Source organism: Capnocytophaga sp. oral taxon 324 str. F0483, from assembly GCF_000318315.2.
In the GTDB taxonomy this organism is placed as follows: Bacteria; Bacteroidota; Bacteroidia; order Flavobacteriales; family Flavobacteriaceae; genus Capnocytophaga; species Capnocytophaga ochracea.
Window position 1 is genome coordinate 1 of record NZ_KB291485.1, and the last position, 54,000, is coordinate 54,000.

Annotated in this window: 47 protein-coding genes; 19 read left to right on the top strand and 28 right to left on the bottom strand. The window is 38.6% G+C overall.

The genetic code is table 11. The features are described 5' to 3' along the window. Positions 1 to 293: 293 nt before the first annotated feature. The 3 genes from HMPREF9072_RS01175 to HMPREF9072_RS01185 are packed head-to-tail and all read left to right on the top strand — an operon-like array spanning position 294 to position 3,329. A complete protein-coding gene (locus HMPREF9072_RS01175) occupies positions 294 to 1,712 on the top strand; it encodes an L-serine ammonia-lyase (RefSeq protein WP_034565984.1) in 1,419 nt (472 codons plus the stop codon). A gap of 25 nt (positions 1,713 to 1,737) precedes the next feature. Then, entirely contained in the window at positions 1,738 to 2,556 is an 819-nt protein-coding gene (gene folP / locus HMPREF9072_RS01180) for a dihydropteroate synthase (RefSeq protein ID WP_009410116.1), read from the top strand. Beyond that, positions 2,553 to 3,329 (top strand): diadenylate cyclase, encoded by a 777-nt coding sequence (locus HMPREF9072_RS01185; protein ID WP_002672484.1) that lies wholly within the window; start codon positions 2,553 to 2,555, stop codon positions 3,327 to 3,329. Before folP ends, HMPREF9072_RS01185 begins: the two co-directional genes overlap by 4 nt. Before the next feature lie 98 nt (positions 3,330 to 3,427). Here HMPREF9072_RS01185 and HMPREF9072_RS01190 read toward each other — a convergent pair whose 3' ends face one another. Next, on the bottom strand, positions 3,428 to 4,039 hold the full coding sequence (locus HMPREF9072_RS01190; RefSeq protein WP_009410117.1) for a fumarylacetoacetate hydrolase family protein: 612 nt from the start codon (positions 4,037 to 4,039) through the stop codon (positions 3,428 to 3,430). 413 nt (positions 4,040 to 4,452) lie between these two features. Between HMPREF9072_RS01190 and HMPREF9072_RS01195 the strand changes: the two genes are divergently transcribed. Further along, complete coding sequence (locus HMPREF9072_RS01195) at positions 4,453 to 6,798, top strand: thiamine pyrophosphate-dependent enzyme (protein ID WP_009410118.1); 2,346 nt, start codon at positions 4,453 to 4,455, stop codon at positions 6,796 to 6,798. Here the strand turns inward: HMPREF9072_RS01195 and HMPREF9072_RS01200 are convergent. Further along, on the bottom strand, positions 6,793 to 7,179 hold the full coding sequence (locus tag HMPREF9072_RS01200; protein WP_002672472.1) for an RNA-binding S4 domain-containing protein: 387 nt from the start codon (positions 7,177 to 7,179) through the stop codon (positions 6,793 to 6,795). The two genes, HMPREF9072_RS01195 and HMPREF9072_RS01200, sit on opposite strands and share 6 nt — an antisense overlap. 80 nt (positions 7,180 to 7,259) lie before the next feature. Here HMPREF9072_RS01200 and HMPREF9072_RS01205 point away from each other — a divergent pair, with 80 nt between their 5' ends. Next, positions 7,260 to 8,093, top strand: coding sequence for an FKBP-type peptidyl-prolyl cis-trans isomerase (locus HMPREF9072_RS01205; protein WP_009410119.1), 834 nt, complete (start codon positions 7,260 to 7,262; stop codon positions 8,091 to 8,093). 1 nt (position 8,094) lies between these two features. Continuing rightward, complete coding sequence (locus HMPREF9072_RS01210; protein WP_034565986.1) at positions 8,095 to 8,799, top strand: phosphatidylcholine/phosphatidylserine synthase; 705 nt, start codon at positions 8,095 to 8,097, stop codon at positions 8,797 to 8,799. Here the strand turns inward: HMPREF9072_RS01210 and HMPREF9072_RS01215 are convergent. The 3 genes from HMPREF9072_RS01215 to HMPREF9072_RS01225 form a co-directional block, all read right to left on the bottom strand. Further along, on the bottom strand, positions 8,785 to 10,695 hold the full coding sequence (locus HMPREF9072_RS01215) for a ComEC/Rec2 family competence protein (protein WP_009410121.1): 1,911 nt from the start codon (positions 10,693 to 10,695) through the stop codon (positions 8,785 to 8,787). The two genes, HMPREF9072_RS01210 and HMPREF9072_RS01215, sit on opposite strands and share 15 nt — an antisense overlap. Further along, a complete protein-coding gene (locus HMPREF9072_RS01220; RefSeq protein ID WP_009410122.1) occupies positions 10,692 to 11,606 on the bottom strand; it encodes a C40 family peptidase in 915 nt (304 codons plus the stop codon). Before HMPREF9072_RS01220 ends, HMPREF9072_RS01215 begins: the two co-directional genes overlap by 4 nt. Before the next feature lie 65 nt (positions 11,607 to 11,671). Next, positions 11,672 to 14,203 carry an ATP-dependent Clp protease ATP-binding subunit gene (locus HMPREF9072_RS01225; protein ID WP_009410123.1) on the bottom strand — a complete coding sequence of 844 codons (2,532 nt, stop codon included), beginning with the start codon at positions 14,201 to 14,203 and terminating at the stop codon, positions 11,672 to 11,674. A gap of 201 nt (positions 14,204 to 14,404) precedes the next feature. On the opposite strand from HMPREF9072_RS01225, the gene HMPREF9072_RS01230 reads away from it, so the two are divergent. The 6 genes from HMPREF9072_RS01230 (at position 14,405) to HMPREF9072_RS01255 (ending at position 22,061) form a co-directional block, all read left to right on the top strand. Continuing rightward, entirely contained in the window at positions 14,405 to 15,214 is an 810-nt protein-coding gene (locus HMPREF9072_RS01230; RefSeq protein ID WP_009410124.1) for a M48 family metallopeptidase, read from the top strand. A 965-nt stretch (positions 15,215 to 16,179) separates the two neighbouring features. After that, positions 16,180 to 17,130, top strand: coding sequence for a hypothetical protein (locus HMPREF9072_RS01235; RefSeq protein ID WP_009410127.1), 951 nt, complete (start codon positions 16,180 to 16,182; stop codon positions 17,128 to 17,130). A 51-nt stretch (positions 17,131 to 17,181) separates the two neighbouring features. Continuing rightward, positions 17,182 to 18,264, top strand: a complete 1,083-nt coding sequence (gene murG, locus HMPREF9072_RS01240; protein WP_009410128.1) for an undecaprenyldiphospho-muramoylpentapeptide beta-N-acetylglucosaminyltransferase — start codon at positions 17,182 to 17,184, stop codon at positions 18,262 to 18,264. A gap of 5 nt (positions 18,265 to 18,269) precedes the next feature. Then, the gene (locus HMPREF9072_RS01245; RefSeq protein ID WP_009410129.1) at positions 18,270 to 19,178 is read left to right on the top strand and encodes a hypothetical protein; all 909 of its coding nucleotides are present in this window, start codon (positions 18,270 to 18,272) and stop codon (positions 19,176 to 19,178) included. A gap of 54 nt (positions 19,179 to 19,232) precedes the next feature. Then, the gene (gene murC / locus HMPREF9072_RS01250; protein ID WP_009410130.1) at positions 19,233 to 20,585 is read left to right on the top strand and encodes a UDP-N-acetylmuramate--L-alanine ligase; all 1,353 of its coding nucleotides are present in this window, start codon (positions 19,233 to 19,235) and stop codon (positions 20,583 to 20,585) included. Between the two features lie 60 nt (positions 20,586 to 20,645). Beyond that, positions 20,646 to 22,061, top strand: a complete 1,416-nt coding sequence (locus HMPREF9072_RS01255) for a S1C family serine protease (RefSeq protein ID WP_009410131.1) — start codon at positions 20,646 to 20,648, stop codon at positions 22,059 to 22,061. 102 nt (positions 22,062 to 22,163) lie between these two features. On the opposite strand, the gene HMPREF9072_RS01260 is transcribed toward HMPREF9072_RS01255, so the two are convergent. From HMPREF9072_RS01260 to HMPREF9072_RS01280, 5 genes are all read right to left on the bottom strand, one after another. Further along, positions 22,164 to 23,420 carry a hypothetical protein gene (locus HMPREF9072_RS01260; RefSeq protein ID WP_009410132.1) on the bottom strand — a complete coding sequence of 419 codons (1,257 nt, stop codon included), beginning with the start codon at positions 23,418 to 23,420 and terminating at the stop codon, positions 22,164 to 22,166. Positions 23,421 to 23,491: 71 nt separating this feature from the next. Next, entirely contained in the window at positions 23,492 to 25,009 is a 1,518-nt protein-coding gene (locus HMPREF9072_RS01265) for a hypothetical protein (RefSeq protein ID WP_009410133.1), read from the bottom strand. Positions 25,010 to 25,015: 6 nt separating this feature from the next. Then, positions 25,016 to 25,762 carry a hypothetical protein gene (locus HMPREF9072_RS01270; RefSeq protein WP_009410134.1) on the bottom strand — a complete coding sequence of 249 codons (747 nt, stop codon included), beginning with the start codon at positions 25,760 to 25,762 and terminating at the stop codon, positions 25,016 to 25,018. Positions 25,763 to 25,869: 107 nt separating this feature from the next. Beyond that, a complete protein-coding gene (locus HMPREF9072_RS01275; protein ID WP_009410135.1) occupies positions 25,870 to 26,613 on the bottom strand; it encodes a lipocalin family protein in 744 nt (247 codons plus the stop codon). Between the two features lie 118 nt (positions 26,614 to 26,731). Beyond that, positions 26,732 to 27,490, bottom strand: a complete 759-nt coding sequence (locus HMPREF9072_RS01280) for a DUF6261 family protein (RefSeq protein ID WP_009410136.1) — start codon at positions 27,488 to 27,490, stop codon at positions 26,732 to 26,734. A gap of 369 nt (positions 27,491 to 27,859) precedes the next feature. Here HMPREF9072_RS01280 and HMPREF9072_RS01285 point away from each other — a divergent pair, with 369 nt between their 5' ends. Genes HMPREF9072_RS01285 through rlmH form a run of 3 tightly spaced genes read left to right on the top strand, consistent with a single transcriptional unit; the run spans position 27,860 to position 29,229 of the window. Then, the gene (locus tag HMPREF9072_RS01285; protein WP_009410137.1) at positions 27,860 to 28,231 is read left to right on the top strand and encodes an SMI1/KNR4 family protein; all 372 of its coding nucleotides are present in this window, start codon (positions 27,860 to 27,862) and stop codon (positions 28,229 to 28,231) included. A 15-nt stretch (positions 28,232 to 28,246) separates the two neighbouring features. Further along, positions 28,247 to 28,711, top strand: coding sequence for a macro domain-containing protein (locus tag HMPREF9072_RS01290; protein WP_009410138.1), 465 nt, complete (start codon positions 28,247 to 28,249; stop codon positions 28,709 to 28,711). Positions 28,712 to 28,755: 44 nt separating this feature from the next. Further along, on the top strand, positions 28,756 to 29,229 hold the full coding sequence (rlmH, locus tag HMPREF9072_RS01295) for a 23S rRNA (pseudouridine(1915)-N(3))-methyltransferase RlmH (protein WP_009410139.1): 474 nt from the start codon (positions 28,756 to 28,758) through the stop codon (positions 29,227 to 29,229). Here rlmH and HMPREF9072_RS01300 read toward each other — a convergent pair whose 3' ends face one another. The 3 genes from HMPREF9072_RS01300 to HMPREF9072_RS01310 form a co-directional block, all read right to left on the bottom strand. Continuing rightward, positions 29,230 to 30,024, bottom strand: a complete 795-nt coding sequence (locus tag HMPREF9072_RS01300; RefSeq protein WP_009410140.1) for a 1-acyl-sn-glycerol-3-phosphate acyltransferase — start codon at positions 30,022 to 30,024, stop codon at positions 29,230 to 29,232. 185 nt (positions 30,025 to 30,209) lie between these two features. Then, a complete protein-coding gene (locus tag HMPREF9072_RS01305; RefSeq protein WP_009410141.1) occupies positions 30,210 to 31,160 on the bottom strand; it encodes an electron transfer flavoprotein subunit alpha/FixB family protein in 951 nt (316 codons plus the stop codon). 5 nt (positions 31,161 to 31,165) lie between these two features. Beyond that, the gene (locus tag HMPREF9072_RS01310; protein ID WP_034565992.1) at positions 31,166 to 31,912 is read right to left on the bottom strand and encodes an electron transfer flavoprotein subunit beta/FixA family protein; all 747 of its coding nucleotides are present in this window, start codon (positions 31,910 to 31,912) and stop codon (positions 31,166 to 31,168) included. 157 nt (positions 31,913 to 32,069) lie between these two features. Here HMPREF9072_RS01310 and HMPREF9072_RS01315 point away from each other — a divergent pair, with 157 nt between their 5' ends. Further along, entirely contained in the window at positions 32,070 to 32,729 is a 660-nt protein-coding gene (locus HMPREF9072_RS01315) for a trans-aconitate 2-methyltransferase (protein WP_009410143.1), read from the top strand. Positions 32,730 to 32,744: 15 nt separating this feature from the next. Here the strand turns inward: HMPREF9072_RS01315 and HMPREF9072_RS01320 are convergent, their stop codons facing one another. The 8 genes from HMPREF9072_RS01320 to lepA all read right to left on the bottom strand — a co-directional run bounded on the left by HMPREF9072_RS01320 (position 32,745) and on the right by lepA (position 41,971). Further along, entirely contained in the window at positions 32,745 to 33,479 is a 735-nt protein-coding gene (locus HMPREF9072_RS01320) for a shikimate dehydrogenase (protein ID WP_009410144.1), read from the bottom strand. A gap of 70 nt (positions 33,480 to 33,549) precedes the next feature. Then, entirely contained in the window at positions 33,550 to 34,530 is a 981-nt protein-coding gene (locus HMPREF9072_RS01325) for a polyprenyl synthetase family protein (protein WP_002672409.1), read from the bottom strand. After that, the gene (locus HMPREF9072_RS01330) at positions 34,527 to 36,377 is read right to left on the bottom strand and encodes a DNA topoisomerase IV subunit B (RefSeq protein ID WP_009410145.1); all 1,851 of its coding nucleotides are present in this window, start codon (positions 36,375 to 36,377) and stop codon (positions 34,527 to 34,529) included. The genes HMPREF9072_RS01325 and HMPREF9072_RS01330 overlap by 4 nt, the downstream gene beginning before the upstream one ends. A gap of 79 nt (positions 36,378 to 36,456) precedes the next feature. Continuing rightward, positions 36,457 to 37,362, bottom strand: a complete 906-nt coding sequence (locus HMPREF9072_RS01335; protein ID WP_009410146.1) for a hypothetical protein — start codon at positions 37,360 to 37,362, stop codon at positions 36,457 to 36,459. A gap of 38 nt (positions 37,363 to 37,400) precedes the next feature. Continuing rightward, positions 37,401 to 38,159 (bottom strand): hypothetical protein, encoded by a 759-nt coding sequence (locus HMPREF9072_RS01340; protein WP_009410147.1) that lies wholly within the window; start codon positions 38,157 to 38,159, stop codon positions 37,401 to 37,403. Positions 38,160 to 38,238: 79 nt separating this feature from the next. Then, positions 38,239 to 38,766, bottom strand: coding sequence for a hypothetical protein (locus HMPREF9072_RS01345; RefSeq protein ID WP_157236437.1), 528 nt, complete (start codon positions 38,764 to 38,766; stop codon positions 38,239 to 38,241). Positions 38,767 to 38,788: 22 nt separating this feature from the next. Continuing rightward, positions 38,789 to 40,111, bottom strand: a complete 1,323-nt coding sequence (locus tag HMPREF9072_RS01350) for an FRG domain-containing protein (RefSeq protein WP_009410149.1) — start codon at positions 40,109 to 40,111, stop codon at positions 38,789 to 38,791. 63 nt (positions 40,112 to 40,174) lie between these two features. Further along, a complete protein-coding gene (gene lepA, locus HMPREF9072_RS01355; RefSeq protein ID WP_009410150.1) occupies positions 40,175 to 41,971 on the bottom strand; it encodes a translation elongation factor 4 in 1,797 nt (598 codons plus the stop codon). 316 nt (positions 41,972 to 42,287) lie between these two features. Here lepA and HMPREF9072_RS01360 point away from each other — a divergent pair, with 316 nt between their 5' ends. Continuing rightward, positions 42,288 to 43,472, top strand: a complete 1,185-nt coding sequence (locus HMPREF9072_RS01360; protein ID WP_009410152.1) for an alpha-hydroxy acid oxidase — start codon at positions 42,288 to 42,290, stop codon at positions 43,470 to 43,472. 91 nt (positions 43,473 to 43,563) lie between these two features. Here the strand turns inward: HMPREF9072_RS01360 and HMPREF9072_RS01365 are convergent, their stop codons facing one another. Genes HMPREF9072_RS01365 through HMPREF9072_RS01375 form a run of 3 tightly spaced genes read right to left on the bottom strand, consistent with a single transcriptional unit; the run spans position 43,564 to position 46,456 of the window. Next, positions 43,564 to 44,448, bottom strand: a complete 885-nt coding sequence (locus HMPREF9072_RS01365) for a Ppx/GppA phosphatase family protein (RefSeq protein ID WP_009410153.1) — start codon at positions 44,446 to 44,448, stop codon at positions 43,564 to 43,566. A gap of 7 nt (positions 44,449 to 44,455) precedes the next feature. After that, on the bottom strand, positions 44,456 to 45,514 hold the full coding sequence (gene pdxA / locus HMPREF9072_RS01370; RefSeq protein WP_009410154.1) for a 4-hydroxythreonine-4-phosphate dehydrogenase PdxA: 1,059 nt from the start codon (positions 45,512 to 45,514) through the stop codon (positions 44,456 to 44,458). A gap of 24 nt (positions 45,515 to 45,538) precedes the next feature. Continuing rightward, a complete protein-coding gene (locus tag HMPREF9072_RS01375; protein WP_009410155.1) occupies positions 45,539 to 46,456 on the bottom strand; it encodes a leucine-rich repeat domain-containing protein in 918 nt (305 codons plus the stop codon). A gap of 66 nt (positions 46,457 to 46,522) precedes the next feature. Between HMPREF9072_RS01375 and HMPREF9072_RS01380 the strand changes: the two genes are divergently transcribed. Further along, positions 46,523 to 47,422, top strand: coding sequence for a GYDIA family GHMP kinase (locus HMPREF9072_RS01380; protein ID WP_009410156.1), 900 nt, complete (start codon positions 46,523 to 46,525; stop codon positions 47,420 to 47,422). A gap of 328 nt (positions 47,423 to 47,750) precedes the next feature. On the opposite strand, the gene bshA is transcribed toward HMPREF9072_RS01380, so the two are convergent. Next, entirely contained in the window at positions 47,751 to 48,875 is a 1,125-nt protein-coding gene (bshA, locus tag HMPREF9072_RS01385; protein WP_009410157.1) for an N-acetyl-alpha-D-glucosaminyl L-malate synthase BshA, read from the bottom strand. Positions 48,876 to 48,975: 100 nt separating this feature from the next. On the opposite strand from bshA, the gene HMPREF9072_RS01390 reads away from it, so the two are divergent. Continuing rightward, a complete protein-coding gene (locus HMPREF9072_RS01390; protein ID WP_009410158.1) occupies positions 48,976 to 49,404 on the top strand; it encodes a hypothetical protein in 429 nt (142 codons plus the stop codon). Between the two features lie 127 nt (positions 49,405 to 49,531). On the opposite strand, the gene HMPREF9072_RS01395 is transcribed toward HMPREF9072_RS01390, so the two are convergent. From HMPREF9072_RS01395 to HMPREF9072_RS01405, 3 genes are read right to left on the bottom strand one after another with little or no spacing between them, the layout of a single operon-like run. Next, positions 49,532 to 51,901: an ATP-dependent helicase gene (locus HMPREF9072_RS01395; RefSeq protein ID WP_009410159.1), complete on the bottom strand. Its 2,370-nt coding sequence runs from the start codon at positions 51,899 to 51,901 to the stop codon at positions 49,532 to 49,534. Between the two features lie 32 nt (positions 51,902 to 51,933). Next, positions 51,934 to 53,145 carry a metallophosphoesterase gene (locus HMPREF9072_RS01400; RefSeq protein WP_009410160.1) on the bottom strand — a complete coding sequence of 404 codons (1,212 nt, stop codon included), beginning with the start codon at positions 53,143 to 53,145 and terminating at the stop codon, positions 51,934 to 51,936. A gap of 18 nt (positions 53,146 to 53,163) precedes the next feature. Continuing rightward, the gene (locus HMPREF9072_RS01405; protein ID WP_009410161.1) at positions 53,164 to 53,889 is read right to left on the bottom strand and encodes a copper homeostasis protein CutC; all 726 of its coding nucleotides are present in this window, start codon (positions 53,887 to 53,889) and stop codon (positions 53,164 to 53,166) included. Between the last annotated feature and the right edge of the window lie 111 nt (positions 53,890 to 54,000).

Here is a 54,000-nt window from a genome sequence, read left to right on the forward strand (position 1 = left end):
TTCATTCTTTATCTGCCCGTGCGGCTCGCACCGTTCATTGTTCGTCTTACTTTTCCATTATTATACTCCCTCTCCTTGGGAGAGGGTTGGGGAGAGGATATTCTGTCCGCTGATTCTTCGTTAGAGGTTTAGAGGAAATTTTATTAATCATTTTTGTTCAAATTCTACACCCAAGCTATACTTCTTTTACTTCACTAATTTAGTGTGTTTTATCTAAAATGCTAATTTTCAAATTTGCTAATTTGCTAATTTCTCTCTATTTTTGCATTCTTATAAAGTCTTATAACGAAAAAATGGAGCAGATAAGTGTATTCGATATGCTAAAAATAGGGGTAGGTCCTTCCAGCTCTCACACTTTGGGTCCTTGGCGTGCTGCTGAGGCTTTTCTCAAAGAATTGAGAGAGAAGCACCTCCTAACCCGCACAACCAAAGTGCACGTAGATTTATATGGCTCACTCTCTCTCACAGGCAAAGGTCACGCTACCGATTTGGCAGTAATGTTAGGTCTCAGTGGTGCCGACCCTGAGTATGTGCCTATTGAGAGTTTAGACGTGATTATTACGGCTATTACTAATAATCAAGAGCTCTATTTGGGCAATGAGAGCATCATTAGCTTCAATCCTAAGGAAGACATTATTTTCAATAGAGATTTTTTGCCTTTTCACCCCAATGGGCTTACTTTTACAGCTGAAGGCGAGGGGTTCAGTTATGTTTCTACTTTCTACTCAGTAGGGGGTGGTTTTATAGTAAAAGAAGGAGAACAAGCAACAGCCAAGGAAGATACTCAGCGAAATTTCCCTTTCCCTATTGATAAAGCTGAGCAACTCATTAGCTATTGTTGTCAAGAAGGAAAGAAAATATCCGAAATCGTCTATGAAAACGAAAAAGCCTTGCGTACTGAGGAGCAAATCCATAGCGAACTGATGCGTATATGGCATACAATGTTGGAATGTACTTATATAGGTTGTCATACCGAGGGTGTACTTCCTGGCGGTTTACACGTGCGCCGTCGTGCTTATGATATCCACAAGAACCTCATAGGGGTAGTCACCTACGATAGTCCAGAGAATTGGCTGAACTCTATCAAGAAAACGAATATCAAGTTTCGCGAAATCCTTAAATGGGTAAGTTGTTTTTCGCTAGCAGTTAATGAAGTGAATGCTTCGTTGGGGCGTGTAGTTACGGCACCTACCAATGGTAGTGCAGGGGTGATTCCCGCCGTGTTACTCTACTACATAACTATCGAAAACCAACAAGCTACCGAGGAGCAAATTCAGCAATTCTTATTGGTAGCGGGCGAAATAGGCAGTCTCTTCAAAAAAGGGGCAACCATTTCAGCAGCTATGGGCGGTTGTCAAGCCGAAATAGGTGTATCTTCCGCAATGGCGGCAGGTGCGCTCTGCGAACTCTTGGGTGGTTCTCCTGAGCAGGTACTCATCGCTGCCGAAATAGCAATGGAACACCACTTGGGGCTTACTTGCGACCCTATTGGCGGATTGGTGCAAATCCCTTGTATCGAGCGCAATGCTATGGGGGCAATCAAAGCAATTAACGCTGCCGAATTGGCTATCGAAACCGACCCTAAGAATGCGAAAGTACCCTTAGACAAGGTTATCAATACTATGTGGCAAACTGCCAAAGATATGAACTCTAAATACAAAGAAACCTCAGAAGGGGGCTTAGCGGTAGCTGTAAATATGGCCGACTGTTAATCTAACAACTAATAACTAACAATTAATGACAATAAACTGTAAAGGAGAACTCCTCTCTATGGATACCCCGCGAGTGATGGGAATCCTCAATCATACCCCCGACTCTTTCTACGAAGGAAGTCGTGTAACCGAAAAAACGCTCTTACAACGCGCAGAAATAATGCTCGCTCACGGCGCAGATTTTATTGATGTGGGTGGTTATAGCACCCGTCCCAATGCACCCGAAGTCTCACAAACCGAAGAACTCAGTAGAGTAGTGCCCGTAGTGCGCTCTTTGGTGCAACATTTCCCCGAGATACGTATCTCGGTAGATACTTTCCGCAGTGAGGTAGCACGCCAATCGCTCTTAGAAGGAGCTTGTATTATCAACGATATTTCTGCCGGACTCTTAGATGAGCAGATGTTGGCTACAGTAGCGCAATTTCAGGTGCCTTATATTGCGATGCACCTCGTAGGTACACCCCAAACAATGCAACAGCACACCGATTATAAGGATATCATCAGTGATATGCGCTACTATTTTTCTGAGCGCAAAGCCAAAGCCTTGCAAGCGGGGATTAACGATTTTATAGTAGATGTAGGCTTTGGTTTCTCTAAAACCTTAGACCAAAATTATGAAGTGTTGAAGCACTTAGAGCTATTCCATAGCTTTGGTTGTCCGCTATTGGTAGGTTTTTCCCGCAAGTCGATGTTGTACAAATTGTTAAACACTGACCCTGCTGGTGCGCTGAATGCTACGACAGTAGTCAATACCATAGCCCTGATGAAAGGGGCACACATTTTGCGGGTACACGATGTAAAAGAAGCTAAAGAATGTGTAACACTCTTTGAAAAAATACAATGAAACTATTCGATATTTTAGACTTTACAATCGTCGATGCGATTGACATAGTGTTGTTTGCAGCCCTCTTGTACTACCTCTACCGATTGATTCGAGGCACGGTAGCCATTAATATTTTTATGGGTATTGTGATTATCTACTTGATATGGAAGATTACCGAAGCTTTGCAAATGCAGTTGCTCAGTAGTATATTAGGTCAGTTCATTGGGGTAGGAGTCTTCGCACTGATAGTTGTATTCCAGCAGGAAATACGTCGCTTCTTGCTCACCATTGGTTCTACCAATATCACTGCACGCAACAAGCTACACCGTGCTTTTCACTTCTTCAAAGAGAAGGAAATTCTGCTTAATATTGAGAGTTTGATAAATGTATGTCAGAAGTTAGCCAGTACCAATACAGGGGCACTTATTGTTTTGGAACACAATATGCCTCTCGACTTTGTAACCCAAACTGGCGACAAGGTGAATATAGAGTTCTCCGAGCCTATTATCGAAAGTATCTTTTATAAGAATAGTCCGCTACACGATGGAGCCATCGTGATAAAGGGTAATCATATTATAGCTACAAGAGTAATACTGCCTGTTGCAAGTGAAATCAACTTGCCTAAACGCTATGGTTTGCGTCATCGTGCCGCCATTTCTATCACCGAGAAAACAGACGCTACTGCCTTAGTCGTTTCTGAAGAAACCGGACACATTTCCTACTTCAAGAATGGCGCCTTTGTAAAGTTCAAGAATAACGATGAACTCATCAAAGCTGTACAATCCGATTTTTAATTGCTTGTCGCACTACAACCTTTTTCAGATAGCGAGCTTCAAGCATTCACTGGCTTTGGGGCTTTTAGGGCTAATCGTTAAATTTGCTAATTTCCAAATTATCTAATTTTCAAACTAAATCCTTTCTCTCCCATTAAAAATCCTTCTAACACATCACCTACTGCTACTCTCCCTGCACCTTTAGGTGTTCCCGTAAAGATAAGGTCTCCCTTGCGAAGGGTAAAGAACTGCGATACCTCCGAGATGATAACGTCAAAACCTCTCAGCATTTGTGTCGTATTGCCCTTTTGTACAGTAGAGCCATTTTTGTCTAAGTGAAACTGAATAGAGGAAGAACTCTCAAAAGTTTCTTTAGAGACAAACTTTCCTACGATAGCTGAGCCATCAAAAGCCTTCGCCAGCTCCCACGGTAGTCCTTTTTGACTCAATTCCACTTGCAGGTCGCAAGCAGTAAAGTCAATGCCCACCGCAATCTCGTCGTAATATTTATGTGCAAATTTTTCCGAAATACACTTTCCATTCTGGTTGATTTTGAGTACTAATTCTATTTCGTAATGCAAATTCTGTGTAAAATCAGGAAGGTAGTAAGGAATTTCGAGGTTATGAATAGCCGTATCAGGCTTCATAAATACCACTATGGGCTGAACCGTTGTTTTATCAAATGTTTCGATAGTCTCGCGGTAATTTTTACCTATACAAATAATTTTCATATTTATTTTAATGTGAGTTTGATATAAAAAATACTATTTTTCAATCGCTTTTACGTTGTTACAATTCCTTCTTAGGAATAAGGTCTTGAGGCAAAAAGCGCCTTTCTTTATTATTTATAATTTGGTTTTCTTTCCTTTGGGAAAGGTTTTATTTTATAAAATCTGTGAGAGGTTTTAAAGTAACAAAACACCTATTTGTTCAATTTAAAAAATAGTTTATCGTGATAAGAATACGCTTCATATGCAATGATTTCCCATTACTGAAATATAGCTTATAGATTGCAAAAGTAAAAATAAAAACTGTATTATGTTTGTATATTTAAAAAAAAAGTAATACATTTGCCCGAGTTTTTTGTAACAAAACAAAAATGATTATGAAATAAAACAAATATTATTTTAATAAGATATAACCAATGAAAAAAGAAGATATTTTAGAAGACTATGGCATCGCTGTTCTCAGTAGAGAATGTAGTTTGATGGGAAGAAAAGAAGTGCTTACTGGTAAAGCAAAATTTGGTATTTTTGGTGATGGGAAAGAAGTCCCCCAAGTAGCAATGGCGAGAGCCTTTCAGTATGGAGACTTTCGGAGTGGTTATTATCGAGACCAAACCCTTATGATGGCTCTTGGGGTACATACAGTTGAAAATTTCTTTGCTGGACTGTATGCTCACGCTGATATAAAAGCAGACCCCACCAGTGCCGGACGCCAAATGGGTGGACACTTTGCTACTCATAGTTTAGATGAAGAGGGAAATTGGAAAGATTTATTAAAACAAAAGAATAGTAGTAGCGACATATCGTGTACTGCGGGACAAATGCCTCGTTTATTAGGTTTAGCGCAAGCCTCTAAAGTATATCGTGAGTTACCTAATGCTGAAAGTAAAGGTTTCTCAAATCATGGTAATGAAGTAGCTTGGGGTACTATTGGTAATGCAAGCACCAGTGAAGGACACTTTTTTGAAACTCTTAATGCTGCGGGCGTAATGCAAGTGCCAATGGTAATTTCGGTTTGGGATGACGAATATGGCATTTCAGTCCCTAAGGAATACCACACTACCAAAGAGAGTATCTCTGAAGTGATGAAAGGCTTCCAACGAGATGCCAACCACAAAGGATTTGAAATATTCGTTGCTAAAGGTTGGGATTATCCCACTTTGTACGATATTTATCAGAAAGCAGCTAAAATTGCTCGTAAAGAGCACGTGCCTGTGTTGGTACACGTAAAAGAACTTACACAACCCCAAGGACACTCTACCTCAGGCTCTCACGAACGCTATAAAAGTGCTGAACGTTTGCAATGGGAAAAGGATTTTGACTGTATTACCAAAATGCGTGAATGGATATTAGCGAAAGGATATGCTACTGAAGAGGAATTGCAGACAATAGAAGAAGCAGCTAAAAAGCGCGTACGTGATGGCAAGAAAAAAGCTTGGGAAGCGTATATGAAACCTATGGAAACAGAACGCAAGGAACTTTTGCAATTACTCAATAGCATACAACCTAAAAGTATCTTTGCTACAGAATTATCTCAAATTCCAACTCTTTCTCGTAAGGTAATAATGAATGTAGCACGTAAAGCATTGCGACAGTTCTTAAAAGAGAATAAAGAAGTATCGAACTTGCGTACTTGGATAACTAACTATATAGCAACTAATGAACCTAAGTATAGCAAACACTTGTATACTGAAGGAACTCATAATGTTATGAAAATAGCAGAAGTAGCTCCTATATATGAACCAGATGCTAAACTTGTTGATGCAAGACTGATCCTACGTGAGAACTTTGATGCATTACTTACCAAGTACCCTAACCTTTTGATATTTGGCGAAGATGTAGGTAATATAGGCGATGTAAACCAAGGTTTGGAAGGTTTACAAAAGAAACACGGAGCTATAAGAGTAGCTGATACAAGTATTCGTGAAACGACTATTATAGGACAAGGAATAGGCTTGGCTATGCGTGGTTTACGTCCTATTGCCGAAATTCAGTACTTAGATTATATTCTCTACGGTCTTCAAACTCTTAGTGATGATTTAGCTACCTTACATTATCGTACCTTTGGTAGACAATCAGCCCCTTTGATTGTTAGAACACGAGGACACCGTTTAGAAGGAATATGGCACGCTGGTTCACCTATGGGGATACTTTTACACGCTCTTCGTGGTGTGTGTATTCTTACTCCTCGCAATATGGTGAGGGCAGCAGGGTTCTACAATACACTCTTAGAAGGTAATCAACCTGCGGTAGTGGTGGAATGTCTTAATGGTTACCGCCTGAAAGAACCAATGCCTACGAATCTCGCTGAGTTCAAAACGCCTATTGGAGTAGTCGAAACACTTCGTGAAGGAAAAGATATTACAGTTGTATCTTATGGCTCTACTTTGCGCATCGTGTGTGAAGTTGCCGATGAGTTAGTTTCTATGGGTATTGATATAGAGATTATAGATGCACAATCCTTAGCACCATTCGATGTGCGTCACGATATAGTGAAGAGTATACAGAAAACCAATCGACTGTTGGTTGTAGATGAAGATATGCCTGGGGCTACTTCGGCATATATTTTGCAGAAGATTGTAGAAGAGCAAAATGCTTATCAGTATTTGGATAGTGCGCCACAAACCTTAGCAGCAGGTAATCACCGCCCTGCATATGCAACCGATGGTGATTATTTCTCTAAACCTAATGCCGATAGCATTATTGAGAAGATATACAGTATAATGCACGAAGCTAATCCTGAAAAATATCCAACCTTGTTATAATTCATTATCTTCTTGAAAGTCATTCAAGAGATTATCAATAGCACGGCGATCTTTTTTAGTAGGGCGACCTTCACCTTTCTCGCGATAATAGTCTTGCGCAAGTTTTTGTATTTCGGCTTGTTCAAAAGCCTCAGGAGGCGTGTTGTCTTGGCGATAAAGGTCTACTAACTTAGCCCCCACACGGCTCTCAGGGATATCTAAGACCTCTATTTGGTAGTTGATTTGGTTCTTACGCACTACTATTTGGTCGTTTTTGTAAATTTCCCTTGAGGGTTTTGCAGTCTCACCATTCACTTTGATGTGTCCTTTTTTGCAGGCTTCAGTAGCTATATTACGTGTTTTGAAGTAACGCACACACCATAAATACTTATCAATTCGCATTCTTTTGTGATTTTAGAAAAATAATAAGTGCAAAAATAATAAATAATTGTATCTTATACTAAGAAATAAAGAAATTTTATATGATGAATAAATTTATATTTGCTATTAGCACAATAGGTTTGCTATTTGCTGTTTCGTGTAAGAAAAATGAAAACTCTAATGTAACACCTCCACGTGATGTTACAGAGGTGAGAAATGAGAATAATCAAAGTATTGAAACATTCTTAAAAACGCATACTTACACTTTTTCAGCAACAACTACTATTTCTGAAACGGTTACCTTTGCAACAACCTCTAATACTACAGCATCTATCTTCAATGATAGCAAGCTAAAACGATTGGAATTAGATGTCTATGATGCTAATAATACTCTTGTACGTCATACGCTTTACTATCTTATTTTGCAAGAGGGGACAGGAACTACCACTACTATTGCTGATTCAGTATATGTGAATTATAAAGGACAATTATTAGATTTAAGTGTATTTGATGAAACAACAACACAATCTACTTCTAATTGGATGGATCTTATAGGTAATATTGTTACCAACAAGCCTTCAGGTACTATTAGAGGTTTTAGGGAGGGTGTTGCTCAACTAAGAGCATCGGCTACAGGACTTACAAACAATAGTGATGGTACTCTAAATGCTCCTACTGATGGAGGAGTTGGAGTTTTCTTTATTCCTTCAGGTTTAGGCTATTTCAATAACAGACAAGCTAAAATACCTGCTTATTCACCTTTAATTTTTACGGTAAGACTTATTGCTACACGTCGTGCCGACCACGATCACGATGGTAAACCTTCTATAAATGAGATTGTGCGTAATGAATATGGCGTGATAACTTATCCTGATTGTGATGCTAATAAGGATACTTCATACCTTCCAGATTATTTAGATGCCGATTGTAAGTAGAATGAAGAAGTATGTCCCTAATCTTATCACTTTATCCAATCTCCTTTGCGGAACAGTAGCGATCGTCTTTGCCGTAAGAGGAACGATTGATTGGGCTGCTTTGTTTGTGGCAATAGGTATCTTCCTCGATTTTTTTGATGGTTTCTTTGCTCGTTTGCTACACGTAAAATCCGAAATGGGCTTACAGTTAGATTCCTTAGCCGATATGGTTACTTCTGGAGTAGTTCCTGGTATTGTGATGTTTCAGCTGTTGAATAATAGTACCTATGTATTGCAAACTGAGGGAACTTTTGCTATGTTGTTGCCTTATGTTGGTTTCCTTATTACTTTAGCTTCTGCCTATCGATTGGCGAATTTTAATATAGACACACGGCAGACATCTGGCTTTATAGGGCTTCCTACCCCAGCTAATACAATGTTTATTCTTTCTTTGCCTCTTATATTACAATATCAGCCTACTGAATTATTCGATAGTTTATTGCATAATATGTGGGTCTTGTTAGGGATTACTTTGTTGAGTGCTTACTTGTTGAATGCTGAAATAGCACTCTTTGCGTTGAAGTTTAGCGATTATTCTTTTAAGAATAATGCGTTGAAATATATATTCTTAGCGCTTTGCGTAATTTTACTTCTAAGTTTAAAAATAATTGCTATTCCGCTAATTATTTTATTGTACATTATTCTTTCCTTACTACCTAAGCGATAAATCTCGTTTCATTCTATCCAAATTGATTTTAGGTTTCTGTAAGAAGATAATACTATCGATAATTACTTGCTTGGATTTTGGGTATACCCCTAAACTATCCATTAGCAAGTAGTTTTTTTGTTTGAAACGCAATATATAAGGCATCTTCTTAAGCTCGATATTGCTGATACCTTTATTTTTTATGTAGTTCATTACTACAGGATCAGGAGAAATTGTATCTGTTTGATAGATACTTAGTTTATCACCTTGTCTAATAGTGATTACTTTCTGTTTATATTTGCTGAAAACTAGCATTTCTTCAGTAGTTTCTAATTGATATTTGTGATAGAAAAGTACCCCTTGAAATAAAATAACAGATAAGAGAAGTGCTACCAATACTTTGTATTTCCTATAATGTACAAAAACAATGAGTATGAACACCGTCAATAAGGAAGAAAGAAGTAGGGGAGTAGTAAAAGGTATGTTGCGTATGATAAACATTTCTTGATGGGCTATAAATGCTACCAAAAAGTTCATTAAAGCGATTAATTTTTCTAAGACGAAGACTATGGCATAAGGCAAAATACCAAAACTTCCCAAACATAAGGCAATGATACCTCCTATGAGTATAGGTTGTAATAAAGGTACTACTACCAAGTTAGAAACGAAAAACAATATAGGAAACTGGTGAAAATAGTACAAACTGATAGGTAAAACTACTATTTGAGCAGATAATCCTACCAAAAATAGAGACCATATCCATTGTAGGTATTTATTCTCAGGTTGCCACCATTTGCGCATCACAGGGTAGAATTTCATTATAGAAAATACCGCTGCATAACTCAGCTGAAAGCCTACATCATACAAATAGTAAGGATTGATAAGCAACAGAAATAACATTGAGAGCATTAACGCATCAAACCTGCCTTGTTTCCTACGTATAAGAGTACTCAATCCTACAAAGCTGAACATTACAGTAGCCCTCAGTACCGAAGGAGAGGCGCCTGCTATGAAAGCAAAAGTCCATAAGCCTGCTAATAGTATAAAGTATCGCAATGGACGATAAAAACCTAAATTAGGCATCTTTTGCAGTAATAAAAGGAGTATAGCAGTAATAATCCCTACGTGTAATCCCGAAATAGCTAAGATATGCACCGCTCCCGCATCAACATAATGTTGATAGACTTCGTTATCTAAATCAGTGCGTTTTCCTAAGAGTAGTGTTTTTAACAGAGCAGAAGACTCTTGATTAAAATGTTTGTCTATTACAATAGCTAAATGAGAGCGTGTTCTCGCAATACTCCCCATAAAACCTGTTGTATTATTTTTAACAACAGAAAAAGCAACTACTTCTGTTCGCCCATATACACCTTTTCGCTCCATATACCGTTTATAGTTGAATTGATATGGATTTTTAGGAGGAGATATAGGAGTATATTTGCCTACAAAAACCAATCTATCTGTTGGAGCTAATGTTTTCACATCATCGGTAATTGTTTTAGAAGGAAAAAAGCACAGAATTTTTCCTTCTGTACTTGTATGGTTAGCCGTTAAGAGCTCGGCTTTAAAGGTAGTACCGTAATCTGTTTGTGAAGTTTGCTCTATTATGTCAGCTTCTAAAGTGTAATACTCATTAGCATTTAGTTTTTGTGTGTAATGCTTAGAGTTATAGGTGGGGGTATGAAGGATCGTTATCAGTATACCCACTGCTACGGAAGTGAGACCTACGTGTATTACAATTCCGTGACGAAAAGCATATCGTTTGGTAGCTAAAAACTGATGTATTGCCAAAGTGAGCAGTAAGCATATACAACTACTTATTGCAAATAAAAAAGAGGGAGCTATTACATCAGTAATAGCAATCCCTCCTATGAGTCCTAATAAGATAGTTAATATGGGAGTATTTACAAATCTCACATTACACGTTTTGCCATACGAAATGTTTTCTTGTAATATTCATCACTTAATGAAGAAATCACAACTCCTCTTTTAGAGGAAGAGTGTATGAATTTAATATCTCCATCTATATCTACTACCATACCTACGTGTGATATTCTGCTTTTCCTAGTCGTTCTGAAGAAAAGTAAATCGCCTACTTTTACATCTTCCAAGTCAATTTTAGTTCCTTGTGTAGCCATTTCTTGTGAGGAACGAGATAATGGTACTGAAATAGATTTGAAAGTAGTACTCACAAAACCAGAACAATCCATACCATTACGGGTAACACCTCCGTGTCTGTAAGGAGTTCCTAAATATGAGAAAGCTGTATCTAATAATACTTTCTGTTGTTTGGTATCTGCTTTACTTTTAGAGAGTGCAGTAAGCGCTATATCGGTAGTTTCATAGCTTTCAGGTTCCTCAAATAGTTCTTCGTCTTCTAAGTCGTCTTCCAATTCAGTGTCTGCGAGAGTATTCTCAGCGTATTGTTTTAGGGCTTTATTACCGGTGTGTTTTTTAGGAGCATATCTCTTACTCTTAGCAATAGCTATATCTGCTTTTACAGGCTTTTTCTTTTTATCAGTTATAGCTATAGCTATAGCTCTCTTAACAGAAGCTTTTTTTACAGACTTTTTAGCAGAATGATGAGCTACACTGCGTTTAGGAGGTAACTTATGACGTTTTTTAGCTGTTGAAGCCACTCTGGTGGTAGCTTTTTTCCCTTTCTTAGGAGGAGAAAATGTTTTCTTTTTGGGCTTGCTCTTATTTTCCACAGCCTTTGTGGTAGCTGTATTTACAACTACACTCTTTTCGGTATTCTTTACTGCCTCTGAAAAGGAAGATAAGCTGAGTAGTAGTGTAAATAAACCTAAAATTCTTAATACGTACATAGTAATTTGAGCGTTTAAATTCTGAACTTTGAGGGAACGCCTAAAAGTTCAAAAGGTTGATGTTATTAAATAAGTTCTTTTTGCGTTATTATGAGGTTTTCTCCTTTCTCATCTAAATCAAAGTGAATGCTATCGCCTTCGTGCACTTGGTTAGATACTATTTCTTCGGCTAATATGTCTTCTACATATTTTTGAATAGCGCGTTTCAAAGGTCGAGCACCATATTGTTTGTCATAGCCTTTATCTGCAATGAATTCTTTTGCTTTCTGGCTGAGTTGTACTCCATAGCCTAAATCGTTGATACGTGAGTACAGTTTAGAAAGTTCAATATCGATAATTTTAAAGATATCTTCTTTACTAAGAGGATTGAAAGTAATCACATCGTCAATACGGTTTAGAAACTCAGGAGCAAATACCTTTTTCAAAGCATTTTCGACAATAGATTTCTCATTAGCTTCAGATTGGGCTATTCTTGCTGAAGTGCCAAAACCAACACCTTGCCCAAAATCTTTTACTTGACGAGCTCCTATATTAGAGGTCATAATGATGATAGTATTTCTAAAATTAATCTTTCGTCCTAAACTATCAGTTAAGAAACCATCGTCAAGCACTTGTAAAAGCATATTGAAAACATCGGGGTGTGCTTTTTCTATCTCATCTAAAAGCACCACAGAATAAGGTTTGCGACGTATTTTCTCGGTGAGCTGACCGCCTTCTTCATAACCTACATACCCTGGAGGAGCTCCTATGAGACGAGAAACTGAAAACTTCTCCATATACTCACTCATATCAATGCGTACCATTGTTTCTTCTGAATCGAAAAGTTCTTTGGCAAGCACTTTAGCGAGTTGCGTTTTTCCAACTCCTGTTTGTCCTAAAAAGATGAAAGAGCCTATAGGTTTATTTGGGTCTTTTAAGCCTGTACGATTGCGTTTGATAGATTTCACTACCTTTTCTACCGCTTCATCTTGACCAATGATTTTGGATTTCATTATCTCGGATAATCCTGAGAGTTTGCTCATTTCAGTTTGAGCAATTCTGTTTACAGGTACGCCGCTCATCATTGAGACTACATCGGCAATATGGTCGGCGGTTACTACATCACGGTGTTGTTTAGATTCTTCGTCCCATTTCTTATTCATTTCAACTAATGAATTTTCGATAATTTTCTCGTTATCGCGCAAACGGGCAGCTTCTTCAAACTGCTGACGTGAAACAGCTCTGTTTTTGGCTTGAGTAGCTTGTTCTAAACGTTCTTCCAATTCCACGATATATTGTGGAACTTTTACTTGCATAATATGTATTCTTGCACCAGCTTCGTCTAAGGCATCAAGAGCTTTATCGGGCAAATAACGGTCGGTAAGATAACGATTGGTGAGCTTTACACAAGCCTCAATAGCCTCATCGGTATAGGTTACGTTGTGATGTTCTTCGTATTTTCCTTTTATATTACGAAGGATTTGTATGGTTTCATCTACGCTTGTTGGTTCGATGATTACTTTTTGGAAACGGCGTTCTAAGGCGCCATCTTTTTCAATAGATTGACGATATTCATCTAAGGTAGTAGCTCCAATACATTGTATTTCACCACGTGCTAAGGCAGGTTTAAACATATTAGAGGCATCTAAGCTACCTGAGGCGCCACCAGCTCCCACTAAGGTGTGAATTTCATCAATAAAAAGAATGATATCTTTATTCTTTTCGAGTTCACTCATTATGGCTTTAAGGCGTTCTTCAAACTGTCCGCGATATTTAGTTCCAGCTACTAACGAAGCTAAATCGAGTGTTACCACACGTTTGTTATACAATACTCGTGCCACTTTTTTCTGAATAATGCGCAAAGCTAATCCTTCGGCGATGGCGCTTTTACCAACACCAGGTTCACCGATGAGTATTGGGTTATTCTTCTTACGGCGACTCAATATTTGGGATACGCGTTCTATTTCCTTCTCGCGACCTACTACGGGGTCTAAACTACCTTGTTCGGCTAAAGCAGTTAAATCTCTACCAAAATTATCTAACACAGTGAGTTTTCGTTGCCCATATTGCCCCCCTTGATTGGGTTGCTGACCTTTGTAACCCGATTTGTTTTCGTGAGGTAAACTATAGTCTCGGTCGTATTCGTCAACTTCATCGGTGGGAGATGAGACTTGATAATTATCGTCGCGTATGGGTTGGAATTTATCTCTTGCTACTTCATAATTTACGCCTAGCTTGTTGAAAACTTTAGTAGTAGGGTCGTTTTCGTTACGCAAAATGCTTAGTAATAGATGAGCTGTATTAATCATATCATTCTGGGAGCGTTTTGCTTCTAAGTAAGTAGCCTGCATTGCTCTTTCGGCTTGTACGGTGAAATGAACGGCATTGAAGTTAGGAGGGTTGAGACCACGTGCAGAAGTGAGCGTGTGGATGTTTTGGCGCAGTCTTTCCATATCGATATTTAAACTGTGCATTAAATCGATTGCACTACCTTCACCTTCTTGCAATATGGCTAACACAAAGTGCTCAGTGCCTACCGTAGATTGCCCTAAGCGAATGGCTTCTTCTTTGCTATATGTGAATATCCTTTTAACTCTTGGTGAAAAGTTATCGTTCATAAAATCTCCTCTTGTTTTGTATTAAATAGTTGGGTAGTAACAAAAACTATTCCATTTCTCCCTATCAGGGAAAAAGATAGTCTTCTACACTGCGGGCAAAGGTACGAAAAAAAATATTAATACGAAAGAAAAATATAAAAATATTTTGTTTTAACCATAGAAAAGCATAAATTTGCGCCATTATTATTAAAAGAATTTCAAATGAAAAATTTTATCTTAATTGCAATGTCTATAGGACTATTTTCTATGGGACAAGCTCAAAAAATCAATTTAGGGAAAGCCGCAAGTGCCGTTACAAAAGGAGCACAAGCTTTATCATTTACTAATGAAGATGCTAAAAGGCTTTCAAAGGAATCAGTAGACTGGATGGATGCTCATAATCCGGTAGCAGGCAAAAACAGTCCGTATACTAAACGCTTGAATCGTGTGTTTGGGAAACACCAAAATGAGGACGGTTTGAAGCTCAATTACAAAGTGTATCTGGTAACCGATATCAATGCGTTTGCTTGTGCTGATGGGAGTGTGCGTGTGTTTTCATCGTTGATGGATTTGATGACTGATGATGAATTATTGGCAGTTATCGGTCACGAAATAGGTCACGTGAAGAATGAGGACACTAAAGATGCTATCAAATCTGCTTATATGCGTGCTGCTGCACAAGATGCTGCAAGCTCGGCTTCGGGGGTTGTAAGAAAACTAAGCGACACTGAATTGGGTGAAATGGCTAATGCTATCCTTGATGCTAAACACAGTAAAAAACAAGAATCACAAGCCGATGAATATTCTTACAATTTTATGAAGAAACACGGTTATAATGTGGTGGCTGTTTATACAGCATTTAAGAAATTGGCTTTGCTTTCAGGTGGAGCAACCCAAAGTAAATTCCAAAAGATGATGAGTTCACACCCTGATAGCGAGAAACGTGCTGAAGCGGCTAAAAAAAGAGCTATCAAAGATGGGCTTTGGAAAGACCCAGGAGAAGTTACCTTGCCTAAAACGCCTATCAAATAAACTGTTTTATTAGTAAAAAGTACGATAAAAATAAGAATACCTCCAAAAAGCTATTCGCTTTTTGGAGGTTTTTTATTAGTGATTAATGATTAGTGGTTAATGGTTAATTAGGTGGGGGCTTATGCAAAGCTTATAGGATAGATGAATAAAGAGTGGGTCTACAGTGGGTCTACAGTGGGTCTACAGTGGGTCTACAGTGGGTCTATAGTGGGTCTATAGTGGGTCTATAGTGGGTCTACAGTGGTTTAAGAATGAACAAAAAACAAATTCAAAATAAGGATATAATGGAGATAAGAAAGAGACTATTGGGAGCTTTCAACTTTGCCAAAAATACCAAATCAATGACGAGTGACAGTGTGGCGAAAGCCCCCGAACCCCCGAAGGGGGACAAGCTTTAAAAGAAAACCGATGCGAGGTCGTAGCACGATAGGCAGAGCGAGCCACACGGGCAGTCGTAGCACGACAGACAGATAATGAAAAGACGAACAAAATATCCTCTCCCCAGCCCTCTCCCAAGGAGAGGGAGTGTAGTAACGGAAAAGTGAGATGAAGGAATGACGAACAAAAGACGGTGCGAGCCGCACGGGCAGATAAACAAAAGACGAACAAAGAACGAAGAAAACCTCCCCCTAACCCCCTCCAAAGGGGGAATCACAGCGACGTAAAGACGAAGAAAAGACGAAGAAAAGACGAACGAATGATGAACAAAAGATGAAAGTAAGTTAGAGTTGAAATAGAGATAAAAAGAAGGTTAGAGGAAGGCTTTAACTTTGCTAAAGTTTTAAATTTTGGTAAAGTTCATAATATTAAAGCGAAGAAAGAATGGGGTAAATGCGAAAGCTGAGGGAGAAAGGGTAGATTTTGATTTTTCAGATGATTTTTTGAAGCAGTTTGCAATAAAAATAGTACCTTTGCACTTTCAGAATAAAATTGTTTAACAAATGAAAAGAATATTATACCTATGTATGGCAATCGTTTTTATAGCTTGCCATAAAAACAATGACGAAGTTCCCCAACCAGACCCTAATAAACCTACCCCTGATAAGCCAATTCCAGACAAACCCAAGCCTGATAATCCCAAACCTAATACCCCTACGAATGCCTATTTGTATGGCATTACTATAGATGACAGTTGGGAGGAAACCGGAGTTACTGTTCAGCAGATTGTAAGTGCTATAAAGGCGATGCCTGTAAAGCCTACGGTGCGCATTGTGATGTCTAAGAAAACAGCGATAACAAATTACAAACCGCTTTTTTCGGCCGTTCATCAAGTAGCTTATGTGATGGCAACACCAGCCGATTCAGAAGATATGAAAGGTTACAAAACTGTGGATAGTTATGTAAAGAGATTTCAAGATTCGTATAAAGAACTCTCGGCATATACGGATTTTTGGGAAGTGGGCAATGAAATTAACGGAGAAGGTTGGATGGGTGACAACCCTCAGTTTATTGCCGATAAAGCCTATGGTGCTTATAAGTTTATCCGCAGTAAAAATGCGAAAACAGTGCTTGTGAGCTACTATTTTAAACCAGGTGACCAAAAGGTGACGATGGAGGATTGGCTAAAAAGATATATCCCCGAAGATATGAAAAAGGAGTTGGATTACGTGTTAGTAAGCTATTACGAAGATGATAACGGCAATTACCAACCTAATTGGCAAGAAGTATTTAACAATTTAGAGTCTATTTTTCCGAGTGTTAAATTGGGCATAGGGGAGTGTGGCAATAACGATTATAAGAAGTACTCTGTACAGAGTAAAGTGCAAAGAGCTAAGCACTATTATTCGATGCCTAAATATGTAAAGAACTACGTGGGCGGTTATTTTTGGTGGTATTGGGTACAGGACTGTGTACCTCATCAAAACAGTGAAGTTTTTAAGGCTATCAACAGCAGTATTAAGCAAACGCTTAAATAATATTGCTTTTTGTGAAGATTTGCGTACCTTTGCACCAAATTAGAACGAGAAATGAAAAAGTTTATCATATCAGGAGGAGGTACAGGCGGGCATATTTTTCCTGCTATCGCTATTGCCGATGAATTGAAAAGACGTATTCCAGATGCCGACATTCTGTTTGTGGGCGCCAAAGACCGTATGGAGATGCAAAAGGTACCACAGGCGGGTTATTCTATTGAAGGGCTTTGGATTTCGGGCATTCAGCGTAAAATTACCTTGCAGAACCTGCTATTTCCCTTAAAATTCATCAGTAGCTTGCTGAAATCTCGGAGCATTATCAAGCGTTTTAAACCCGATGCCGTAATAGGTACCGGAGGTTTTGCCAGCGGTGCTGTGGTGAAGGTAGCAGGCGGAATGGGTATTCCTACTTTCATTCAAGAACAGAATTCGTATGCAGGTATTACCAACAAAATGCTTTCTAAAAAGGCAAAAAAAATATGTGTGGCTTACGATGCAATGGAACAGTTCTTCCCCAAAGAGAAAATCGTAAAAACAGGTAATCCTATTCGCGGTGGGCTCTTGGATATAGCAAAGCACCGCACAGAAGGACTGACATATTTTCAGCTGAACCCTGAGCAAAAAACGTTGTTGATATTAGGGGGTAGTTTGGGAGCCAGACGCATCAATCAGCTGGTAGAAGAGCAGTTGCCTTTATTTGAAAAACTTGGGGTACAAGTGTTATGGCAGTGTGGCAAACTGTATTATGAAGAGTACAAGAAATATGAAAGCGAGCGAGTGAAAGTTTTAGCTTTTATTGATAAAATGGAGTTGGCTTATGCTGTTGCCGATGTAATTATCTCTCGCGCAGGAGCCAGCTCGGTGAGCGAATTGTGTGTAGTGGGAAAACCTGTGATATTTATTCCTTCGCCTAATGTGGCAGAAGACCACCAGACCAAAAATGCACGAGCTATTGAGCAAAAACAGGCTGCTATTTTGTTACGCGAAACTGATTTAGGCACTACTTTTGCTACTACTTTTACTGAACTCATAAACGACGAGGCAAAACAGCAGAGCCTGTCGCAACACATTAAGACGTTGGCTTTGCCTAATGCTACTGAGGAAATAGTAAATATTATCTTAGAAAATAAGAATTAAAACAGATGAAGAGACTTTTTACATTTATAGCACTGGGGTGTGCCGCATTTACTTTTGCGCAAAACCAATTGGGAAAGCAGTTTTTTATAGATACTAAAAGCGATGAATTTAAAAGAGGCATCGTGGAAGTGAAGGAATACGTAAATTACGACGCATATTTGCAGTTACAAAGAAACCTTAAATCGGGCAATTCGGCAGGTATTAATAGCGATATGATTCGCCAAGCATATATGACGCGAAAGGTAGTTCTGCCGAAAGGAAATTACGTTATTGACAACGATGAACAGCGCTTTGAATTCGAGATAGGCAACAACGGGCAGTTTGTAGGTGAAGGACAGTTTGAAAACAAGGAAAAAAACCTAAAATCTACCTATATCTTCGCCAATGGGAAACTCTCGGAAATACACATATTCAATACCGAAGGTAGATTGCGCAAGAAAAACATCTTCAAAGGGAACATTATTGAAGGACACGTGTTTGACCACGCTGGTAAGCTTGCTCAAAAGATAGAAATACACACCAACTTGAAGGAAGGAGCTGACCAAGTGGTTACTACTTACCACAAGAATGGCAACCCCAGCAAAGAAGTGAATACTATCAAGAGTACTACGAAGGAATTTTACCAAAATGGGAAGCTGAAATTAGACCAAGTGGATAGCAAAATCACTACTAAATATGACCCAACTGGGAAAATTACTGAAAAATGGTATGTTACTGAAAACGGCAATTGTCGTGAAACTTATGACAAAGGAGTAATTAGCCAAAAAACTTGTGAAGACCGCAGTACAAAAGAGACTACTGTTTCCATCTACAAGAATGGAAAATTAGACAATTACACTGTAACTGATACTAAGAAAAAGGAAGTTCGCAAATACGATGCTTCAAAAAAGCTAATAGAAACTAAAAAATTATGAGGTAATTGAGTGAAGAATTAAAAACTCTTACCTCTTACTTCGCATTTTATACAAATGGATTTACAACCTATACAGAACGTTTATTTTATAGGCATAGGGGGCATAGGAATGTCTGCCCTTGCTCGTTATTTTAATGCCAATGGCAAAAAGGTGTGTGGTTATGACCGTACCCCCACTGAAATTACTGAAATGCTCGAAAAAGAAGGTATAAAAGTACATTTTACCGATGATGTAAATGCTATTCCCGCCTCTTTTAAAGACAAGCACACTACGCTGGTAGTATATACACCTGCCGTACCCAAAGACCATAAGGAATTAAACTATTTTCAGCAAAATGGCTACGAAGTAGTAAAACGCTCGGAAGTATTAGGGTTTATCACTAAAAATACATTCTGCCTTGCAGTGGCAGGTACGCATGGTAAGACTACTACTTCAAGTATTCTCGCCCATTTATTAGTGGAAGCAGGAGCCTCAGTAAGTGCGTTTTTAGGAGGGATTGCTGAAAACTTCAACAGCAACTTAGTACTGAAAGGCAGTGACTACACTGTGGCAGAAGCCGATGAGTTCGACCGTTCCTTCTTGCGACTCTCGCCCAATATAGCTTGTATCACCTCTATGGATGCCGACCATCTCGACATTTATGGCGATAAAGAACACTTGATAGAAGGTTTTAGAGAGTTTGCAGGTAAGATAAAACCAGGTGGAAGTCTTATAGTACGCAATGGTTTAGATATAGAAGGTGAGACCTACGGATTAGAAGATAATGCCGATTATACTTTCCAAAATATAACGGTAAAGAACGGTATTTACCATTTTGATTTTCATTATAAAGGAGGCGTCTATAAAGACTATACTTTATTGAAGCCAGGGAGACATAATCTACTCAATGCCTTAGCAGCCGTATCGATGGCGGTAAAAGCAGGATTTGCCCCTGAAAAGTTACTCCCTCATTTGGCTACATTCAAAGGTGTGAAAAGGCGTTTCTCGTATATTATCAAGGAAGACAACTTTGCTTTTATAGACGATTATGCACATCACCCTTCGGAAATTAATGCGTTGTTCCAAGCAGTAGAGGAGATGTACCCCCACACTCCTAAAACTATTGTTTTCCAACCCCATTTGTTCACCCGTACACGTGACTTTTTAGACGATTTTGCAAAAAGCCTATCACAGTTTGACGATGTAGTTCTATTGGACATATACCCAGCTCGAGAGCTGCCTATTGAAGGTATTACTTCACAAGTATTGTTAGACAAAGTGACGGCTAAACAGAAAATATTGGTGAGTAAAGCAGAATTGATACCTTTATTGCTTAAAAAACAACCAAAATTATTACTTGCTGTAGGAGCAGGCGATATAGGTGCTGAAGTAGAGAAAATTAAAGAAGCTTTTACTGTCGGTCATTAAAATGGCACAGTTGTTGCCTAATCGTTTTACGATATAAAACAAATTAGTAAAACAAAAAATATGATGAAGAATTATGCAACAATGATAGCTGCTGCCTTTCTCGGCGGGGCTATGACCTTAGGAGGGTATAAACTTTTTATAGATAAACACGACGCTAAACAAGAGGCACTTGATTTGCTCTCACGTCCTGCTTTGGTGCAAACTAATCACACTACTCCTGAAAGAACGGTAGCAGGTGAAACCAACTTTGTGGAAGCGGCTAACAAAACAGTGAATAGCGTAGTGCACGTAAAGAACACTGTAAAATCACAAGGAGGTGTAACCTCTATCTTCGACCTTTTTTACGGTAATGGGGGAGGCGAACAAACCCAAGTAGGTACAGGTTCTGGGGTTATCATTACCCCCGATGGCTATATAGTAACCAATAATCACGTGATTGCCAATGCTACTACTTTGGAGGTTACCCTCAACAACAATAAAACTTATACTGCTAAACTTATAGGCACAGATGCTTCTTCGGATATTGCCCTACTGAAAATAGAAGCCGACGAAAAACTACCTTTCCTCACCTTTGCGGACTCCGATAACACACAAGTAGGTGAATGGGTACTCGCAGTAGGGAATCCTTTTAACTTGAATTCTACCGTTACTGCGGGAATCATTAGTGCAAAAGCGCGTAACATCAGCGAGCGCGGTAGCGATAAAATAGAATCATTCATACAAACCGATGCCGTGGTGAATATGGGGAACAGTGGAGGAGCTTTGGTAAACCTCAACGGTGACCTCATTGGTATCAATACAGCTATCTCATCTACTACGGGTGTATATATGGGCTACTCGTTTGCAGTGCCTAGCAATATTGCTAAGAAAGTGGTGGAAGACCTTATAGAGTACGGGAACGTGCAACGTGGGGTGATGGGCGTACGCGGACAAGGGTTAGACTCCGAAGTAGCTAAGAAACTTAACGTAAAAGAAACAGAAGGATTCTATATAGATTCAGTAGACGATGAGTCAGGAGCAGGAGCTGCCGGTCTTAAAAAAGGTGACATTATCAAACAAATCGATAATGTGAAGATACATAAATACTCTGACCTTAGTGGTCACATCGCTTCTAAACGTCCTGGCGATATGCTAAAAGTAACTTATGTACGCGAAGGTAAAGAACGCACTGCCAATATCACACTTAAGAAAAACACTACTTATGTGATACAATCCTTAGGTTTGGAAGTGAAAAACCTTTCAGATGCTGACCACAAGCGATTTAAAACTAAAAACGGAGTGAAGGTTACCGCTGCGGGTCAGTTCTATGAGTACAATAATATCAATATAGTGGGGAAAGTGTTGCTTTCAGTGAATGGAAAGACCATTAAAGATGTAGATGAATTGAAAAATATAATGTCTACTCTTTCTTCACGCAATCGCAACTCGTTAGAAATCTTGAACGAAAAAGGAGAAAAAGAAAGATTCTTTTTCTAATATGGTTAAATGGTAAAGGGTATGCTGATACCCTGTAATTGGTTATGTTAATACCCTATACTTTACGGAATGTAAAGTGTAGGGTATTTTTTAATATACAAATTACCTTTTTGAATAATAGAACTTTTTGTGACTGTAAAGTAAATATTTGCCATCTATATATCGGTAGATTTTTTGTTTACTGAGGGCTTTTTTGCCTATTCTTCCCGCCGAATTGCTTAAAAATCCTTTATCTAAAATATCCTCAAATAAAATAGAGGATAGTGTATTTTCAATAAGGTCAGTAGGTTGCCATTCTTGCGTTGATAAAGTGCGTTTATATCTCGTTTCTTTCAGCAGATTGCCTTCGCTGTCATACTCAAAAATGCTTCTCCCTTCTTCTTCGTTTGGTTTGATGAATAAATACTCAATAAGCTCATTGTTTTTGTTATAGCGGTACTTATTAGTGTAGTATATCTCGTATGTTTGGGTCTTTTTATTCCAATTCTCTGAAGTAATAGAGGTACTCTGGTTGTTTTCGCCCAATATATCAGTTAATCTACTCTGATTCTGCCATTTGTTTTGCTCTTTCTCCCAAACTTGTACTATATTAGTGAAAATTCTGTTTGTCTTATCTTCTGTATAAGTGATTTTTTGCGTAGGTAGCCACCCATCCTCTTTATAAACATACTGTATAGAGGTTCTTTCATTCTCATTAGGGTCAATATATTCTGTTTTTTCGTCTTCATACCACTCATTATTCCCAAAAGTATAAGTAATCTCTTCTTTAAGGAGCGTATCATTTTCAAACTTTCGTACAATTTTCTTGTCGCCTTGCCACTGCTGGATGTCACTATCCCAAACTTCATCAACAGAAAGCACTGTACGGCCTTTCTCATTCTCTGTATAAGTATTGCGAGTATCTCTAAGCCAACGCTTATTGAGATATTTGTAATACACAGTTTCGGTGGTGCGACCTCTTATATTGTTAATGCGTTTGCTACTGGGGGATAGCTTTTTGCCATTTTCATTGAGGTAAGTAATACTGATGAGTTTATTTTTTCTTTTCTTAGTCTCATCTTTCTGGATTGCTATCCACCTTTTGCTCAAAGAATCTTGGCGGTAAAAAACATTATAAATCTCATTGCCTTCTTTGTCATTCTTAATAACAGTTTTGGTAGCGTAACGATGGGGGAAAATGTGGTTATCGCCTACTACTAATAAATGTTTTTTAGCGTTATAATGTTGCCAATCTGTAACTTGATAGGCACTACTGAGCGAATCTACCCTATAACCTATATGGTTTATACTATCCAATTGATATTGCTGTGCGTGCACTGAGAATATCCCAAGTATTAGCCAAAAAATAAATGCTTTCATAATAGTTCAATTTTAAATGCTATTTGTATCCTTAATCTTTGTTGATATTGTCAAAATTTTCCTTCGGAAAATTATATTACATTAGTGCTTTGCTCCTCCACAGGTGGGAATAATAGTTGCAACTTCCTGAAATAAATCATTGCGCGATAATATCGAGGGGTATTGCCAAAATTCAATTCATATTCCTCGCCGTTTTCGTCTTCGTTGATGAGTAGCACGCAATTTCTTTCTGCATTCCACTCATAATGAAAGTACAGATAAGCAACAGAACCGTCCTCATTGTATTTGCTGTGCTCACCGAGGCTAATTCTCGCAGAAGTTGTCTCTTCGTTACTTACTTTTAGTATGAAATCATCTTTTTGAAGCGTTACATAACCATCAGTATTCTTTCCTTTTTGTGCGTAGAAATCTTGAAGTCTTCCATTGGCTAAAAGCGACTTGAAGTTTGCTTCGTTCACTTTTGAAAGATAGTAGATGCGACTGTTGATGAGCTCTTCATAACGCCTGCAAAAGTAAGCAAACTCTTTTTCTAAGAAGGCAAAATATGCAGGATGTGATCTTCGGGTTATACTTATCAAATCCTCACCTGTAAACGTATTGACTGAGGTGTGCAACTCGCCTTTATATACTTGGGCAAGCACACCATATTCTTCATCGTTTTGAATAAAAACAGAATGAGCATCGTAATCAGGGTCGTAAAGGACGCGGTAAAATACATCATTGTCGTCCCACATTTCAAAACACGGATGATTGTTTTTGTCAGGTTTACATACAAGCGAGAAGAGGGGCGGATAGGTAAAACGAAGTAAATTCTCTATCGAAATATCGGTATTAGGGAACATATGCACTTGTTTTTTACTAATTTCATCGCGACGTTTTTGTGTTTCTTCTTGGTTTACGAATATAGTTTCACCTTTGGCTAAAGCAGGAAATAACTTATCATCGTTTATCCAGCATTTCCAGCTCCAAGGGATATAATCTATCTTTAAAATATCGTCTAACGCAAAAGAAAATTCGGGTTTTAAATGCAAAGTGAGCTTTTCCCCTAACAAAAGCCCTTCGTAATCATCATCGGTGGGGTATTCGGTAATATCGGCATTGCGTCTTTCTTCAAAACGCTTGTTATCGTGATTGTAATCAGTTTCCAAGAACACGTAAATGCTGATATGCCCCATCACGGTAAGGCTTCCGTGATTGTAATCGCCCCAATAGAATCCCGAAACGCGTAAATCACCGCCTACGAAAATCTCTTGCCCACCGACCACTATATTTTCAGCAGTAAGATTCCCCAAAACCACTAATCCGCAAGAACCACAGGTTTCGCCATTGTAGATATTGGTAGCCTGCATATTGCCTTTTACGAGAATAAAAAGGGGCAGAGAATCGTAGTCATCGGGGTTGTAGTAAGGAGAAAGCTCATCGACAGCGTCTAAATCCAAAGGTTCGTCCAAAATCCAGTCGCCGTCAATCACGATAACGCGATTTTGCCAACGAGTGTCGTAATGCTCTTTGTAGAGAGACGACTCAGGTAGCTCATCGGCAATCTCGTCATAAGAAGTAGTTCGATAGGGAAGGTTAGAGAGGTTCATAACAAATTATTTTTTATAAGTATCTACGCTGATAAGTGGATTTTCTCCGTTTTTTACCAACTGAAAGAAACGATTGACAGAAAAATAAGAGAAAAGCTCATTTTCTTCCCAAACTTCTGGTCTGAGGAGTTTCCAGCTTTCTTCCAAATAGCCTGTTTCAGGGTCGTGAAGATAGCAATCCTCTTGTTCTGTTTCGTTTTCGGCTTCTACGAATATAAACTCAGTAACCTTACTTTTGTCGGGCATATAGTGCCCAACTTCTACGAAATACGGCGCATTGGTATTGCCTAATACATCAAGCATACCATCATTATACTCGCCATACAGACCAAAGGTAGTATAAAGGTCTTTCATTATGAAGATAGCACCGTTATAGGTAAAGAGATAATCGCAAATCACGTTGCCCGATACCCTTAGATGCAAGTAATTATCGTCTAAAATATCACCTGCAACGGTAAGATTACCATCGATGAAGATACCATAAGCATCGCCTTCCCAGTGTAAACCTTCCATAAGGTCTTCCGTCCATTGGCGGGTGATGTTGCCTTTCACCAGCACATCGCCTTTGAGGAGCAATAGTTTGTCGTCATCATTCAGATAGATAGGAATTTTAAATTTTTCCTTCGCTTGCTTTACAGTGATAAATTCCTTTTCGGGGATTACGGTTTCGCTCACTTGCGGACGCTGAGCCATACGTGCGGGCATCGCATTGTTGATACGTTGCGCCCTTTCTAATAGGGTTATTACTGACATATCAAATTGTTTTTACAAAGTTACGAATAAATTATTGATAAGTAAAATTAATATTGCTCCCTGCTTCTTTGGTAGGAATAAAGGAAAGTAAGTTTTTCCCTAATCCATTACTTTTTATAATAATAACGTTCGTTATTATTTGTTACTTTTATGGTATTCCCTCCGTCTATCAGCTCAAAAGCGATGTTTGTAGTGGCTTTTTTGTTGTCATCTGCCTGATAATATTTTCCACCGATATTTATCCACTGGCGAGTGTCATCAATTTCGCGACAACCGCCTGTTTGTGCATTAGGAAATGCAAAATGAGTGGAGATTCTAAAACGGTCTATTCGCAAATATCCTTTTTTATAACAATCGTCGCGAGAGGCGTCAATAGTTTTTCCGTGTGTCTCTACTCTCTTTAAAAACCATTTGCCTACGGCGGGGTCGTGAGTATCTTTTCGCCTATATACATAGGTATCTTTCTTCCCATTAGCGTTAGCACTTGGGTAGGAGAGAGAAAGTACGTTGTTTTTGATATGAAACTCCATACTGCCCTTTTGATTATTCTCCTTATTGACATAATTAATTACGTTGCCTTCGGTAGTATAGGTGTGGTTAGTGATATTCCTATCACAATTGCCATTGGATAGCAGACTCACAGCCAGATGTGTGTAGTCGGTTTCAGAGAATGCTACTTCGCTGTCTTGTGCGCATTTATTGGCGAGGTAATGGTCGGTATCCTTAACGGTGAGTGAGACAAAATACCACGTACCTAAAAGGGAACGACTGTCTTCCTCTTCGTTATCTTTCCTACAAGAGGAAACAAATAGAACTGTGGCAATAAGTGCCGAAAAGATGAGTTTTTTCATATGTTTTTATTTTATTTGAAAATGAAAATTGATTTTAGTAAATTGCTTCTGTTCCCCTGAAGGAGAACAATCTATAAGCCTAACAATATGGATATCGGAGGGGATTGTAGGCGACTTTTTATGCCCCCGTTCCTTTAACCGTTTCAGCAGAAGGCTTTCCTCCTGCCTTACGGCGTGCCAATACATCGGCGTAGTATTTACGGCTGTTGTTGAGCACCTCGAGGGTTTTTACGAAAAACTCATCGGATTTTACTTGTGCATTGGCATTGATGTAAGCCGAAAGTTTTTGGTAAATATCGGTGAGCTCTTTTCGCAATCCTTTTACACTATACACTTCTTTTTGAAGGTCTTTGAGCGAACGATGAGAGAAAAGCTCATTGAATGCCGTGTTGGAAGTTTCCAGCTCACCCAGAAACTCGCCTATCTTCAGAGTCTCTACCTGCGCCTGATATTGTGCCGATTTGAGGGTGCTGATAAGCGTTTTCACGCGGTTGGTTTCCTCTTCGTAAGTATCCTTTATCACATCTTTATAACCGTCCAAAACCAATTTAATAGCGTGATAGGCTTTTTGTTTAGCCTCTGTTTTGGCGTTGCGATAAGGCTTGATACTGTCTTTCAGGGCTTGCACATCGGCATCACGCACCTTGTCGAGTTCTGATATTTTTTTAGACTCTTCTTTGGCGCGCACTTGTTCAAGCGCCTTGTTATAGACCGGTATTTTGGTGTTGAGACTTTCGTACAGCTCTTTAAACGTAGCGTCTGCCTCCAATGAAATACCTGAGCCCGCAAAATCTTCAAAAAAGCGGGCAATAAACTGACTAAATTCTGCGTTGTGTAGGTTTGCGGTGTGCAACACTACTAATTTGGGTGTTTTCATATCTTACTAATATAAATATTGAATTGATTTTACACGACTATTTTTGGCAAAGGTAATAAAAAATATCATTCTGTTTCATTTTGTAATGTAAAAATTTCAAAATTATTTTGTTTTTTTCGCTATCGATTGTGACGGCTTAAAGTAGTTTTGCTTTTGTTCTTCACCAATGCCGACGATGTAAAGCCATTTTGCTTTTTGTTTTCAACATATGTGATGAATTAAAATAGTTTTGCTTTTCGTTTTCACCGTATGTGATGAGTTAAAATAGTTTTGCTTTTCGTTTTCACAGCGTGTGACGGCTTGAAGTGATATTTTTGTAATATAAGAAAAAATATTACCTTTGTACCATTATAGTTAAAGCCATAATATATGAGTAAAGCTTCTGAATTAAAAAGAATTCAACACCTTAATCTTCCTGATTCTTATAAGGAAGTTCTTACGCAATTTGAGTTTTTTTGTTTATATGAATATGAAGGTAGAGAAATAGAGCTTTGGAGCTTTGCTAATTTGTTTTCTTATATAAACAGAGATTATTATCAATGGGAATTGCTTAAGTATTTTTCGGCTCCTAATGCTGAACATACTTTTACTTTTGGCAGCTCGCACGATGACGCCCGATTGTATTTTGACCTTACTGACTTTTCGGTATGGGAATATTGGCTTGATGATGACTCTACTGATAAAGTGGCAGATAGTTTTGATAAAATTATTTCAAAGGCAAAACTTATAGATAAAGAATAACAAAAGATTTAAGCGATGATACACTATTTAAAAGCAGATGCTACGGTGCCACAAGCCGAAGGAAACATTGTTATCGCCCATATTTGTAATGATATAGGCGCTTGGGGGAAGGGATTTGTGTTAGCACTTTCCAAACGCTGGAAATACCCCGAAAAACAATACAAACAATGGTATAAAGAAGGTGAAGATTTTGCCTTGGGAGAGGTACAATTTGTGTCGGTAGAAGAGAAGATATGGGTTGCAAATCTCATTGGGCAACACAACATATATAAAGATGAAAACGGTGACCCGCCTATTCGTTATGAGGCAGTGGAAAAAGGTTTGCAACAAATAGCCGATTTTGCTTATGAAATAAATGCCAAAGTGCAAATGCCTCGCATAGGTTGCGGATTGGCAGGAGGCTCTTGGGACAGAATTGAGAAACTTATAAGGCAAACACTTTTAAGGAAAAACATCGAAGTATTTGTTTGTGATTTATAACCTTATTTTTATTTTTTACCTTTTAGCTTTTATCCTGAAAAATAATGAACATCAAACTTCTCGCGGTGGGCAAGACCGATAATCCTGCTTTGCAACAGCTCATTGATATGTATGAAAAACGACTTTCGTATTACATCAATTTTGGATTGCAACTTTTGCCCGATATTAAGAATAGCAAATCACTATCGGAAGAGCAACAAAAAGCAAAAGAAGGGGAGCTTATCCTCGGCAATGTAGCCTCGTCTCATCATCTGATACTCTTAGACGAACGTGGCAAAGAGTTTACCTCAGTAGCTTTCGCCGATGAATTGCAAAAGAAAATGAATGCCGGCATCAAGCAGCTCACCTTTGTGATTGGGGGACCTTATGGTTTTTCAAAAGAAGTATACGACCGTGCTAATAGCAAGTTGTCACTTTCCAAACTCACCTTTTCACACCAAATGATACGCCTATTTTTTGTGGAACAACTCTATCGAGCCTTTACGATTCTCCGTAATGAGCCCTATCATCATCAGTAATTAGGGTTGTGGTGTTGTTACTGTTTTAGGAGCTTCTTCACCGTCTAATTTCTTAACTTTAAGGAATGATTCGTGTTGTTCGATAGCCATTTCTATTTTAGCTACAATTTCTTCAACCGTATCATTTTCGTAATCTATTTGCAAAGGCGATTTGATAATCATCGATTGTTGCACTCCTTTCTTTTTGATATTTATTCCCTTTTTATCAAACGAGCGACGGAATCCATCGATTACGATGGGCACCACCACAGGTTTGTATTGCTTGATGAGGTGTGCAGTACCCTTGCGGATAGGTTTCCACGGCGAGGTAGTGCCCTGCGGGAAGGTAATCACCCAACCATCGGCAAGGGCGATACCTATGTTTTCCACGTCGGCTTGGCGGACTTCGCGATGTATTTCTTTCCCTTTTTCGCGCCAAGTTCTGTTCACCGGTATAGCTCCTGCGTAACCTAATATTTTGGGCAGAATCCCTGATTTCATAGTCTCGGAAGCCGCCACGTAATAAATGTTGAGTTTTGGGTTCCACAGATAGCCCATATTATCCAAGGTATCTTTACGACCTTTAAGACTTGCGTTGAACACGTGAAACATAGCTGTTACGTCGGCGAAATAAGTCTGGTGATTTGAAATGAACATCACATTCTGTGGTGGCAATTCGCGAATAACGTCCGAACCCTCAATCTTCAGTTGGTTAAAACCATCATACCTGCTGTGAGTAAGGATACCAAAAACGCGGATGAGCCATCGTTTTACGAAAAGTGTATGTCCGAAAGGGTCTTTTTTAAATAAAGGCATTGTTCAATTTTTTGATTAGGTGATGAGCTAAAAAGTCAATTACTATAGTAACAAATTAACTCATTAACTCATCAGTTTAGTTTATTGAAAAGTCTCTCTTGCCATCTGCATAGCATTCTTTGTATTTGTTGTAAATCTTCACAGTTTCTTGGGCATTTCTCAGCCGTGAAAAGCTATTACAAATATTAAAGTTTAGCTTTTAGTTTTTCTATAAGCTTGGGAACAACTTCAAAAGCATCGCCTACCACGCCGTAATCGGCAGCTTTAAAGAAAGGAGCCTCGGCATCGGTGTTGATAACCAGCTTTACTTTTGAGGCATTAACCCCCGCCAAGTGTTGTATAGCCCCTGAAATGCCAATGGCAATATACAAGTTAGGCGCAACGGGTTTCCCTGTTTGTCCTACGTGCTCAGCGTGTGGGCGCCAACCCATATCGGCCACAGGCTTAGAACAAGCGGTGGCAGCGCCGAGTACTTCGGCAAGATCTTCGATTATGTACCAATTCTCGGCGGCTCTTAATCCGCGTCCTCCTGATACCACAATAGAGGCATCGTCTAGCGGTACTTTGCCTGTAGCCTTCTCGGTAGCGATTATCTTTATATCGAAATCACTATCTGAAAGGATAGGGGAGAAGGGTTCTACAATTGCCGGAGTAGGATTTTCTTTTACTCCGAAGGCATTAGGAGCTAATCCTACTATTTTTATAGGTGTTGTGATTTTGTTTAAACTTACGGATTTGTTAGAAAAGGCATTACTCTTAATAGTAAAATCGTTTTCAGGAAGTGAAATGACGTTAGGTACATAACCTGCTTGTAAAGAAGTGGCTAATAAAGGGGCAATATTCTTGGCTTGCGACGAGGCGCTGAAAAGCACCGTTGTACTCCCTTCTTTCTTCACTGCCTGTTGTAATATTTGTGCTACAGCCTTCGCCGAAAAGTGTTGTAGCTTTTCATCGGCTACGTTCAATACTTTATCAATACCATAAGTGCCTAACATTTCAGGATTATCAATATTGATAGTTACTGCTACTATTTTGGTATTTTGTTTCTGAGCAAGAGTTTTGGCATAAGTAGCCACTTCATAACTACTTTTCTTTACTTTTCCGTTTTCGGAATCTATATATATGAGTATGGACATTTTTATTAAATTACTTTAGCTTCGTTGTGTAATAAATCAATAAGAGTATCTAAATCATCAGCCGATACCATTTTTACAGGTTTTTTGGCAGGAAGTTTCTCAAAACCTATGGTTGTTACTCTCGTATCTGTATTTTCAGCAGGCAACACAGTAATTACTTTAGTGCGAGCTGCCATTAGGTTGCGCATATTTGGTATACGAAGGTCTTTCTCTTGGGTAAGTCCTTTTTGTCCCGCAATTACTAACGGAAGAGTTGCGGAGAGTTTTTCCTTACCGCCGTCTATTTCTCGTTCAGCCGTTACCTCTGTCCCATTGATATCTAAACCAATGCATTTGTTGATAAAGGGTAGATTTAGTAATCCTGCCAAAAATCCTCCCACCATTCCGCCGTTATAATCAATAGACTCCTTTCCTGTAATGATAAGGTCGTAATTTCCCTCTTTAGCTACCTTAGCCAACTGAGTAGCTACAAAAAAAGCATCAGTAGGAGTGGCATCAATACGGATAATATCGTCAGCACCAATGGCGGAAGCCTTGCGCAATACGGGTTCTGTTTCTTGGGTGCCTACATTCACAAGGGTGATAGTAGCGCCTAACTTTTCTTTAAGCAAGATTGCCTTAGTGAGGCAGAATTCATCGTTAGGATTGATGATAAACTGCACTCCTGTAGGGTCGAACTTCTTATTTTCATCAGTAAAATTTATTTTCGAAGTAGTGTCGGGAACGCTACTGATACATACTAATATCTTCATAATCTTATAGATAATATAATTAAAATGATACATTAATAACCAAAAGGTGGTTATTTTTGAAGCGGTAAAAGTACTTCCTTTTGTATAACTGTGCAAACTATTATGCGAAAAAAATGTAACTTTGCCGTCTAACTATTTGAAATACTAAATAGAAATAATGAATCCTCCAGTAACCGATATGCAACTTTTAGGACAGTTATTGCGTTGCCCTAGCGGAATATATGCAAAAGAAGTAGGTGAATATACTTTCTTTTCCAATCGCACTATGATTTTCAATACTATTGATTGTTTATCACTTTTGCCCAATAGCAATGTTTTAGAAATTGGCTTCGGCAATGCCAGCCATTTACCTTATTTATTTGAAAAAGAGCCAACCATTCACTATACAGGAGTAGAAACTTCTGTGGAAATGATAACTGAGGCTACTGTAAGCAATCCCGAATTGGTAGCGCAACAATCTGTTTCTTTTCTGCAAGTACAACCCGATGAGAAACTTGAGTTTAATATACTTTTTGATGTTTGCTTTTCAATCAATACACTTTACTTTCTTAAAAGCCTTATTCGCTATTATCGCAATATTTATCAGTTGCTCAAGCCTATGGGAAAGGTAGTGATTACTTTTATTGATAAGTCAGTAGGTGAGAAAGCTCCTTTTGCACAAGTGGGATTTAAGTTTTATACTGTTCCCGAAGTGCGAAAAATACTCTCACGCATAGGGTTTAAGAATATCAAAGAGTATACTTTTGAAGAAACACTTGTTTCTAAGAGTGGCAAGAAAATACGTCGTCCTTATTGCATAATGATGGGAGAAAAATAAAAACCTCTCTGCTTTTTATTCTTCATTCCATATTTTCCACGCTTTTTCAGCTTGAAGTTCTAACATTAGTTGCCCATTACAAATAATAGCTCCCTGCTTTTCTCCTCTGTGTAGAAATGTAGTTTGTGAAGGATTATAAATAAGGTCATAAAGTAAGTGCTCAGGAGTGAGATACTGATAAGGAATAGGAGGACAGTCATTAATATTAGGAAATGTACCTAAGGGAGTACAGTTAATAATAAGGTGATAATTTTCTATAATCTCTTTGGTAAGTTCTGTATAACCAAACTGATTTATCTGTGGTGTGCGAGAAACAAAACGATAATCAATATTTAGTTGCTTGAGCGCATAAGTAACAGCACTAGATGCACCTCCCGTACCTAAGATAAGAGCGTGAGTATGCTGTGGTTGCAATAAGGGAGATAATGATTTACTAAAGCCATAGTAGTCGGTATTATAGCCGACGAGTCCATCAGGAGTAACTTTTATAGTATTTACAGCTCCAATGGCTTGTGCAGTAGCATCAACGGTAGTAAGTAGCTTCATTATTTCTCGCTTATACGGAATGGTAACATTCATTCCTCGTAAATTGGGAGTGCTTTTTAAGAGAGCGGGTAATTCATTAAGATTTTGTATATCAAAATTGATATATTCACAATCATTAATACCTTCTCGTTTAAATTTCTCAGTGAAATATTTTCGAGAAAAAGAATAGCCAATATTACGACCCACAAGAGCAAAAATTGTCATAAGAAAACGCTTTTTTTAATAGATAAACTATACATATTATCTATATACTGAATGTTACCTCTTACCTAACTTAAATTTTCCTATCAATCACGTAATTTACCATTAGGGTTAAGGCTTCTTTATAAGGTGAGACTGGGAATTCATCCAATATATTTAGGGCTTTTTGTTGGAACTCTTTCATTTTAGTCGTAGCGTATTCCAGCCCTTTATGATTCTTTACAAATTCAATTACTTCCTTTACGCGTTTTTTGTCTTTGTTGTATTTTTTTACCGAATTGATAAGCCATTGTTTTTCTTCTTCAGAACAAGTATTGAGTACATAAATAAGTGGTAGGGTCATTTTTTGTTCTTTAATATCTATACCCGTAGGTTTGCCAATTGCGTCTTCGGTATAATCAAAAAGGTCGTCTTTTATTTGGAAAGCCATTCCTATGTATTCACCAAAGAGTCGCATTTTCTCTATCAGTTCGGTTTGTTCTGGCTGTACCGAACAAGCTCCCATCGCACAACAAGCGGCTATAAGCGTCGCGGTTTTCTGACGGATAATCTCGTAGTACACCTCTTCTACAATGTCTAACCGACGAGCTTTTTCTATCTGCAAGAGTTCGCCTTCACTCATTTCACGTACGGCTACCGAGATAATGCGCAATAGGTCGAAATCACCATTGTCTATAGAGAGTAGTAAGCCTTTAGAAAGTAGGTAGTCACCTACCAATACAGCTATCTTGTTTTTCCATAAGGCATTGATTGAGAAGAACCCTCGGCGCTTGTTGCTGTCGTCCACTACATCATCGTGTACAAGGGTAGCAGTGTGTATGAGCTCTATTACCGATGCTCCCCGATAGGTGCGTTCGCTCACCTTACCTCCCGATACCATCTTGGCTACTAAGAACACAAACATCGGTCTCATTTGCTTGCCTTTGCGATTTACAATATAGTAGGTAATACGATTCAGTAAGGCAACCTTAGACGACATCGAGCTACGGAACTTCTGTTCAAAAAGTTCCATTTCTTCACGGATAGGTTCTTTTATTTGAGCTGTTATCTTCATTGCTCGAAGTTGTCAATTTCTACTTTTAGATTATTGATGATAAACTCTTGACGGTCAGGAGTGTTTTTGCCCATATAGAACTCCAAGAGCTGTTCGGTATGGATAGTTTTGTCCATCATTACAGGGTCTAAGCGTATATCTTCTCCTATAAAATCTTTAAATTCATCGGGAGAGATTTCTCCCAATCCTTTGAAACGAGTAATTTCAGGTTTGCCCTTTAACTTGTCTATGGCTGCTTCCTTTTCTTCTTCGCTGTAACAATATATTTTTTGTGTTTTGTTGCGCACACGGAATAGAGGTGTTTGCAGTATATATAAATGCCCTTCTTTGATGATTTCGGGGAAGAACTGCAAAAAGAAAGTGATAAGCAAAAGACGAATGTGCATACCGTCTACATCGGCATCGGTGGCTACCACGATGTTATTGTAGCGAAGGTCGTCCATAGAGTCTTCAATATTTAAGGCGGCTTGTAATAGGTTGAACTCTTCATTTTCATACACTATTTTCTTACTCATTCCGTAGGTATTCAAAGGTTTACCACGTAGTGAAAAAACGGCTTGTGTGGTTACATCACGCGATTTGGTAATAGAGCCCGAAGCTGAATCTCCCTCAGTAATGAACAAGGTACTTTGTAGGGTACGCTCGTCTTTGGTATCGGTGAGGTGCACGCGACAGTCGCGTAGTTTACGGTTGTGTAAGCTTGCTTTTTTAGCTCTTTCTTTTGCCAATTTGCGAATACCTGCCAAGTCTTCACGTTCGCGTTGTGCCTGCATAATCTTCCGTTGTAGCGCATCGGATATCTCAGGGTTTTTATGTAAGAAATCATCTAAGTGGCGACTGATGAAATCATTGATATAGGTGCGCACAGAAGGCATTCCTTCTCCCATTTCGGTAGAACCGAGCTTGGTTTTCGTTTGGCTCTCAAACACAGGTTCCATCACTTTGATTGAGAGACCCGCGATGATAGACTTACGCACATCGGAGGCATCGTAGTTCTTTTTATAGAAGTCGCGAATGGTCTTTACATAAGCCTCTTTGAAAGCGTTGAGGTGTGTACCCCCTTGTGTAGTGTTCTGACCGTTTACAAAGGAGTAATACTCCTCGCTGTACTGAGTTTTGCTGTGAGATATGGCAATCTCAATATCTTCACCTCTAAGGTGAATGATAGGGTAAAGAAAATCCTCTTCATTGTTGTTTTCGGTGAGGAGGTCTTTGAGCCCGTTTTCAGAATAGTACTTTTCACCATTGTAGTTGATAGTAAGCCCTGGGTTGAGGTATACGTAGTTTTTGAGCATACGCACCACATACTCATTACGAAACTTGAAGTTCTTAAAGATAGTGTCGTCTGGAATAAAAGTTACGCTGGTACCGCGCCTTTTCTGGCTTTCCTCAATGGCGCTTTCTTCTTTTAGCAGACCTCTCTCAAAAATAGCCGATTTGCATTGACCATCGCGCACCGATTCCACTTTGAAGTAGGTAGAAAGAGCATTCACAGCTTTTGTACCCACCCCATTGAGTCCGATAGATTTCTTAAAAGCTCGGGAGTCGTACTTACCCCCCGTATTCATTTTCGATACTACATCTACTACTTTTCCTAAGGGAATACCGCGCCCATAGTCGCGTACTTCTACTTGGTTATCGGTGATTTTTACGTCGATGGTCTTACCAGCTCCCATCACGAACTCATCTATACAGTTGTCTATTACCTCTTTGAGAAGAATATAAATACCGTCGTCGGATGAAGAGCCATCGCCCAGCTTCCCGATATACATACCAGGGCGTGTGCGAATGTGTTCTTGCCAGTCCAAAGAGCGGATACTATCCTCGTCATATCTAATTTCTTCCATAAAGTTTACTTTCGTTTTTAGATGTGCAAAAGTATTAAAAATTATTCATATCCAAAAAATAAATATCTGTCTCCTTTGCTTACAATTGTTTTGAAAAACAATTATAACATAAAGGTGTTGCTACCGTTACTTTCTTCTCCTCTCCACAGCAATGGCAGTACTTCTCTTCGTAGAAACGGTTGCCGAACTTCACCCACGCTTCATAACAGCTGTCGCACAAAGGCTTCGAAGGGTCAAAAGGAATAGCGGTATTACAACGGATACAGTGTCCTTTTTTCTCTTCTTGTACGGCATTTTCCTGAGGTGTTTCGGTTTCTACAGCTCTTTCAGGGGTAGGCTCGCGTTCTGCGAGTGGTCTGTTCTCGGCATTTGCGTAGTTTTCGGGTACAAAAGAGGAATAGCGGATAGGCTTCACTTCTCTGTTAGACAATACATCGTTTACCAAATCCAAATGCACAGTAGAGCCTACATAGTCTTTCGCCAGACCTAAAAACTTCTTGTTGTAGTTAGGACGTTTGGCAAAGATAGTATAACCGCTGTCGAGTACACTCATAATGGTGTTTTTGGAAGTCTCGAAGAAGTTGTTTTTGTTCACAAGGTCGGTGAGGGCTTTTTCGGCGAGTACGCCAAACTCTACCTTGTTTACCAGCGAGTAATCCAAAAGGTTCATAGAGGTAATCACCGATTGCTTTTCGTTGGCATAATATTGTCCGTGTAACTGTGGAATATACACCATTGTGATATTCGGGAAGCCCAAAAAGTACTCAATATCTTCACGTTTACAATTTTCTTCTCCATTAGAGGTACTTTTACCAAACCCAATGAGTATATGCAGTTTGGTGTTGTTTAAAAGCTGTTTAAAAACATTGTCTTTGAGATAATTCCCCAGCTGAATATAAGGCGAAATGATAATAAGCTCCTTTTCCGCCTTAAAAAGGGTATCGTAAATAGTATCCGATAGTGGTTTTCCTGTTAAAAAGTCCATAGTATGTTTTTGTTAAGAGTGTGCTTAGTTTTAATACATTAAGGAGTAAAAGATATTTCTTGTATATCAGAAGTAGGTTTGATAATAACCTTATTCAGAGAGTCATTTTTGATAAATATGTAATCTGTTGTTTTATAGATGAAATATCTATTAGGGTCATTATATCTTAAAATAGTATCATTATTTTTTAACACTATATTAAATGTCTTTCGTCCTTTTTTTACATTTTTCATCTCTTTTGCCTCTTCTATTCCTATCATATATGAAGAGACAGAAAAAATAGCTATTCCTATTATAATAGCAAAGGTACTATCTAAAAAGAACCATATTATAACAATAGATACAATAACTAGGACTATTATTCCTGTACTTTGCAATGATAGAAAATTAGACTTGTATAAAAAAAACAAGCAAAATAAAAGAATAAGTATTAATAAGACTACCCTTATAATATTTATTTTACTCCTTACATTATTCTTGCCCATCTGAATAAGAAAAGCTAAAAATGGGGTGCAAAAAAGTATTACAATTGATATTAGAAAATAGTATAATAGTGATTTTATATAAAGAAAATTTATGCAATCACTAATATTAAAATATATTTCATAAGAAATACCAAACTCTCCTAAAAAAGAAGCTAAATATATAAAGCCTATAAGAATAAAAATAGGTATAGATATGATACTCATTAGAGTCCAATCAATTTTTTGTTGATTAATGTTTTTTTTATTTCTATTTTTCTCTAATAAAGAGCTACCTATAGAAGTGTAATGCTTATTTCTTTTAATAATTCTCATTTCTAAAAAAAATATTTATGTAAAATTTTTAATATTATAAATTAATATTTAACTTTGCTATTTAGCTCTGAAAAATCAATTAACATCCTAATATATCTTTCAACTTCTTATTAGTATCAAAAGTTTTATTTTTAAACTTATTAAGTGGGTTTGCAGAACCTCTCAGTACGTTTTCTAATATACTAATTTTAGAAGGCTTTTGAGCATTAGGATTATTTTTTATATTAATTAATACAAGAGAACAATTATTAAATGCATATTTTGAAGCCTCTCTATAACCTTTTTCATCTTTTGCTCCAAAACCTAATTTTTTCATAGAAATTACATATAGCAATCTATTAAACCATGCATTTGTTCTCAAATCAAAATGCTTAGCTATCCTTTCAGTAAAAGAAACTGTTTCAGCTTTTCCTACCAAAATAATATCCTCTTTTTCTTTAAAAATATATACTCCACATCCTCCTTCAATAAATTCATCATTATAATAAGTTAAGTCTTTAACTTTCAGTTCATTTAAAGGAATTCCTTCTGTTTTTCTAATTACTTCAATAAAGTCACCAAGTGTGAAATCTTCGTAATTTTCAAATTCTATAATATAGTTTTTCATATTCATTATTTTATAAGAATGATTACTTTTGAGTATACTTTTCTTTAATATAATCAGCTACTTTATCTATTTCAGGGAATAAAGAGCTTTCATTTATTCCTAATTTATCTAATTCTTTTATAATCTGTTCCTTATCTGAACTTTTAATTATTAATCTCTCTTTGACCTCTACCTGCTTATCAGACTTAGAAGAAGTATCTGTTCCTAAGTTATCAAATTCGTTTTCTTCAATTTCTACTTTTCCTCTTATTACCCATTCAGAAGGAACTTTTGCTATTTTCTTTAAAGGCTTTTCTTTAGGGGCTATTGTTAAATGAGTATCTTCAATTCCAAAGATTAAAAATGTTCCTTGTTGTCTTATTATACGTGGGTTGTCTAACTTAGGCTTAATTGCGAAAACACTTCCTACATCATCAGGATTAATTATGTTCTGAAAATAAGATTTATCTTCTTTTATGAAGTGTAATAGTTCCCCAAAAAAATTTTCATTAATATGCTCTCTTTCTTCCCATAAGAGATCTTCTGTTTTCTTCTCAAGTTTTTTAAGTAAAATGTATATTAATTGTTTTTTTTCTTCATCACAAGAGGACTGGAATTTATCTCTTATTATATTATTGATACATTCTTTTATTTCATTTGGATATAGATAGAAATTTTTATCTGTTATGTAATTGTCTATCGAATCTAATGACTCTTCTAATTTACTATCACAAGATTCTATGTGATTTTTGTTTTTTTCTTTTTCTACTTCATTTACATAGTTTTTGAGATGATAGTAATTCTCATTTTTGTAGAAAAAATCTTCTTTGCATTTAGCAAGATTAGCTAAAACAGCAATTCTATCACTATCAAAGTAGCGAATATTTTCGTTAGGAATATTAAGGATTATAACCTCTCCATCTATATTATCTTCTTTATAAAGAGGCTTTCCTTCCTTATTGAATTTAGGTTTCCCTTTCTTATCTATTTCTCTTTTAAATTTTTTAGATTTTTCACAAGCAAAATACAAAGCTACTAAAGCATTGGTTGTTAAGTCTAATAATCGTGTAGGGACACCATAATGTTGCATTAAAGCTAATGACTCTATAGCACTCTTGCCGCTAAAATCATAAGGTACTTTAGAAATCACATCTCTATAAATGTTATGCTCATTTATAATAAACTTTTCTTCTCGATAAACATAAGGTTTTAATTCATAAATTATATCAGAGTGTCCTCTATAGAATAAAGTTTTTTCATCTTCTATATTCCCTATATTCCTTATCAGTTCTAAAAACTGACTTACATTTTCTATATATGTTATGTTTTCAATACTCTTTGTATTCTTTGGTTTGTCTGTGTTCATACTTTCATTTGTTAGATTTTATTCTTAACTCTTTACCAAAGCAACCGCCTGCCCGTACTACGCTCAGTCATTCAACTTCAACACCGCCATAAACGCACTTTGTGGTATCTCTACGTTCCCCACTTGACGCATACGTTTCTTACCGGCTTTCTGTTTCTCTAAGAGCTTACGTTTACGCGAGATATCACCCCCATAACATTTAGCGGTAACGTCTTTGCGGAGCGCTTTAATAGTCTCACGCGAGATAATTTTAGCCCCAATAGCCGCTTGTATCGGAATGTCAAACTGCTGGCGCGGGATCAGCTCGCGGAGCTTCTCGCACATCTTCTTGCCTATATTATAAGCATTATCGGCGTGGATAAGGGCAGAGAGCGCATCTACCGACTGAGAATTAATGAGGATATCCACTTTCACGAGGTTAGAAGCGCGCATACCTATTGGCGAATAGTCAAACGAAGCATAGCCCTTGCTCACTGTTTTAAGTCGGTCGTAGAAGTCGAACACGATTTCGGCAAGTGGCATATCAAAGTTCAGCTCTGCACGCTCAGGGGTGAGGTAGTGCTGGTTGGTTATCTGTCCGCGTTTCTCAATACATAGCGACATTACCTGACCTATAAAATCGGACTTGGTAATGATGCTCGCCTTGATATATGGCTCTTCCACACGGTCTAATTTCGAAGGGTCGGGGAGGTCAGAAGGGTTATTTACGATAATCGCTTTTTCGGGTTCTTTCTTGGTAAAAGCGTGGTAACTTACGTTGGGTACGGTGGTAATCACGGTCATACCAAACTCGCGTTCCAAGCGTTCTTGCACGATTTCTAAGTGCAACATCCCTAAGAATCCACAGCGGAAACCAAAGCCCAAAGCGGTAGAACTTTCTGGGGTAAACACCAGCGAGGCATCGTTCAGTTGGAGTTTTTCCATTGAGGTGCGTAGCTCTTCGTAATCTTCGGTATCTACCGGATAAATTCCTGCAAATACCATTGGTTTCACGTTCTCAAAGCCGTCAATAGCTTCTTTACAACCGTCTACTGCCGAGGTAATCGTATCTCCTACTTTCACCTCACGCGCGTCCTTAATACCGGTGATAAGGTACCCCACATCGCCGGTGCCAATCACTTGCTTGGGCACTTGGTTGAGTTTAAGCGTACCCACCTCGTCGGCATCGTAAATTTTGCCGTTGGACATAAACTTGATTTTCTGCCCTTTGCGTATTTCACCGTTCATCACCCGGAAGTAAGTCTCCACCCCGCGGAAGGAGTTGTATACCGAGTCAAATATCAACGCTTGTAGTGGTGCCTTAGGGTCGCCAGTAGGAGCAGGAATACGCTCTATAATAGCCTCTAAAATTGCCTCTACGCCCAAACCTGTTTTTCCGCTGGCAGGGATAATCTCATCGGGCGAACAACCTAATAGGTCTACTATATCGTCTTTCACCTCTTCGGGGTTAGCACTGGGTAGGTCTATTTTGTTGAGTACGGGAATGATTTCAAGATCGTTTTCTAGAGCCAAGTAGAGGTTAGAAATCGTCTGTGCTTGTATGCTTTGGGCAGCATCTACGATCAGGAGTGCCCCCTCGCAAGCAGCGATGGAGCGCGATACCTCATAAGAAAAATCTACGTGACCGGGGGTATCGATAAGGTTGAGAATATACGTTTCGCCTTTGTACACATATTCCATTTGTATCGCGTGGCTCTTGATAGTGATACCGCGCTCACGCTCCAAGTCCATATTGTCGAGCAATTGGTCTTGTTTTTCGCGTTCGGTTACGGTTTGGGTAAAGTCGAGCAAACGGTCGGCTAAGGTACTCTTCCCGTGGTCGATATGTGCAATAATGCAGAAATTACGTATGTTCTTCATTTGTTTCTTAGTGTTTAGTTTTTAGTGATGAGTTGTGAGTTGTCTGTACCGAGAGACAACGAACTAATAATTAAAGGTGCAAAGATAGAAAATAATTGTCAATTCACAAATTGAAAGTTCTATCGTGCTTCAAAGAGGTTCTCATTTGTAGTCTGTCGGATTATTTGCAATATTTTTTTGATTGTAAATTTACTTTTTCAAAAGAAAAAGTTGCTAAATCAAAATTATTGTTTATATTTGCGACCAAATTAGAAAAAGAAAACAATATCTATTTCTTTAAAAGTATTAAGATTATCAATTTAAAAAACTTATCCAAATGAGAGATTTAACTAAAATGACAAACATTGAGGACTTGCGTGTGGTGTGTAAACGCAACGTCCCTAAGATGTTCTATGAGTATGTAGACACCGGCTCTTGGACTGAATCAACTTACAGAGAAAATGTTTCCGATTTTAATCCTATTAAATTCCGTCAACGCATATTAGTGGATATGGATAACCGTACCCTCGAAAGTACTCTTTTAGGGCAAAAGGTAAAGTTTCCCGCTATGACGGCTCCTGTTGGCTTTATGGGAATGATGTGGGCTGATGGTGAAATCCATATGGCAAAAGCCGCTCAAAAATTTGGAATCCCCTTTACGCTTTCTACGATGTCTATCTGCTCTATCGAAGATTTGGTAGAAGCAGGAGTAGAGCCCTTTTGGTTTCAGTTGTATGTAATGCGCGACCGCGATTTTATGAAAGACCTTATTCGTCGTGCTAAAGATGCTAAATGCTCTGCTTTAATGATAACCGTAGATTTGCAGGTGCTCGGCAATCGTCATCGCGATATCAAGAATGGACTTTCCACCCCGCCTAAGTTCACCATCCCTAATATGATTAATCTTTCTACTAAAATTCCTTGGGGATTGCGCTATGTGTTTGGCAATCGCCGTTGGACATTCCGCAATATTGCAGGTCACGCAAAAAGCGTATCCGACCTCTCTTCACTTTCCTCTTGGACAAAAGAGCAGTTCGACCCAAGTCTTAGTTGGAAAGATATCGCCGAAATTAAAGAATTGTGGGGGGGACTTATCATCTTAAAGGGTATTATGACTCCTGAAGATGCTATCGAAGCTGTGAAATATGGTGCCGATGCGATTATTGTGTCTAACCACGGAGGTCGCCAGATGGACGATACTATTTCCACTATCAAAGCACTCCCCGATATTGTAAGTGCCGTAGGTAGCCAAACCGAAGTATGGATAGACTCTGGTTTCTATACAGGGCAAAATATGCTCAAAGCGTGGGCGTTAGGAGCCAAAGGTATTATGCTTGGTCGTGCTCCTGTATATGGGCTCGGTGCTTATGGCGAAGAAGGCGTAACACGTGCTTTGCAAATATTATATGACGAAATGGATACTACTATGGCTTTTTCAGGTCATCGTAACCTCCAAGATGTAGATAGTAGTATTTTAGTAGAGGGTACTTACCCTCTGCCAAGCAATAATTTCCGAGTTTAGTTTAACTTTCATTGTAAAAAGAAAGAGCTTAATACATCATTTGTATTAAGCTCTTTCACTTTTTATTACAAACTATTAAAATTTAAATCACTTATCCTTCATTATAAATGCTCCTTACAATCCCGTCGGCAAGACCAATACGGGGTACGTGTACAATTTCTGCTCCTGACCATTTCATCGCATTGATGAACACTGTAAGTGCATACAGAATTACGTCGGCACGGTCGGGATTAAAGCCTAAGAGCCTGATGCGTTCATCGTAAGTAAATCCCGATACATAGTTATAGTAATCGGTGAGGTACTGATAGCTCAGTGGTTCTCCTTCTCTGCTGTTGGAGTTCTTGTGTATCTTGTTGATGTTCCCTCCTGAACCAATGGCTTCTATATGCTCACAGTCTTTCGTATGCTTTTTTATCCAGTGTTCTACTTCTTCCCACGTTTTATTGCTTACTTTGTTGTCTAATAAACGTACTGTACCTATGGGGAACGAACGCGACTTCTTTACCTTCCCCTTCGAGAAGACTGTAAACTCAGTACTACCCCCGCCTACGTCTATGTATAGGTAATCTTTATCTTTTTGTATTAAACTTGAAATATCGGTAGAGGCAATAATGCTCGCCTCTTCGGCGCCATCTATAATATCTATGCGCACTCCTGTACGTTTGTATACCTCATCGGCTACTTGTTGCCCATTGGTAGATTCTCGCATTGCCGAGGTCGCACAAGCGCGATACTTTTCCACTTGGTTTACTTTCATCAGCAAACTGAACGCTTGCATCGTGTCTGCCAATCTATCGGTGTTTTCTTCTGAGATGAGTCCGTCTAAAAACACATCAGCTCCCAAACGGATAGGCACGCGCACCAAGCTGGCTTTGGTAAATTTCGGAGCTTCGTTAGGCTCTTCCAATACGTTCGAGATGAGCAATCTCACCCCGTTCGACCCTATGTCTATCGCTCCTAATTTTTTGATATTCATTTCGTAATTATTTGTCTTTGTCCATTTCTAAAGAGCGCACTTTTAGCGGGTTTTTGGTCAGTTCAGCGTACTCTTCACGGTTTCTAAACACATCTAAAGCAGTGAAAATAGCGTGACGGAACGACTCAGGGTCGGCAATGCCCTTGCCTGCTATTTCGTAAGCCGTACCGTGGTCGGGCGAAGTGCGTACTTTGCTAAGTCCTGCTGTATAGTTCACACCACTACCAAAGGCAATGGTTTTGAACGCGATAAGCCCTTGGTCGTGGTAAGGTGCTAATACCGCATCGTAGTTCCGGTAGGTTTGTGAACCGAAGAAACTATCGGCAGCAAAAGGTCCAAATACCAATATATTCTCATCGAAATACAGCTTTTTCAAGGCTGGGCGTAACACTTCGTCATCTTCGTTACCTATCACGCCTTTGTCTCCGCAATGTGGATTAATGCCCAATACGGCTATTTTAGGGCGTTGTAAGCGGAAGTCCTTAATGAGTGATTCGTTCATCAGGCGCGCTTTCTCCATAATGAGGGCTTCTGTAATAAGAGAAGAAACCTTTTTTAAAGGCACGTGGTCAGTAAGTAAACCCACTTTCAGGTCTTCGCTCACCATAAACATCAGGCTAGTACCGTTGAGCTCTTGTGCCAAATAATCGGTGTGACCAGGGAAGTGAAACGCGTCCGACTGTATGTTGTTCTTATTGATAGGAGCGGTTACCAGTACATCAATACTGTTGTTTTTTAATGCTTCCACCGCAGCTTGTAATGATAAAAAGGCATATTTGCCACCTTCTTCGGTTTCTTGTCCGAAGGTAACCGTAGGTGTTTCTTTCCAGCAGTTTAGCACATTTAGCTTGCCGTCAATAGCAGCTTCCACACTCTCAATTCCTTGAAAATTGGCAGTGGTATTGAAATGTTTCTTCTGAAAAGAAACTAACTTGTTCGAAGCAAAAATAATAGGCGTACACAATTCCAATATTTGGTGGTCTTCAAAGGTTTTTAGGATAATTTCAAGCCCTATACCGTTCATATCACCAATGGAAATTCCTACTTTTATGGGTTTTTCTTTCATAAAATGAAATACATTTTAAGGTACTTATTCTTCTCTCTGAGTGTAGAATACGCTTATTCTGGGCAAGCGTTTTTCTACTTCTTCGTATTGCTGAGTAGTGAAATTACGGTTGTTGATGTACAAAACACCCTTCCACTGTATTTTCTCTATCGATTTTATAAATTGTTTGAAATCAAGCGGATTGTCGTTGATATTCACGTAAGTTAATCGTGGATTTTCAGCCAATGCTTGTGGTAATTTAGTGAGGTTGTTCGCATTGAAGTATACGTTTTCTAACTTTGGCAAACGTCCCACTGAGGCAGGCACTTCGCTAAGCGCAGCATTGCGCAACGATAGTTCTTCAAGTAGTGGCAACTTGTCGAAGTTATCAGGAAGTACTTTTATTTTGTTCTTCGTGTCAAACTGACTGATGATAAGTGATTTCAACTTAGGTAAAGCAAACACTTGCTCTGGGAAATCTGTAAATTCAGCTCCTTCAAACTTCAAATTTTCTAACTGTTTTAAGTTCATAAGTGACGCAGGCACTTCGGTAATCGGGTTATAGATATCTATAGTTTGCAAAGCCGAAAGACTGCCGATGTTCTCAGGTAATTTGCTGAGGTTATTGAGGCGTAATACCAATACTTTTAGTGTTTTATTTTCAACACTTAGCTCAGGAAATGAAGCTATCCCCACTTCCTTTATTTCCAATACTTCAAGTTGCTGTGCTTCACTGAAAAGCCTTCTCAATAAAGCCTCACTTACTTGCACTTCATTATTTGAATTGCTATAAATTCTAACTTCTTTTAGCTTAGTAAAGTTAGTCTTCATAAGCTCTTCAGCGCTCCTGAAACTTTGTTCATCTCCGCTGGTAGTGGCAATTCTTATTTGCATAGATTGTGCCCCTGCAACAAACGGAATTGCGAGGGCAAACACGCATAAAAGTTGTTTTATTTTTTTCATTGTTCTATTTTTTATCTGTAAATAATTATTACTTTTGTCCTTTCAGAGTGCAAAGATATAAAAAATATGGGAGTAACACAAACTTATTCTTTTCATAGTAATGGTAAATTGCTCATTACGGGCGAATATGCGGTGCTCGACGGGGCGCTCGCTTTTGCTTTACCCACCCAAAAAGGACAGACATTGAAGGTAACAGAAGGAGCAAATGAAAACCGATGGCAAGCCTTTGATGCCAACGGTGATTTGTGGTTCGACAGTGCGACACTCACTACTGAAACCGACCAACAAATAGCGCAAACATTGCAAAAAATTCTCACTACGGCTACTCTCCTCAACCCCAATTTCAAAGATAAATGGCTACACTCTCAAGTGCAAACTCATTTAGAGTTCCCTCGTTTGTGGGGCTTAGGCACTTCCTCTACACTCATCAACAATATAGCACAGTGGGCAGCCGTAAATCCATACGAACTGCTTTTTAAGAGTTTTGGTGGCAGTGGTTACGATATCGCTTGTGCCAAAAGCAATACCCCATTGTTGTATAAGTTGGAAGGAGGCAAACCACATAGTTACCCTTTGCGCTTTCTTTTTCCTCATACGCATCAAATCTACTTCGTTTATCTCAATCAGAAACAAAATAGCAAGGACGGAATTGCGCGTTATCGGTCAGTAACTAAAAGTAAACGCAAACTTGCTGAGAGCATTACTCGCCTTACTGAACAGTTTGTTTTAGCGCACACCGTAACCGATGTTTGCCAGATATTAAACGAACACGAAACCCTCATTAGCAACTACTTGAGTATGCCCACCGTTAAAGAGCATCTTTTCCCCGATTTCAATGGCACAGTGAAGAGTTTGGGCGCTTGGGGAGGTGATTTTGTATTAGCCATTTCCGAAACCGAAGATACCCCCGCTTATTTTGCCTCCAAAGGTTTTGATACTTGCGTCCCTTACAACGAAATGATATAACATAAACCTCTGAATTGCTATTGTTGCATTTTTTCTGTTAAAATTGAGGTTTTACCCTTAATTTATTCAATATTTTAAAATCGTCTTATCTCCCTCTGATATTCAGTATAGTAAGCTCATTCCTTCGTCTTTCCTTCGTCTTTTGTTCGTCTTTCCTTCGCTTTAGCTTCGAGTTTCCTATAAGTTACCTATAAGATACGATAATGTTTAGTTGTGCTGTTTTTCAGTACTTTATAAATTTGGGGCTAAAAAATATTTTACTGTCTTATTTTGAAGAAAAATAGCTGTTTTAGCTATTTTTAACAGAAAAAACGCAAAAGTACTTTTCCTATTTATTGTCGATAGCACTATAGTAAAGTGCTTCATACATTGGCACTATTTTATCCTCGTCAAAACGTTCGGCTACTTTGCGGGCATTCTGTTTAAATTGTGCCAATCGGTTTTTGTTTTCAAGTATGTAAATAGCCTTCTCAGCCATTGCTTTTACATCGCCTATGGGGCACAGATAGCCCGATACGCCCTCTTCATTCACTTCTGGAAGTCCTCCGGTATTGCTCGATACTACCGGAACGCCTGCTGCCATTGCTTCTAATGCCGAAAGTCCAAAACTCTCAGAGGCAGAAGGGAGTAAGAATAAATCGGTGAAACACAAAATGCGGTCTATATCAGAAGTATTACCTAAAAACAGCACTTTGCTTTTGATGCCTAAATCCTTGCAGAGCTGGTCGGCTATCTCGCGCTCAGGTCCGTCACCTACCATTATGAGCTTAGCAGGAAGTTTCTGCTGAATGCCATAAAAAATTCTCACCACATCGTCTATGCGTTTTACCTTCCTAAAATTACTAATGTGTGTAACGATGAGTTCCTCAGGCTTTGCCATTACAGTGCGTTTGCAAGGAGAAGTTTCTTTGGATTTTTTTATATTTGTGAAGTTAGGAATTACTTTAATATCTTTATCTATACGGAAAAGTCTTAAAGTATCTTGCTTCAAACTCTCGGACACTGAAGTTACAATATCCGATTCGTTAATGCTAAACGTGACTGCCTCTTTGTAAGTAGGGTGGTTGCCCACAAGGGTAATATCGGTGCCGTGAAGAGTCGTTACCATAGGTACTTCTATTCCTTCTCGTTTGAGCATTTGTTTAGCCATATAACCTGCATAAGCGTGCGGAATAGCGTAATGCACGTGCAAAATATCTATGTGATAGGTTTTTATCACATAAGCCATTTTGCTGGACAATGCTAGTTCGTAAGGCTGGTAGTGAAACAAGGGGTATTCCTCTACGTGCACTTCGTGAAAGTGAATGTTCATCTCCAAGAAGTCTAAACGCACGGGGTAACTATACGTGATAAAGTGCACCTGATGACCTTTGCGAGCTAAGGCAAGCCCGAGTTCGGTAGCTACAACACCACTCCCTCCAAAGGTAGGGTAACACACTATGGCTATATTCATATTTGATATATATTAGAGAGGCAAAGGTACTAATTTTTCTGTGGGTATTGAAAATATTAACAAAAAATTATATCTTTGTACTCAGTAAATAGCGTTCTATATGAAAACTTTAGATTCTTTTATAAATATTAAAAACGGCGATTTTCTCCTTATAAAAGGAGAGACCATTACTGCCGATACTACTTTTGCAATTCTTAGAGAACGTTTTCCTAATAACAAAGTATGGGACGTAGGGACAGGCTATTATTGGTTGTATTTCAGCGATTGTTCTTTTGAGGGGAAGTTATTTAATGTGTCGCTTTGTTTTGAAGGAGAACAGCTAAAATTCTTAGGTTTTGCAATGAAGAATGAAAAACAAACCTCGTGGGACGATTGGAGTGAAGTATACGAATTGCAGACTGAAAAATATTATGACCAATGGCTTACAACACATATAGGCAAGGAACGCACTTTCTCTTGGGGAACTATTAAGTCTATTTACGACCACAAAGGAGGGGGTACAGCTATTTGGGTGAATTATAACAAATAAAAGAGGCTTTCTATAAAGCTATAGAAAACCTCTTGTTATCGAGTAAGCCTCTCAGTGAGAGGAATTGGTACCTCAGCTTAAAAGCTATAATGCTCTTTAATTTGAAATGACGAATAGGTAAAGCGGGTTATAAATCTTCGTTCAAACTATCAATAATAGTTAGTTTAGCAAAGCGTAATAATATATTTTTTAAGCCTCCTGTCTCGAAATTTATTTGCGCCTTTTTATCATTTCCTGTTCCCTCCAATGAAATTACTTTACCACGACCGAAACGTTCGTGATAAACTGCTGTTCCTATATCCAGTCCGTTATAAGTATTTTTATTATTACTATTAGAATTATACAAAGCATTCACAGGTTTTAACTTCCTGAGTTTTTGTTGTTCTTCTCCTGTTGGGGCGTTTTTATGAGGAGGTATTCCACTTATAGGTTTCTGCAAACGTAGTTTACTTTTATCTACTTCACCAAAAATATCCCTATCAATAAGTGGTTTATATCGATAATTAGGATTAGAAATAGAAGGTGTAAGATACTGCAGATAACGTTCATCTATTTCTTCGATAAATCTACTTGGCTCGGCATCAGAAAGTTTTCCCCAACGATAACGGTTTTCTGCATAAGTTAAATAGGCTTGTTTCTCAGCACGGGTGAGTGCTACATAAAATAACCTTCTTTCTTCTTCCAAATCATTACGTGATTGTATGCTCATTGCCGAAGGGAACAAATCTTCTTCCATCCCTACCACGTATACATACGGAAACTCCAATCCTTTTGCCAAGTGAATAGTCATCAAAGCTACACGGTCATCATCACCTATCTCTTTATCCATATCAGTAGCCAACGCAACATCTTCTAAATATTCTGAAAGACTTGCCCTGCTATCTGCTACATCTTCTTGTCCTTCTACAAAATCTTTCATACCATTAAGCATCTCTTCGATGTTTTCCATTTTGGCTATACCCTCGGGGGTACCATCTTTTTTAAACTCTTGCAAAAGCCCTGTTTTCTTTGCGACTTGCTCGGCAACTTCAAAAGCGTTTGCTTTTTGATTGAGTGCTTGAAAGTTAAGAATCATTACCACAAAATCAGTAAGTTTTTGTTTTGTAGTAGTATTGATGTGCAATTCTGGAAGTTTATTGATGTTATACATTATCTCGAAGATAGACTTCTTATAATGATTTGCTGCCAAAGTAAGCTTTTCCATTGTAGTTTCTCCAATGCCTCGTGCAGGAAAATTAATAATGCGCACCAAAGCTTCCTCATCATTTGGATTGATAATAAGTCTCAAATAAGCAAGCATATCTTTGATTTCCTTGCGTTGGTAGAATGACAATCCGCCATAGATGCGGTATGGAATGTCACGTTTTCTAAGGGCATCTTCAATAGCACGCGATTGTGAATTAGTGCGATAAAGCACCGCAAAATTACCATTAGGAAGCTGGTATTGCATCTTGTTTTCAAAGATAGAGCTCGCTACAAAACGACCTTCATCAGCATCAGTAGGGCTTCTATGAACTTTAATAGGCTCACCTAATTCATTTTCGGTGAAAACTACCTTTTCCAATCGTATTTTATTGTGTTCTATCACGCTATTAGCTGCTTCCACAATGTTTTTTGTAGAACGATAATTTTGCTCTAACTTATATTCTTTTGCCTCTGGATAATCATTTTTGAAATTGAGAATATTATTGATGTTTGCTCCCCTAAAAGCATAAATACTTTGCGCATCATCTCCTACTACACAAATGTTATGAAAACGGTCTGCCAAAGCCTTCACGATAAGATACTGAGAGTGATTGGTATCTTGATACTCATCTACCAGAATATACCTAAACCTATTTTGATATTTTGCCAATACATCAGGATATAGATTGAGGAGTTCATTTGTTTTCAGCAGTAAATCGTCAAAATCCATTGCTCCTGCTTTAAAACACCTGTCTACATATTCTTGATAAATTTCTCCTAAACGTGGTTGTCTTGCCATTGCATCAGCTTCCATCAGTTCAGGATTATTAAAATAGGCTCTCACCGTAATAAGACTGTTTTTAAAGGAAGAAATACGCGATTGTATTCGTTTATATTTATAGATATCCTTGTCTAACTCCATCTCCTTAATGATGCCATTAATAAGACGCTGAGAGTCTTGGGTATCATATATAGTAAAATTTTGAGGATATCCCAATTTATCGGCTTCGATGCGCAAGATTTTGGCAAAAACAGAGTGGAATGTACCCATCCATAGGTTCTTTGCTTCGTTGTTGCCTACAAGACTGGCAATACGCTTTTTCATTTCGTTGGCAGCCTTATTAGTAAAGGTAAGAGCAAGGATATTGAAAGCATCTACTCCTTCTCGCATCAAGTTGGCTATACGATAAGTAAGCACGCGAGTTTTACCAGAGCCTGCTCCTGCTATCACGATGATAGGTCCATCTTTTTGAAGCACGGCAGCACGTTGAGGAGCATTTAGACTTTCTAATTCCTTTAAAAATGTATCCATAATAATCTTCGCAAAAGTATGATGTATGTATATTATCCTCGTTTGAGTTCTATGACAGTAATTTCAGGCCATACGCCTAATCTTCCAGGAAATGCGTGATACCCAAACCCACGATTTACGTTTAAATATTGTGCTCCTTCTTGATACATACCTCCCCAATATTTATAAATATATTGTGAGGGACTCCACCGCCATTGGGGTATTTCAATCCCGCACTGCATTCCGTGTGTATGACCGCTAAGGGTGAGTGCTATGTTCTTTTTCTCGGGCAAAACAATTTCTTGAAAATGAGTAGGGTCGTGACTCATCAGTATTTTAAAATCTTCTTCGTTTACTCCCTCCATAGCTTTATTGAGGTCGCCGTATTTAGAGAACCTGCCGCGCCCCCAGTTTTCAACGCCTATAAGGGCAATCTTTTCGCCATTGCGTTCTAAATAGCGATGTTCATTGAGGAGCAAGTCCCAACCCATTTCCTTTTGTAAATCAAACAAGTGTTCTAAGTTCTTGCGCTTGGCTTCAACGCTTTCCCAAGAAGAGTAATCGCCATAATCGTGGTTACCCATAATAGAAAAGACACCATCAGGAGCGTGCAACGTAGCAAACAAGCTTTTCCAATCGTGAACCTCCTCTGCCAAGTTATTTACTAAATCGCCCGTAAAAAGAATGACATCACTCTTTTGAGCATTGATAAGTTCTACCCCATAACGTATCTTTTCATAATTGTCAAAACTTCCACAGTGAATATCCGAGATTTGAGTAATTCGATAGCCATCGAACGCCTTAGGAAGGTCGGGAAAATAAAGGGTATACTTCCATACCTTGTAATTGTACTTTCCTTTAAAAATAGCGTAGAGGATAGAGGCAAAAGGAATAGCCGCCAAGCCCCAACCCAGCATACTGATAAACTTGCGTCGTGAGGGCAAACGAGGAGCGTTTTGCTTTTTCTTGCTGAAAAGAGCGCGTATAAGCCGAGTAATATCTTCTATAAACAAAGGCAAACTGACAAATAAGCAGATGATGAGCCACGTAAGTAGTCCTGCCACAGCATATTGCTGAGGAGCACTCCACACCGTTTTACCTCTGTTGAACCAATGATAAAGAAGGTTGAGAACAATCGCTACTGCTATTCCCCAGAAAGTCCAATGTATCCATCGTGCTGTGGCAAGTGTCTTTAAACTTCTGCTAGCATAAAAACTCAATAAGAAATACAGCGTAAAGATACTGATAAGTATAATATAAATCATAGAATATTTGCCTATTCGTTAATTTGCTAATTTGCTAATAATCTCACGAATAACTTTAACGTTAGAAATAGGTCTTTTGGTTTCATCTAAAAAACTTTCTGTTTTGAACGAGAAAGGTAAGGTAGTACCTAAATCTTCGAAAACAGTACCTGAGAAATGTACTTCGGTAAAACCGGCAGCTTTTATCTGCACGATACTTTGCGCATTGATACCACCACCGGGCATAATAGTAGGTTGTCCTCCGCCAATGCGATTGAGTTCTTTTAGAAGAGCGAGCCCCTCAATAGCCGATTTCTTACCTCCTGAGGTGAGAATGCGTTTCACTCCCAAACGTTTCAAGGTTTGAATAGCTACAATGGGGTCGGGGGCACAGTCGAAAGCGCGATGATAGATAAATTCCATATCACCAGAGGCTTCAATGAGGCGTGCGGTGCGTTCTTCATCGATGGTATTATCGCGGTGCAACACACCCGTTACTACGCCCATACAACCCAGCTCACGGCAAAGAACAATATCGCGCAACATTACATCGAATTCTTCTTCGGTATAAGTGAAATCGCCACTGCGCGGACGTATCAGCACACAATTGCCGATGCTCAGCTCGTCCATTACTTTTTTAATCAATCCGTAGCTGGGAGTGATGCCTCCTACTCCCAATTCACTGCATAATTCAATGCGAGTAGCACCTGCTTCTTGTGCATTTTTAGCCGACTCGAATGAGCTGGCACATATTTCATAAATCATAATGTCTTTGTTAATTTGGAGTGCAAAGGTAGAGAATAATTAGCAAATGAGCAAAATTTTAATTAATGGTTAATGGAGAAATTGGGAGAGGATTATATAAAGCTTATAAGA

Excerpts from the sequence above, each read along its gene's own strand:
- HMPREF9072_RS01195 (WP_009410118.1), top strand. The coding sequence starts at position 4,453 with ATGAAAAAAGAAGATATTTTAGAAGACTATGGCATCGCTGTTCTCAGT.
- HMPREF9072_RS01300 (WP_009410140.1), bottom strand. The coding sequence starts at position 30,024 with ATGCCTTTATTTAAAAAAGACCCTTTCGGACATACACTTTTCGTAAAA.
- lepA (WP_009410150.1), bottom strand. The coding sequence starts at position 41,971 with ATGAAGAACATACGTAATTTCTGCATTATTGCACATATCGACCACGGG.
- HMPREF9072_RS01360 (WP_009410152.1), top strand. The coding sequence starts at position 42,288 with ATGAGAGATTTAACTAAAATGACAAACATTGAGGACTTGCGTGTGGTG.
- HMPREF9072_RS01320 (WP_009410144.1), bottom strand. The coding sequence starts at position 33,479 with ATGACAATTTTTGCTCTTGTGGGTCGTAATATTGGCTATTCTTTTTCT.
- HMPREF9072_RS01285 (WP_009410137.1), top strand. The coding sequence starts at position 27,860 with ATGAGTAAAGCTTCTGAATTAAAAAGAATTCAACACCTTAATCTTCCT.
- HMPREF9072_RS01270 (WP_009410134.1), bottom strand. The coding sequence starts at position 25,762 with ATGTCAGTAATAACCCTATTAGAAAGGGCGCAACGTATCAACAATGCG.
- HMPREF9072_RS01365 (WP_009410153.1), bottom strand. The coding sequence starts at position 44,448 with ATGAATATCAAAAAATTAGGAGCGATAGACATAGGGTCGAACGGGGTG.
- HMPREF9072_RS01225 (WP_009410123.1), bottom strand. The coding sequence starts at position 14,203 with ATGAACGATAACTTTTCACCAAGAGTTAAAAGGATATTCACATATAGC.
- HMPREF9072_RS01265 (WP_009410133.1), bottom strand. The coding sequence starts at position 25,009 with ATGAACCTCTCTAACCTTCCCTATCGAACTACTTCTTATGACGAGATT.
- HMPREF9072_RS01210 (WP_034565986.1), top strand. The coding sequence starts at position 8,095 with ATGAAGAAGTATGTCCCTAATCTTATCACTTTATCCAATCTCCTTTGC.
- HMPREF9072_RS01315 (WP_009410143.1), top strand. The coding sequence starts at position 32,070 with ATGAATCCTCCAGTAACCGATATGCAACTTTTAGGACAGTTATTGCGT.
- HMPREF9072_RS01405 (WP_009410161.1), bottom strand. The coding sequence starts at position 53,889 with ATGATTTATGAAATATGTGCCAGCTCATTCGAGTCGGCTAAAAATGCA.
- HMPREF9072_RS01175 (WP_034565984.1), top strand. The coding sequence starts at position 294 with ATGGAGCAGATAAGTGTATTCGATATGCTAAAAATAGGGGTAGGTCCT.
- HMPREF9072_RS01335 (WP_009410146.1), bottom strand. The coding sequence starts at position 37,362 with ATGGACTTTTTAACAGGAAAACCACTATCGGATACTATTTACGATACC.
- HMPREF9072_RS01190 (WP_009410117.1), bottom strand. The coding sequence starts at position 4,039 with ATGAAAATTATTTGTATAGGTAAAAATTACCGCGAGACTATCGAAACA.
- HMPREF9072_RS01185 (WP_002672484.1), top strand. The coding sequence starts at position 2,553 with ATGAAACTATTCGATATTTTAGACTTTACAATCGTCGATGCGATTGAC.
- rlmH (WP_009410139.1), top strand. The coding sequence starts at position 28,756 with ATGAACATCAAACTTCTCGCGGTGGGCAAGACCGATAATCCTGCTTTG.
- HMPREF9072_RS01325 (WP_002672409.1), bottom strand. The coding sequence starts at position 34,530 with ATGAAGATAACAGCTCAAATAAAAGAACCTATCCGTGAAGAAATGGAA.
- murC (WP_009410130.1), top strand. The coding sequence starts at position 19,233 with ATGGATTTACAACCTATACAGAACGTTTATTTTATAGGCATAGGGGGC.
- HMPREF9072_RS01380 (WP_009410156.1), top strand. The coding sequence starts at position 46,523 with ATGGGAGTAACACAAACTTATTCTTTTCATAGTAATGGTAAATTGCTC.
- HMPREF9072_RS01245 (WP_009410129.1), top strand. The coding sequence starts at position 18,270 with ATGAAGAGACTTTTTACATTTATAGCACTGGGGTGTGCCGCATTTACT.
- HMPREF9072_RS01205 (WP_009410119.1), top strand. The coding sequence starts at position 7,260 with ATGATGAATAAATTTATATTTGCTATTAGCACAATAGGTTTGCTATTT.
- HMPREF9072_RS01255 (WP_009410131.1), top strand. The coding sequence starts at position 20,646 with ATGATGAAGAATTATGCAACAATGATAGCTGCTGCCTTTCTCGGCGGG.
- HMPREF9072_RS01260 (WP_009410132.1), bottom strand. The coding sequence starts at position 23,420 with ATGAAAGCATTTATTTTTTGGCTAATACTTGGGATATTCTCAGTGCAC.
- HMPREF9072_RS01235 (WP_009410127.1), top strand. The coding sequence starts at position 16,180 with ATGGCAATCGTTTTTATAGCTTGCCATAAAAACAATGACGAAGTTCCC.
- HMPREF9072_RS01200 (WP_002672472.1), bottom strand. The coding sequence starts at position 7,179 with ATGCGAATTGATAAGTATTTATGGTGTGTGCGTTACTTCAAAACACGT.
- HMPREF9072_RS01330 (WP_009410145.1), bottom strand. The coding sequence starts at position 36,377 with ATGGAAGAAATTAGATATGACGAGGATAGTATCCGCTCTTTGGACTGG.
- HMPREF9072_RS01275 (WP_009410135.1), bottom strand. The coding sequence starts at position 26,613 with ATGAAAAAACTCATCTTTTCGGCACTTATTGCCACAGTTCTATTTGTT.
- HMPREF9072_RS01400 (WP_009410160.1), bottom strand. The coding sequence starts at position 53,145 with ATGATTTATATTATACTTATCAGTATCTTTACGCTGTATTTCTTATTG.
- HMPREF9072_RS01345 (WP_157236437.1), bottom strand. The coding sequence starts at position 38,766 with ATGAAAAACTATATTATAGAATTTGAAAATTACGAAGATTTCACACTT.
- HMPREF9072_RS01290 (WP_009410138.1), top strand. The coding sequence starts at position 28,247 with ATGATACACTATTTAAAAGCAGATGCTACGGTGCCACAAGCCGAAGGA.
- folP (WP_009410116.1), top strand. The coding sequence starts at position 1,738 with ATGACAATAAACTGTAAAGGAGAACTCCTCTCTATGGATACCCCGCGA.
- HMPREF9072_RS01390 (WP_009410158.1), top strand. The coding sequence starts at position 48,976 with ATGAAAACTTTAGATTCTTTTATAAATATTAAAAACGGCGATTTTCTC.
- HMPREF9072_RS01280 (WP_009410136.1), bottom strand. The coding sequence starts at position 27,490 with ATGAAAACACCCAAATTAGTAGTGTTGCACACCGCAAACCTACACAAC.
- HMPREF9072_RS01305 (WP_009410141.1), bottom strand. The coding sequence starts at position 31,160 with ATGTCCATACTCATATATATAGATTCCGAAAACGGAAAAGTAAAGAAA.
- HMPREF9072_RS01340 (WP_009410147.1), bottom strand. The coding sequence starts at position 38,159 with ATGAGAATTATTAAAAGAAATAAGCATTACACTTCTATAGGTAGCTCT.
- pdxA (WP_009410154.1), bottom strand. The coding sequence starts at position 45,514 with ATGAAAGAAAAACCCATAAAAGTAGGAATTTCCATTGGTGATATGAAC.
- HMPREF9072_RS01395 (WP_009410159.1), bottom strand. The coding sequence starts at position 51,901 with ATGGATACATTTTTAAAGGAATTAGAAAGTCTAAATGCTCCTCAACGT.
- HMPREF9072_RS01230 (WP_009410124.1), top strand. The coding sequence starts at position 14,405 with ATGAAAAATTTTATCTTAATTGCAATGTCTATAGGACTATTTTCTATG.
- HMPREF9072_RS01350 (WP_009410149.1), bottom strand. The coding sequence starts at position 40,111 with ATGAACACAGACAAACCAAAGAATACAAAGAGTATTGAAAACATAACA.
- murG (WP_009410128.1), top strand. The coding sequence starts at position 17,182 with ATGAAAAAGTTTATCATATCAGGAGGAGGTACAGGCGGGCATATTTTT.
- HMPREF9072_RS01375 (WP_009410155.1), bottom strand. The coding sequence starts at position 46,456 with ATGAAAAAAATAAAACAACTTTTATGCGTGTTTGCCCTCGCAATTCCG.
- HMPREF9072_RS01310 (WP_034565992.1), bottom strand. The coding sequence starts at position 31,912 with ATGAAGATATTAGTATGTATCAGTAGCGTTCCCGACACTACTTCGAAA.
- bshA (WP_009410157.1), bottom strand. The coding sequence starts at position 48,875 with ATGAATATAGCCATAGTGTGTTACCCTACCTTTGGAGGGAGTGGTGTT.
- HMPREF9072_RS01220 (WP_009410122.1), bottom strand. The coding sequence starts at position 11,606 with ATGTACGTATTAAGAATTTTAGGTTTATTTACACTACTACTCAGCTTA.